This window comes from Aquabacterium sp. (genome assembly GCF_016195855.1).
Classification (GTDB): domain Bacteria; phylum Pseudomonadota; class Gammaproteobacteria; order Burkholderiales; family Burkholderiaceae_C; genus Aquabacterium.
In genome coordinates, this window is record NZ_JACPYU010000017.1 from 1 (window position 1) to 57,671 (window position 57,671).

The 57,671-nt window shown below is 64.6% G+C and carries 47 protein-coding genes, 1 tRNA gene and 1 pseudogene (1 of these 49 running past the window's edge); 31 read left to right on the forward strand and 18 right to left on the reverse strand.

The window, feature by feature from the left end; translation table 11 throughout:
• The first annotated feature begins 135 nt into the window (after positions 1-135).
• From HY019_RS16395 to HY019_RS16475, 17 genes and pseudogenes are all read left to right on the forward strand, one after another.
• A complete protein-coding gene (locus HY019_RS16395; RefSeq protein WP_035035154.1) occupies positions 136-495 on the forward strand; it encodes an NADH-quinone oxidoreductase subunit A in 360 nt (119 codons plus the stop codon).
• 72 nt (positions 496-567) lie between these two features.
• On the forward strand, positions 568-1,044 hold the full coding sequence (locus HY019_RS16400) for an NADH-quinone oxidoreductase subunit B (RefSeq protein WP_035035151.1): 477 nt from the start codon (positions 568-570) through the stop codon (positions 1,042-1,044).
• Positions 1,045-1,059: 15 nt separating this feature from the next.
• Positions 1,060-1,671 (forward strand): NADH-quinone oxidoreductase subunit C, encoded by a 612-nt coding sequence (locus tag HY019_RS16405; protein WP_290694278.1) that lies wholly within the window; start codon positions 1,060-1,062, stop codon positions 1,669-1,671.
• Between the two features lie 15 nt (positions 1,672-1,686).
• On the forward strand, positions 1,687-2,940 hold the full coding sequence (locus tag HY019_RS16410; RefSeq protein WP_290694280.1) for an NADH-quinone oxidoreductase subunit D: 1,254 nt from the start codon (positions 1,687-1,689) through the stop codon (positions 2,938-2,940).
• A 27-nt stretch (positions 2,941-2,967) separates the two neighbouring features.
• Complete coding sequence (nuoE, locus tag HY019_RS16415; protein ID WP_290694282.1) at positions 2,968-3,453, forward strand: NADH-quinone oxidoreductase subunit NuoE; 486 nt, start codon at positions 2,968-2,970, stop codon at positions 3,451-3,453.
• Between the two features lie 12 nt (positions 3,454-3,465).
• Positions 3,466-4,809 (forward strand): NADH-quinone oxidoreductase subunit NuoF, encoded by a 1,344-nt coding sequence (nuoF, locus tag HY019_RS16420; RefSeq protein WP_290694284.1) that lies wholly within the window; start codon positions 3,466-3,468, stop codon positions 4,807-4,809.
• Between the two features lie 104 nt (positions 4,810-4,913).
• Positions 4,914-7,241: an NADH-quinone oxidoreductase subunit NuoG gene (gene nuoG, locus HY019_RS16425; RefSeq protein ID WP_290694286.1), complete on the forward strand. Its 2,328-nt coding sequence runs from the start codon at positions 4,914-4,916 to the stop codon at positions 7,239-7,241.
• A gap of 19 nt (positions 7,242-7,260) precedes the next feature.
• A complete protein-coding gene (gene nuoH / locus HY019_RS16430; RefSeq protein WP_290694288.1) occupies positions 7,261-8,358 on the forward strand; it encodes an NADH-quinone oxidoreductase subunit NuoH in 1,098 nt (365 codons plus the stop codon).
• A 13-nt stretch (positions 8,359-8,371) separates the two neighbouring features.
• Positions 8,372-8,866: an NADH-quinone oxidoreductase subunit NuoI gene (gene nuoI / locus HY019_RS16435; protein WP_290694382.1), complete on the forward strand. Its 495-nt coding sequence runs from the start codon at positions 8,372-8,374 to the stop codon at positions 8,864-8,866.
• Between the two features lie 6 nt (positions 8,867-8,872).
• A complete protein-coding gene (locus HY019_RS16440) occupies positions 8,873-9,523 on the forward strand; it encodes an NADH-quinone oxidoreductase subunit J (RefSeq protein WP_290694290.1) in 651 nt (216 codons plus the stop codon).
• Positions 9,520-9,834: an NADH-quinone oxidoreductase subunit NuoK gene (gene nuoK, locus HY019_RS16445; RefSeq protein ID WP_035035136.1), complete on the forward strand. Its 315-nt coding sequence runs from the start codon at positions 9,520-9,522 to the stop codon at positions 9,832-9,834. Before HY019_RS16440 ends, nuoK begins: the two co-directional genes overlap by 4 nt.
• Before the next feature lie 17 nt (positions 9,835-9,851).
• On the forward strand, positions 9,852-11,864 hold the full coding sequence (gene nuoL / locus HY019_RS16450; RefSeq protein WP_290694293.1) for an NADH-quinone oxidoreductase subunit L: 2,013 nt from the start codon (positions 9,852-9,854) through the stop codon (positions 11,862-11,864).
• Positions 11,865-11,889: 25 nt separating this feature from the next.
• A pseudogene (locus HY019_RS16455) lies at positions 11,890-13,367 on the forward strand (NADH-quinone oxidoreductase subunit M).
• 12 nt (positions 13,368-13,379) lie between these two features.
• A complete protein-coding gene (gene nuoN, locus HY019_RS16460) occupies positions 13,380-14,858 on the forward strand; it encodes an NADH-quinone oxidoreductase subunit NuoN (RefSeq protein WP_290694295.1) in 1,479 nt (492 codons plus the stop codon).
• 35 nt (positions 14,859-14,893) lie between these two features.
• Positions 14,894-15,199: a DUF2818 family protein gene (locus HY019_RS16465; RefSeq protein WP_290694297.1), complete on the forward strand. Its 306-nt coding sequence runs from the start codon at positions 14,894-14,896 to the stop codon at positions 15,197-15,199.
• A gap of 25 nt (positions 15,200-15,224) precedes the next feature.
• Positions 15,225-15,836 (forward strand): NUDIX hydrolase, encoded by a 612-nt coding sequence (locus tag HY019_RS16470; RefSeq protein ID WP_290694299.1) that lies wholly within the window; start codon positions 15,225-15,227, stop codon positions 15,834-15,836.
• Between the two features lie 20 nt (positions 15,837-15,856).
• Positions 15,857-16,387, forward strand: a complete 531-nt coding sequence (locus tag HY019_RS16475; protein WP_290694301.1) for a DUF1178 family protein — start codon at positions 15,857-15,859, stop codon at positions 16,385-16,387.
• Positions 16,388-16,405: 18 nt separating this feature from the next.
• Here HY019_RS16475 and HY019_RS16480 read toward each other — a convergent pair whose 3' ends face one another.
• Both HY019_RS16480 and HY019_RS16485 read right to left on the reverse strand, forming a co-directional pair.
• Positions 16,406-17,863: an FAD-binding oxidoreductase gene (locus tag HY019_RS16480; protein ID WP_290694303.1), complete on the reverse strand. Its 1,458-nt coding sequence runs from the start codon at positions 17,861-17,863 to the stop codon at positions 16,406-16,408.
• Positions 17,860-18,255 carry a DUF2069 domain-containing protein gene (locus HY019_RS16485; RefSeq protein WP_290694384.1) on the reverse strand — a complete coding sequence of 132 codons (396 nt, stop codon included), beginning with the start codon at positions 18,253-18,255 and terminating at the stop codon, positions 17,860-17,862. Before HY019_RS16485 ends, HY019_RS16480 begins: the two co-directional genes overlap by 4 nt.
• A gap of 208 nt (positions 18,256-18,463) precedes the next feature.
• Between HY019_RS16485 and HY019_RS16490 the strand changes: the two genes are divergently transcribed.
• The 3 genes from HY019_RS16490 to aroC all read left to right on the forward strand — a co-directional run bounded on the left by HY019_RS16490 (position 18,464) and on the right by aroC (position 21,544).
• Complete coding sequence (locus HY019_RS16490) at positions 18,464-19,651, forward strand: YihY family inner membrane protein (protein WP_363302779.1); 1,188 nt, start codon at positions 18,464-18,466, stop codon at positions 19,649-19,651.
• Between the two features lie 194 nt (positions 19,652-19,845).
• Positions 19,846-20,316: a CBS domain-containing protein gene (locus HY019_RS16495; protein WP_290694307.1), complete on the forward strand. Its 471-nt coding sequence runs from the start codon at positions 19,846-19,848 to the stop codon at positions 20,314-20,316.
• Positions 20,317-20,443: 127 nt separating this feature from the next.
• Positions 20,444-21,544 (forward strand): chorismate synthase, encoded by a 1,101-nt coding sequence (gene aroC, locus HY019_RS16500; protein ID WP_290694309.1) that lies wholly within the window; start codon positions 20,444-20,446, stop codon positions 21,542-21,544.
• 65 nt (positions 21,545-21,609) lie between these two features.
• Here aroC and gloA read toward each other — a convergent pair whose 3' ends face one another.
• From gloA to HY019_RS16520, 4 genes are all read right to left on the reverse strand, one after another.
• Positions 21,610-22,029 (reverse strand): lactoylglutathione lyase, encoded by a 420-nt coding sequence (gene gloA, locus HY019_RS16505; RefSeq protein WP_290694311.1) that lies wholly within the window; start codon positions 22,027-22,029, stop codon positions 21,610-21,612.
• A 68-nt stretch (positions 22,030-22,097) separates the two neighbouring features.
• Positions 22,098-24,014 carry a chorismate-binding protein gene (locus HY019_RS16510; protein ID WP_290694313.1) on the reverse strand — a complete coding sequence of 639 codons (1,917 nt, stop codon included), beginning with the start codon at positions 24,012-24,014 and terminating at the stop codon, positions 22,098-22,100.
• Entirely contained in the window at positions 24,007-24,492 is a 486-nt protein-coding gene (locus HY019_RS16515) for a disulfide bond formation protein B (RefSeq protein WP_290694315.1), read from the reverse strand. The genes HY019_RS16510 and HY019_RS16515 overlap by 8 nt, the downstream gene beginning before the upstream one ends.
• 8 nt (positions 24,493-24,500) lie before the next feature.
• Positions 24,501-24,956 (reverse strand): RidA family protein, encoded by a 456-nt coding sequence (locus HY019_RS16520; RefSeq protein ID WP_290694317.1) that lies wholly within the window; start codon positions 24,954-24,956, stop codon positions 24,501-24,503.
• Positions 24,957-25,113: 157 nt separating this feature from the next.
• Here HY019_RS16520 and HY019_RS16525 point away from each other — a divergent pair, with 157 nt between their 5' ends.
• On the forward strand, positions 25,114-25,983 hold the full coding sequence (locus tag HY019_RS16525; protein WP_290694319.1) for a CPBP family intramembrane glutamic endopeptidase: 870 nt from the start codon (positions 25,114-25,116) through the stop codon (positions 25,981-25,983).
• Positions 25,984-26,021: 38 nt separating this feature from the next.
• Here the strand turns inward: HY019_RS16525 and HY019_RS16530 are convergent, their stop codons facing one another.
• Positions 26,022-26,426, reverse strand: coding sequence for a GFA family protein (locus HY019_RS16530; protein WP_290694320.1), 405 nt, complete (start codon positions 26,424-26,426; stop codon positions 26,022-26,024).
• Positions 26,427-26,563: 137 nt separating this feature from the next.
• Here HY019_RS16530 and HY019_RS16535 point away from each other — a divergent pair, with 137 nt between their 5' ends.
• A complete protein-coding gene (locus HY019_RS16535) occupies positions 26,564-29,191 on the forward strand; it encodes a DNA internalization-related competence protein ComEC/Rec2 (protein ID WP_290694322.1) in 2,628 nt (875 codons plus the stop codon).
• Here the strand turns inward: HY019_RS16535 and HY019_RS16540 are convergent, their stop codons facing one another.
• Positions 29,192-30,487, reverse strand: a complete 1,296-nt coding sequence (locus HY019_RS16540) for a hemolysin family protein (protein WP_290694324.1) — start codon at positions 30,485-30,487, stop codon at positions 29,192-29,194.
• Between the two features lie 74 nt (positions 30,488-30,561).
• Here HY019_RS16540 and HY019_RS16545 point away from each other — a divergent pair, with 74 nt between their 5' ends.
• The 4 genes from HY019_RS16545 (at position 30,562) to HY019_RS16560 (ending at position 33,476) form a co-directional block, all read left to right on the forward strand.
• On the forward strand, positions 30,562-31,389 hold the full coding sequence (locus HY019_RS16545) for a symmetrical bis(5'-nucleosyl)-tetraphosphatase (RefSeq protein ID WP_290694326.1): 828 nt from the start codon (positions 30,562-30,564) through the stop codon (positions 31,387-31,389).
• 33 nt (positions 31,390-31,422) lie between these two features.
• Positions 31,423-31,512, forward strand: a tRNA-Ser gene (locus tag HY019_RS16550).
• 106 nt (positions 31,513-31,618) lie between these two features.
• Entirely contained in the window at positions 31,619-32,065 is a 447-nt protein-coding gene (locus tag HY019_RS16555) for a hypothetical protein (protein ID WP_290694328.1), read from the forward strand.
• Positions 32,066-32,228: 163 nt separating this feature from the next.
• Positions 32,229-33,476, forward strand: a complete 1,248-nt coding sequence (locus HY019_RS16560) for a lipase family protein (protein WP_290694330.1) — start codon at positions 32,229-32,231, stop codon at positions 33,474-33,476.
• A gap of 21 nt (positions 33,477-33,497) precedes the next feature.
• Here the strand turns inward: HY019_RS16560 and HY019_RS16565 are convergent, their stop codons facing one another.
• Together HY019_RS16565 and HY019_RS16570 are read right to left on the reverse strand one after the other, a co-directional pair.
• A complete protein-coding gene (locus HY019_RS16565) occupies positions 33,498-34,526 on the reverse strand; it encodes an AraC family transcriptional regulator (RefSeq protein WP_290694332.1) in 1,029 nt (342 codons plus the stop codon).
• Between the two features lie 24 nt (positions 34,527-34,550).
• The gene (locus HY019_RS16570) at positions 34,551-36,200 is read right to left on the reverse strand and encodes a GMC family oxidoreductase N-terminal domain-containing protein (protein WP_290694334.1); all 1,650 of its coding nucleotides are present in this window, start codon (positions 36,198-36,200) and stop codon (positions 34,551-34,553) included.
• 445 nt (positions 36,201-36,645) lie between these two features.
• Here HY019_RS16570 and HY019_RS16575 point away from each other — a divergent pair, with 445 nt between their 5' ends.
• On the forward strand, positions 36,646-38,181 hold the full coding sequence (locus HY019_RS16575; protein ID WP_290694335.1) for an NAD(P)H-hydrate dehydratase: 1,536 nt from the start codon (positions 36,646-36,648) through the stop codon (positions 38,179-38,181).
• Between the two features lie 12 nt (positions 38,182-38,193).
• Here the strand turns inward: HY019_RS16575 and HY019_RS16580 are convergent, their stop codons facing one another.
• Genes HY019_RS16580 through HY019_RS16590 form a run of 3 tightly spaced genes read right to left on the reverse strand, consistent with a single transcriptional unit; the run spans position 38,194 to position 46,263 of the window.
• Positions 38,194-39,945: a GGDEF domain-containing protein gene (locus tag HY019_RS16580; protein ID WP_290694337.1), complete on the reverse strand. Its 1,752-nt coding sequence runs from the start codon at positions 39,943-39,945 to the stop codon at positions 38,194-38,196.
• Positions 39,946-39,948: 3 nt separating this feature from the next.
• Positions 39,949-42,183, reverse strand: a complete 2,235-nt coding sequence (locus HY019_RS16585) for an EAL domain-containing protein (protein WP_290694339.1) — start codon at positions 42,181-42,183, stop codon at positions 39,949-39,951.
• 3 nt (positions 42,184-42,186) lie between these two features.
• Positions 42,187-46,263, reverse strand: a complete 4,077-nt coding sequence (locus HY019_RS16590) for a response regulator (RefSeq protein ID WP_290694341.1) — start codon at positions 46,261-46,263, stop codon at positions 42,187-42,189.
• 530 nt (positions 46,264-46,793) lie between these two features.
• Here HY019_RS16590 and HY019_RS16595 point away from each other — a divergent pair.
• On the forward strand, positions 46,794-47,852 hold the full coding sequence (locus tag HY019_RS16595; RefSeq protein WP_290694343.1) for an ATP-binding protein: 1,059 nt from the start codon (positions 46,794-46,796) through the stop codon (positions 47,850-47,852).
• A gap of 17 nt (positions 47,853-47,869) precedes the next feature.
• On the opposite strand, the gene HY019_RS16600 is transcribed toward HY019_RS16595, so the two are convergent.
• The 3 genes from HY019_RS16600 to apbC form a co-directional block, all read right to left on the reverse strand.
• The gene (locus HY019_RS16600; protein ID WP_290694346.1) at positions 47,870-48,547 is read right to left on the reverse strand and encodes a response regulator; all 678 of its coding nucleotides are present in this window, start codon (positions 48,545-48,547) and stop codon (positions 47,870-47,872) included.
• A gap of 177 nt (positions 48,548-48,724) precedes the next feature.
• Positions 48,725-51,346, reverse strand: coding sequence for a PAS domain S-box protein (locus HY019_RS16605; protein ID WP_290694348.1), 2,622 nt, complete (start codon positions 51,344-51,346; stop codon positions 48,725-48,727).
• Between the two features lie 12 nt (positions 51,347-51,358).
• Positions 51,359-52,474, reverse strand: a complete 1,116-nt coding sequence (gene apbC, locus HY019_RS16610; RefSeq protein WP_290694350.1) for an iron-sulfur cluster carrier protein ApbC — start codon at positions 52,472-52,474, stop codon at positions 51,359-51,361.
• 158 nt (positions 52,475-52,632) lie between these two features.
• Between apbC and metG the strand changes: the two genes are divergently transcribed.
• Positions 52,633-54,765 (forward strand): methionine--tRNA ligase, encoded by a 2,133-nt coding sequence (gene metG, locus HY019_RS16615; protein WP_290694352.1) that lies wholly within the window; start codon positions 52,633-52,635, stop codon positions 54,763-54,765.
• Positions 54,766-54,804: 39 nt separating this feature from the next.
• Here metG and HY019_RS16620 read toward each other — a convergent pair whose 3' ends face one another.
• Positions 54,805-56,376 carry a CYTH and CHAD domain-containing protein gene (locus tag HY019_RS16620; RefSeq protein WP_290694354.1) on the reverse strand — a complete coding sequence of 524 codons (1,572 nt, stop codon included), beginning with the start codon at positions 56,374-56,376 and terminating at the stop codon, positions 54,805-54,807.
• An 88-nt stretch (positions 56,377-56,464) separates the two neighbouring features.
• Between HY019_RS16620 and HY019_RS16625 the strand changes: the two genes are divergently transcribed.
• On the forward strand, positions 56,465-56,665 hold the full coding sequence (locus HY019_RS16625) for a DUF3460 family protein (protein WP_290694356.1): 201 nt from the start codon (positions 56,465-56,467) through the stop codon (positions 56,663-56,665).
• Positions 56,666-56,708: 43 nt separating this feature from the next.
• Positions 56,709-57,557 carry a ScpA family protein gene (locus tag HY019_RS16630; protein ID WP_290694358.1) on the forward strand — a complete coding sequence of 283 codons (849 nt, stop codon included), beginning with the start codon at positions 56,709-56,711 and terminating at the stop codon, positions 57,555-57,557.
• 25 nt (positions 57,558-57,582) lie between these two features.
• Here the strand turns inward: HY019_RS16630 and HY019_RS16635 are convergent, their stop codons facing one another.
• Positions 57,583-57,671, reverse strand: partial view of a PQQ-dependent sugar dehydrogenase gene (locus tag HY019_RS16635; protein ID WP_290694360.1) — the end only. Its footprint extends 1,144 nt past the window's final position; 89 of the gene's 1,233 nt are visible here — the last part of the coding sequence; the start codon falls outside the window, past its right edge; the stop codon is at positions 57,583-57,585.

A 57,671-nucleotide genomic window follows, 5' to 3' on the forward strand; every position in this document is an offset into this window, starting at 1 on the left:
ACGAAGTCCTCAGGTGGGCGCGCTGTGGATGCTGTCATGTTGGGGTCAAACCTGATTGATGGCATTCCTGGCGCGCTTTTTGTTTTGTCTGTGTGGTCCAATCACGCGTCTTGTTCGTTCTGAAAGCCCTTGGCCATGAACATTGAGCAATATCTGCCCGTCATCCTCTTCATCCTCGTTGGCGTGGGTGTGGGCATTGCGCCACAGGCGCTTGGTTTTCTGCTCGGCCCCCGTCGCCCTGACGAGGCCAAGAACTCCCCTTACGAGTGCGGTTTCGAGGCCTTCGAAGACGCACGCATGAAGTTCGATGTGCGCTACTACCTGGTCGCCATCCTCTTCATCTTGTTCGACCTGGAAATCGCATTCCTGTTCCCCTGGGCCGTGGCGCTCAAGGAAGTGGGCATGACCGGCTTCCTGGCCATCATGTTGTTCCTGGGCATCCTGGTTGTGGGCTTTGCCTACGAGTGGAAGAAGGGCGCGCTGGACTGGGAGTGATCCCACGTCCGGTCTTTCTCGCGACCGATCTCGCAACCGCTCTGGCACTGGAATCTTCAAGAGGTAATTGAAATGGGTATCGAAGGCGTCTTCAAAGAGGGCTTCATCACCACCTCGGCCGACACGCTGATCAACTGGTCCAAGACCGGTTCTCTGTGGCCCATGACCTTTGGTCTGGCCTGCTGTGCGGTCGAGATGATGCACGCGGGCGCGGCCCGCTACGACATCGACCGCTTCGGCATGTTGTTCCGCCCCAGCCCCCGCCAGTCCGATCTGATGATCGTGGCCGGCACGCTGTGCAACAAGATGGCTCCCGCGCTGCGCAAGGTGTACGACCAGATGGCCGAGCCCCGTTGGGTGCTGTCCATGGGCTCGTGCGCCAACGGCGGTGGCTACTACCACTACAGCTACTCGGTGGTGCGCGGTTGTGACCGCATCGTGCCGGTGGACGTGTACGTGCCTGGTTGCCCCCCCACGGCTGAAGCGCTGCTCTACGGCATCTTGCAGCTGCAGGCGAAGATCCGCCGTGAAAACACCATCGCACGTTGATCGGGAGCCCAGGCAATGACTCAGAAACTCGCCAACCTGCAAACAGCCCTGCAAAACGTGCTGGGCGACAAGATCAAGCGCCTGGACAGCGCCAAGGGTGAACTGACCCTGACCGTGTCCGCGGCCGACTACCTCGAAGTGGCCCGCACCTTGCGTGACCACGCCGATCTGAAGTTCGAGCAGCTGATCGACCTGTGCGGCATGGACTACTCGGCCTACAAGGACGGTGCCCCCAGCATCTACTCGGATGGCCCGCGTTTCTGTGCCGTCAGCCATCTGCTGTCGGTCAGCAAGAACTGGCGTCTGCGCCTGAAGGTGTTTGCGCTGGATGATGACTTTCCCATCGTGGCTTCGGTCAATGGCATCTGGAACTCGGCCAACTGGTTCGAGCGTGAAGCCTTTGACCTGTACGGCATCGTGTTCGATGGCCACGAAGACCTGCGCCGCATCCTGACGGACTACGGTTTCATCGGTCACCCCTTCCGCAAGGACTTCCCGACTTCTGGTCACGTCGAGATGCGTTACGACGAAGAGCAGAAGCGTGTGATCTACCAGCCCGTCACCATCGAGGCGCGCGAGATCACGCCGCGCATCATTCGTGAAGACAACTACGGCGGCCTGCATTAAGTCGAGGTTGAAGCCATGGCAGAAATCAAGAACTACACCCTGAACTTCGGTCCGCAACACCCGGCTGCACACGGCGTGCTGCGCCTGGTGCTGGAGCTGGACGGCGAAGTCATCCAGCGCGCCGACCCGCACATCGGCCTGTTGCACCGCGCCACTGAAAAGCTGGCCGAGTCCAAGACCTACATCCAGTCGCTGCCCTATATGGACCGCCTGGACTATGTCTCGATGATGTGCAACGAGCACGCCTACTGCCTGGCCATCGAGAAGATGCTGGGCATCGAGGTGCCCGAGCGCGCGCAGTACATCCGTGTGATGTTTGCCGAGATCACCCGTGTGCTGAACCACCTGTTGTGGTTGGGCTGTCACGGCTTCGACTGCGGCGCCATGAACATCCTGATCTACTGCTTCCGCGAGCGTGAAGACTTGTTCGACATGTACGAAGCCGTGTCGGGCGCGCGCATGCACGCGGCTTACTTCCGTCCGGGTGGCGTCTACCGCGACCTGCCGGACGCGATGCCGCAGTACAAGGTCAGCAAGATCAAGAACGCCAAGACGATTGCTCGCATGAACGAGAACCGTCAAGGCTCGCTGCTGGACTTCATCGACGACTTCACCCAGCGCTTCCCCAAGCTGGTGGACGAGTACGAAACCCTGCTGACCGACAACCGCATCTGGAAGCAGCGTACGGTGGGCATCGGCGTGGTGTCGCCCGAGCGCGCCCTGCAGATGGGCCTGACCGGCGCCATGCTGCGCGGTTCGGGCATCGTGTGGGACCTGCGCAAGCACCAGCCGTATGACGTGTACGACAAGCTGGACTTCGACATCCCCATCGGCACCAATGGCGACTGCTATGACCGCTATGTGGTCCGCGTCGAAGAGCTGCGTCAGTCCAACCGCATCATCAAGCAGTGCGTGGACTGGCTGCGTGCCAATCCCGGTCCGGTCATCACAGACAACCACAAGGTGGCCCCACCTTCGCGCGTCGAGATGAAGACCTCGATGGAAGAGTTGATCCACCACTTCAAGCTCTTCACCGAAGGCTTCCATGTGCCCGAGTCCGAGGCCTATGCCGCGGTCGAGCACCCCAAGGGCGAGTTCGGCATCTACCTGGCATCGGACGGTGCCAACAAGCCTTACCGCCTGAAGATCCGTGCCCCTGGCTTCCCGCACCTGGCCGCGCTGGACGAAATGTCCCGTGGCCACATGCTGGCTGACGCCGTGGCCATCATCGGCACGATGGACATCGTGTTCGGTGAAATCGACCGCTGAAGTGACTGCGGAATAAGCGACCAAACCATGTTGAGCGAACAAACCAAAGCGCGTTTCGACCGCGAACTCGCCAAGTACCCGGCTGACCAGCGCATCTCCGCTGTGATGGCCTGCCTGTCCATCATCCAGCAAGAGCGTGGCTGGGTCTCGCCCGAGAGCGAGCAGGAAGTGGCCGACTACATCGGCGTGGCGCCCATCGCCGTGCACGAAGTCGTCACCTTCTACAACATGTACAACCAGCAGCCGGTGGGCCAGTTCAAGCTGGCCGTGTGCACCAACCTGCCGTGCCAGTTGCGCGACGGCCAGAAGGCGCTGGAGCACGTGTGCTCGCGCCTGGGTGTCGAGATGGGTGGCACCACGCCGGACGGCGTGTTCACCGTGCAGCAATCCGAGTGCCTGGGCGCTTGCGCCGATGCACCCGTGGCCCTGGTCAACGACCGTCAGATGGTCAGCTACCTGAGCAACGAGCGCCTGGACGAATTGCTGTCCACGCTCAAGTCTCAGGCCAAGTGAGGCAAAGACAAGATGCTTGATCTTTCCAAATTCCAGGCGACCGGCAAGGAAACCGTTTTCCACGGCCGCCACATCGAACCGCAAATCTACGCCGGCATCGACGGCAACAACTGGGGTCTGAAGGAGTACGAAGCCCGCGGTGGCTACGCGGCCCTGCGCAAGATCCTGGGCAAGGACGGCGGCCCGGGCATGACCCAGGATCAGGTCATTGCCGAAGTCAAAGCCTCGGCCCTGCGTGGTCGTGGGGGCGCGGGCTTCCCCACCGGCCTGAAGTGGAGCTTCATGCCCCGCGCCTTCCCCGGTCAGAAGTACCTGGTCTGCAACTCCGACGAGGGCGAGCCGGGCACCTGCAAAGACCGCGAGATCCTGCGCTTCAACCCGCACACCGTGATCGAAGGCATGGCCATTGCGGCCTACGCCATGGGCATCACCGTGGGCTACAACTACATCCACGGCGAAATCTTCGAGGTGTACGAACGCTTCGAAGCCGCCCTGGAAGAAGCCCGTGCTGCCGGCTACCTCGGCAACAACATCATGGGCAGCGACTTCACGTTCCAGTTGCATGCGCACCATGGTTTCGGTGCCTACATCTGCGGCGAAGAAACCGCACTGCTGGAATCGATCGAAGGCAAGAAGGGCCAGCCCCGTTTCAAGCCGCCTTTCCCTGCCAGCTTCGGCCTGTACGGCAAGCCCACGACGATCAACAACACCGAGACATTTGCTGCGGTGCCATGGATCATCCGCAACGGTGGCGAGGCCTTCCTGAACGTGGGCAAGCCCAACAACGGTGGCACCAAGCTGTTCTCGATCTCCGGTGACGTCGAGCGTCCCGGCAACTACGAGATCCCGATGGGCACGCCTTTCGCCAAGCTGCTGGAGCTCGCCGGTGGCGTGCGCGGCGGTCGCAAGTTGAAGGCCGTGATCCCCGGTGGGTCGTCGATGCCCGTGCTGCCTGCTCACATCATGATGGAATGCACGATGGACTATGACTCCATCGCCAAGGCCGGCTCGATGCTGGGCTCGGGCGCCGTCATCGTGATGGACGAGACCCGCTGCATGGTCAAGAGCCTGCTGCGCCTGTCCTACTTCTACATGCATGAATCGTGCGGCCAGTGCACGCCTTGCCGCGAAGGCACGGGCTGGCTGTGGCGCATGATGGACCGCATCGAGCACGGCAAGGGCCGTCCGGAAGACATCGACCTGCTGAACTCGGTTGCCGACAACATCCAGGGCCGCACCATCTGCGCGCTGGGTGATGCCGCTGCGATGCCGGTGCGTGCTTTCATCAAGCACTACCGCGACGAGTTCGTGCACCACATCGAACACAAGACCTGCATGGTCCCGGCCTATGTCTAAGCGCCCCCACGCTCGGAGTACCTCGCTGCCCCCCGTGGGGGTTGGTCTTCCTTGGGGCGGCCCGGCGGAAGCCCGCACGCGTGCCCTAAAAGGTAAGTAACGCTATGATCGAAATCGAAATCGACGGACGAAAAGTCCAGGCCCAGGAAGGCAGCATGGTGATCCGTGCTGCTGAAGAAAATGGGACCTTCATTCCGCACTTCTGCTATCACAAGAAGCTGTCTATCGCGGCCAACTGCCGCATGTGTCTCGTGGACATCGAGAAGGCGCCCAAGCCCATGCCGGCCTGCGCCACCCCGGTCACGCAAGGCATGATCGTGCGCACCAAGAGCGAGAAGGCTGTCAAGGCTCAGCAGAGCGTGATGGAGTTTTTGCTCATCAACCACCCGCTGGATTGCCCGATCTGCGACCAGGGCGGTGAGTGCCAGTTGCAAGACCTGGCCGTGGGCTATGGTGGCTCGGCTTCCCGCTACAAGGAAGAAAAGCGCGTGGTCTTCCACAAGGAAGTCGGCCCGCTGATCTCGATGGAAGAGATGAGTCGCTGCATCCAGTGCACGCGCTGCGTCCGCTTCGGTCAGGAGATCGCTGGTGTGATGGAGCTGGGCATGGCCCACCGCGGTGAGCACTCCGAGATCACGACTTTCGTTGGTCGCTCGGTGGACTCTGAACTGTCGGGCAACATGATCGACATCTGCCCGGTCGGTGCTTTGACCAGCAAGCCCTTCCGCTACAGCGCCCGTACCTGGGAGCTGTCGCGCCGCAAGAGCGTGTCGCCCCATGATGCCACCGGTGCCAACCTGATCGTTCAGGTGAAGAACGGCAAGGTGATGCGCGTGGTGCCGCTCGAAAACGAAGATGTCAACGAGTGCTGGATCGCCGACCGTGACCGCTTCAGCTACGAAGCGCTCAACAGCGATGCACGCCTGACCAAGCCCATGATCAAGCAGGGCGGCCAGTGGGCAGAAGTTGAATGGACGGTGGCGCTGGAATACGTCGCACATGGTTTGAAGTGCATTGCCAAGGAGCAGGGCGCCAACACCATCGGCGCCCTGGCGACCGAGCACAGCACGGTGGAAGAGCTCTTCCTGCTGAGCCAGCTGGTGCGTGGCCTGGGCTCCGACAACGTCGACACCCGTCTGCGTCAGGCTGACTTCACGACCGGTGCCGGTGCGCGCTGGCTGGGTCTGCCGATTGCCGAGCTGTCCACGCTGGACCGCGCCCTGGTGGTCGGCTCCTTCCTGCGCAAGGACCACCCGCTGTTCGCCTCGCGTCTGCGCCAGGCTGCCAAGCGTGGCGCCCAGATCACGGCCATCGGCGGTGCGAACGATGACTGGCTGATGCCTTTGAGCCAGCGCGTGACCGTGGCCCCGAGCGCCTGGGCACAAGCGCTGGCCGATGTGGCCGCCGCTGTGGCCGCCGAGCGTGGCGTGACCGCGCCTGCTGCCGGCAGCACCACTGATGCAGCCAAGGCCATCGCTGCCTCCTTGCTGTCTGGTCAGAACAAGGCCATCTTGCTGGGCAATGCCGCTGCACAACATCCGCAAGCCTCGTCGCTGCAAGCCCTGGCCCAGTGGATTGGCGAGCAGACCGGTGCCAAGGTCGGTTTCCTGAGCGAGTCGGCCAACACGGTCGGCGCGCAACTGGTTGGTGCTCAGCCACAACAAGGTGGTTTGAATGCGGGCCAGATGTTGGCTGGCAAGGGCCTGAAGGCCATCGTGCTGCTGGGCGTCGAGCCCGAGTTCGATACCGCCAACCCGAGTGCCGCCATGGCCGCGGTGCAAGGCGCCGACATGGTCGTGTCGCTGTCGTCGTTCAAGACCAGTGCCAACGACTATGCCGATGTGATCCTGCCGATCGCGCCTTTCTCTGAAACCTCCGGCACCTTTGTGAACGCAGAAGGCCGCGTGCAGAGCTTCCATGGCGTGGTCAAGCCCCTGGGCGACACCCGTCCGGCGTGGAAAGTCCTGCGCGTGCTGGGCACGATGCTGGGCTTGGAAGGCTTTGCCTACGAGACCTCGGAAGAGGTCAAGGCCCGCGCCCTGGGTGACCTGGCCGCACTGCCTGCCAAGCTGAACAACGCCACCTCGGCTGCCATCAACCTGAGCGCTTCGACCGGTGGCCTGCAGCGCCTGGCCGATGTGCCCATCTACAGCGCTGACGCCCTGGTGCGCCGTGCGCCTTCGCTGCAAGCCACGGCTGATGGCAAGGCGCCTGTGGCCAGCTTGCCGCAAGCCCTGTGGGCCGAGTTGGGCTTGGCTGAAGGTGCGCAGGTCAAGGTGTCGCAGGACGGTGCGAATGGTGCAGTGAGTGCCGTGTTGCCCGCCGTGCAAGACGCCAGCCTGCCCGCCAATGTGGTGCGTGTGCCTGCCGGTCACCCGGCCACCGCGACGCTGGGCGCCTCTTTCGGCACGGTCCGTGTCGAAAAAGCCTGAAGGGTAGGGGAGACAACAGATGATTGACACCCTGTACAACGCTGGTGCCGCCAACCTGGGCGCAGCCTGGCCCGTGGTCTGGTCGCTGATCAAGATCGTGGCGCTCTTGCTGCCGCTGCTGGGCTGCGTGGCCTATCTGACCCTTTGGGAGCGCAAGGCGATTGCCTGGTCGCAGATCCGTCCGGGCCCCAACCGCACGGGCCCCCTGGGTTTGCTGCAGCCTATCGCTGACGCGGTCAAGCTGATCTTCAAAGAGATCATCGTGCCCTCTGCTGCGCACAAGGGGCTGTTCTTCCTGGGCCCGATCATGACGATCATGCCCGCGCTGGCTGCCTGGGCGGTGGTGCCCTTCGGCCCGGATGCCGCACTGGCCAACGTCAACGCCGGCCTGCTGTTCCTGATGGCCATCACCTCGCTGGAAGTCTATGGCGTGATCATCGCCGGCTGGGCCTCCAACTCGAAGTACGCCTTCCTGGGCGCCATCCGTGCTTCGGCGCAAATGGTGTCCTACGAAATCGCCATGGGCTTCTGCCTGGTGATCGTGCTGATGACGGCCGGTTCGCTCAACATGACGGACATCGTGCTGAGCCAGGCCAAGGGCCAGTTCGCCGACATGGGCTTGAACTTCCTGTCCTGGAACTGGTTGCCGCTGCTGCCCATCACGGTCGTGTACTTCATCTCCGGTCTGGCTGAAACCAACCGCCACCCCTTCGACGTGGTGGAAGGCGAATCCGAAATCGTGGCCGGTCACATGATCGAGTACTCGGGCATGGCCTTCGCGATGTTCTTCCTGGCCGAATACGCCAACATGATCCTGGTGTCCACGCTGGCTGCCGTCATGTTCTTCGGTGGCTGGGTTGCGCCGGTGTCTTTCAAGATGCTGGGTATGGCAACGCCTGAGTTCATCGAGCACACGATCTGGCTGTGGAACTGGTTCTGGCTGTTCGCCAAGGCCTTCATCATCGTCACCCTGTTCCTGTGGGTGCGTGCATCGTTCCCGCGCTTCCGCTACGACCAGATCATGCGTCTGGGCTGGAAGATCTTCATCCCCATCACGCTGGTCTGGCTGGTGCTGGTCGGCGGCTGGATGATGTCGCCTTGGAACATCTGGAAATAAGGGGCACATGAACATGTCTGCAACGTCCCTCAAAGAGTTCGTCTCCAGCTTCTTCCTGCTGGAAATGTTCAAGGGCATGGCCCTGACCGGTCGTCACTTCTTCAAGCCGTACGTCACCGTGCAGTTCCCTGAAGAGAAGACACCGCTGTCGCCGCGCTTCCGTGGCCTGCACGCCCTGCGTCGTTATGAGAACGGCGAAGAGCGCTGCATTGCCTGCAAGCTGTGCGAAGCCGTGTGCCCGGCCATGGCCATCACCATCGAGTCCGATGTGCGTGACGACGGCACCCGCCGCACCACGCGCTACGACATCGACCTGACCAAGTGCATCTTCTGCGGCTTCTGCGAAGAAAGCTGCCCGGTGGATTCGATCGTGGAAACCCACATCTTCGAATACCACGGCGAAAAGCGCGGCGATCTGTACTTCACCAAGGACATGCTCCTGGCGGTGGGTGATCGCTACGAAAAGGAAATTGCAGCCAACAAGGAGGCGGACGCGAAATACCGCTGACCCGATATGGACACCTTCAGCCTACTTTTCTATACCTTTGCCGCAGTGCTGGTCTTCGCGGGTTTCCGCGTGATCACCGCCAAGAGCCCAGTGAGCGCCGCGCTCCACCTGGTGCTGGCCTTCTTCAGCGCCTCGTGCGTGTGGATGCTGCTGCAAGCCGAGTTCCTGGCCATCTCCCTCGTGCTCGTGTACGTGGGGGCGGTCATGGTGCTGTTCCTGTTCGTCGTGATGATGCTGGACATCAACATCGACTCGATCCGCCAAGGCTTCTGGAAGCACTTCCCGCTGGCCGGTGGCATTGGCGCCGTGATCGCCGTGGAAATGGCTTTCGTGCTGACGCGTGGTTTCGACCTGCCGTCTGCTAAGGCTTTCCCGCCTGATGTGGCCAAGGTGCCCAATGCCAAGGCACTGGGTATCGAGTTGTTCACGCACTACCTGTTCCCTGTGCAGATCGCTGCCGTCATCCTGCTGGTGGCCATCATTGCCGCCATCGCGCTGACCCTGCGCAAGCGCAAGGACTCGCACTTCCAGAAACCTTCCGAGCAGGTGCGCGTTAAAAAGGGTGATCGTCTGCGCGTGGTGAAACTGGCGCCGACCATCGAAGCACCTGTTGCACCCGCCGCCGACGCTGCCCCCCAGAACGGAGGCCAAGCATGATCACGACCATCACCCTCGGACACTTTCTGTCGCTGGGCGCCATCCTGTTCGCCATGTCGGTCATCGGGATCTTCCTGAACCGCAAGAACCTGATCGTGCTGCTGATGTGCATCGAACTGATGCTGCTGGCCGTGAACCTGAACTTCGTCGCGTTCTCCCACTACCTGGGTGACATGGACGGCCAGGTCTTCGTGTTCTTCATCCTGACCGTGGCCGCTGCAGAGTCGGCGATCGGTCTGGCCATTCTGGTGACGCTGTTCCGCAATCGTCAGTCGATCAATGTCGACGAGCTGGACACGCTCAAGGGCTGATCGGGAGAGTGACAACAATGACAACAGAACTTTCTCTCAACGCGCTGCTGGCGGTGCCCCTGGCACCACTGGTCGGCTCGATTGCCGCCGGCTTGTTCGGCAAGGCAATTGGCCGCAAGGGCGCGCACGCACTGACCATCCTGGGCGTGCTGATCTCGTTCATCATCTCGGCGATGACGCTCAACGCCGTCGTCGATGGTGCGCGTTTCAACCAGACTGTCTATGAATGGATGACGCTGGGTTCGCTGAAGATGGAAGTCGGTTTCATGATCGACGGCCTGACAGCGATGATGATGTGCGTCGTGACCTTCGTGTCGCTGATGGTGCACATCTACACCGTCGGCTACATGGAAGAGGACCCTGGCTACCAGCGCTTCTTCAGCTACATCTCGCTGTTCACCTTCTCGATGTTGATGCTCGTGATGAGCAACAACATGCTGCAGCTGTTCTTCGGCTGGGAAGCCGTGGGCCTGGTGTCCTACCTGCTGATCGGTTTCTGGTTCAAGAAGCCCACGGCCATCTTCGCCAACATGAAGGCCTTCCTGGTCAACCGTGTGGGTGACTTTGGCTTCATCCTGGGCATCGGCCTGATCCTGGCTTACACCGGCACGCTGAACTACACCGAGATCTTCGCCAAGGCGCCGGATCTGGCCAAGTTGGGCTTCCCGGCGACCGACTGGATGCTGATCACCGTGATCTGCATCTGCCTGTTCATCGGGGCCATGGGTAAATCGGCGCAGTTCCCGCTGCACGTGTGGCTGCCCGACTCGATGGAAGGCCCCACGCCCATCTCCGCGCTGATCCACGCCGCCACCATGGTGACGGCCGGCATCTTCATGGTGACCCGCATGTCGCCGCTGTTCGAGCTGTCTGACACCGCGCTGAACTTCGTGCTGGTGATCGGCTCGATCACGGCGCTGTTCATGGGCTTTTTGGGCATCATCCAGAACGACATCAAGCGTGTGGTGGCTTACTCCACGCTGTCGCAGCTGGGTTACATGACCGTGGCGCTGGGTGTGTCGGCTTACAACGTGGCCGTGTTCCACCTGATGACGCACGCCTTCTTCAAGGCCTTGCTGTTCCTCGGTGCCGGCTCCGTCATCATCGGCATGCACCACGATCAGGACATCCGCAACATGGGTGGCCTGTGGAAGTACATGAAGATCACCTGGATCACGTCGCTGATCGGCTCTCTGGCCCTGATCGGTACGCCTTTCTTCTCGGGCTTCTACTCCAAGGACTCGATCATCGAGGCCGTGCACGCCAGCCACCTGCCTGCAGCCGGTTTCGCGTACTTCGCCGTCATCGCCGGTGTGTTCGTGACCGCCTTCTACAGCTTCCGGATGTACTTCCTGGTCTTCCACGGCAAGGAGAACTTCCATCACAAGCCGTTCCCCGGCGAGCATGATCACCACGATGAAGACGACCACGGTCATGGGCACGCCCATACACCGCACGAGTCGCCTTGGGTGGTGACGCTGCCGTTGATCCTGCTGGCGATCCCTTCTGCCCTGATCGGTTACTTCACCATCCAGCCCGAGCTGTTCGGTGACTTCCTGCAAAGCGCCATCAAGATCAACCTGGAGGCTCACCCTGCGATGGAAGAGCTGGCGCACGAGTTCCATGGTGCGGCTGAAATGGCCCTGCATGGTTTCACCACGCTGCCGTTCTTCCTGGCTCTCGCCGGTGTCGTGACCGCCTTCGTGTTCTACATCGTCGCGCCACAGATCCCTGCGATGTTCGCCAAGGTGCTGCGTCCGCTGATCGTGATCGGCGAGAACAAGTACTTCCTGGACTGGTTCAACGAGAACGTGCTGGCCGCTGGCGCACGCCTGCTGGGCCGTGGTCTGTGGAAGGTGGGCGACGTCGGCATCATTGACGGCCTGCTCGTCAATGGCTCGGCCAAGCTGGTGGGCCTGATTGGTTCGCTGGTGCGCCTGTTCCAGACGGGTTACCTCTATCACTACGCGCTGGTCATGATCCTGGGGGTGTTCGCCCTCATGACATGGTTCGTGTTCATGCACCACTGAGCGCGAGGACCGGTTCATGCAAACTATGTCTAACCTCCTTTCTCTGGCCATCTGGATTCCGGTGGCATTCGGGATCCTGCTGCTGGCCGTGGGCCGCCAGGAAAACGCCGGCGTGACACGCTGGATTGCGCTGATCGGTGCGGTGATCGGGTTCCTGGTCACCATCCCCGTGATGACGAAGTTCGATGGTGGCACCGCCGCCATGCAGTTCGTCGAACACGCCTCCTGGATCGAGCGTTTCAACATCTTCTACCACCTGGGTGTTGACGGCATCTCGATGTGGTTCGTGCCGCTCACGGCCTTCATCACCATCATCGTGGTGCTGGCCGGCTGGGAAGTGATCGAAGACCGCCCGCACCAGTACTACGGTGCCTTCCTGATCCTGTCGGGTCTGATGGTGGGGGTGTTTTCGGCGCTGGACGGCATGCTGTTCTACGTGTTCTTCGAGGCAACCCTGATCCCGATGTACATCATCATCGGCGTGTGGGGTGGTCCGCGCCGTGTGTATGCCGCGTTCAAGTTCTTCCTGTACACGCTGCTGGGCTCTCTGCTGATGCTGGTGGCACTGGTCTACCTGTACTACAAGTCGGGTGGTTCGTTCGACATCCTGACCTGGCAGAAGCTGCCGCTGCCGGCCACGCCTCAGGCCATGCTGTTCGGCGCCTTCTTCGCCGCTTTCGCGGTCAAGGTCCCGATGTGGCCGGTGCATACCTGGTTGCCAGACGCCCACGTGGAAGCACCGACCGGTGGTTCCGTCGTGCTGGCTGCGATCATGCTGAAGCTGGGTTGCTATGGCTTCCTGCGTTTCATGCTGCCCATCGTGCCGGACGCCTCGCATGAGTTCGCCCCCGTGGTGATCACCTTGTCGCTGATCGGTGTGATCTACATCGGTCTGGTGGCAATGGTTCAGCAGGACATGAAGAAGCTGGTGGCGTATTCGTCCATCGCGCACATGGGTTTCGTGACCCTGGGCTTCTTCATTTTCAATGAGTTGGGTATCGCCGGTGGCATCGTGCAGATGATTGCCCACGGCTTCGTGTCGGGTGCGATGTTCCTGAGCATCGGTGTGCTGTACGACCGTGTTCACTCGCGTGAAATCTCCAGCTACGGCGGTGTGGTCAACACCATGCCCAAGTTTGCCGCGTTCGCGCTGCTGTTCTCGATGGCCAACTGCGGCCTGCCGGGTACCGCTGGTTTTGTGGGTGAGTGGATGGTGATCCTGGCGCCGTGAAGTACGACTTCCTGATCGGTGCCCTGGCTGCCACCGCGCTGATCTTCGGCGCCGCGTATACCCTGTGGATGTACAAGCGCGTGTACTTCGGTGACGTGACCAACGACGACGTGCGTGGTCTGAGCGACATCAACGCCCGCGAATTCCTGATGCTGGCCATCCTGGCTGCCGCGGTGCTGTGGATGGGTATCCAGCCCAAGCCGTTCACCGATGCCATGCATGTGTCCGTGACCGAGCTGATCCAGCACGTGTCCGTGAGCAAGTTGAAATAAGGGCCGATCGACATGACTGATTTGAACTGGTGCGCAGTGACGCCCGAGATCGTGCTGCTGGGAATGGCCTGCCTGGTCTCCCTGGTCGATCTGTTTGTGACCTGCCCGAAACGAACCACCACCTATCTGCTGACCCTGGCCTCGCTGGCCGCTGTGGCCGGCCTGCACCTGGCCGCGCTGGACAACGGCGCCTCGGTGTATGCCATGCAGAAGATGGTCGTGACCGACGCCATGGGCCACCTGCTGTCGCTGTGCGCGACGCTGGCGGTGATGGGCTCGCTGGTGTATGCCCAGGTGTACGCCGGTGAGCGCGAGATGCTCAAGGGCGAACTGTTCACACTGAGCATGTTCGCGTTGCTGGGCATCTCGATCATGATCATCGGCAACAACTTCCTGAGCATCTACCTGGGCCTGGAGTTGATGTCACTGTCGCTGTATGCCCTGGTGGCCCTGCGTCGTGACAACGCGCAAGCCACGGAAGCGGCCATGAAGTACTTCGTGCTGGGCGCGCTGGCTTCGGGCTTCCTGCTGTATGGCCTGTCGATGATGTACGGTGCCACGGGCTCGCTTGACCTGGGCGAGGTCTACAAGGCCACGCTGACCGGCCAGATCAACAAGCAGGTGCTGGCTTTCGGCCTGGTGTTCATCGTGGCAGGCCTGGCGTTCAAGCTGGGTGTGGTGCCTTTCCACATGTGGGTGCCTGACGTCTACCAAGGCGCGCCGACAGCGGCCACGCTGCTGGTGGCCGGTGCGCCCAAGCTGGCCGCGTTCGCCATCACCATCCGCCTGCTGGTGGAGGGCCTGATCAACACCGCCACCGACTGGCAGCAGATGCTGATGATCCTGGCCGTGCTGTCCATGACCGTGGGTAACCTGGCCGCCATCGCCCAGACCAACCTCAAGCGCATGCTGGCTTACTCCGGTATCGCGCAGCTGGGCTTCATGCTGCTGGGCTTCGTGCCCACCATCGTGGCAGGCAACACCGTGTCGGCTGGCAATGGCTTCGGTTCGTCGCTGTTCTATGTGCTGACCTATGTGCTGACCACACTGGGTACCTTCGGCTTGATCATGGTGCTGTCGCGCCCGGGCTTCGAGTCCGAGCAGATCTCTGATCTGGCCGGGTTGAACAAGCGCAGCCCGATGCTGGCCGGCATCATGGCCGTGTTCATGTTCTCGCTGGCTGGCATCCCGCCCACCGTTGGCTTCTATGCCAAGCTGGCCGTGCTGCAGGCGCTGATCACCACCAACTCGCCTTTGCTGCTGCAGATCTCGATCGTGGCGGTGCTGCTGTCGCTGGTTGGCGCGTTCTACTACCTGCGCATCGTCAAGGTCATGTACTTTGACGAACCGACTGACGCATCGCCTGTTGCCGGTGGCAGCGCCCGCGTGCTGCTGTCGGTCAACGCACTGGCCGTGCTGGCCTTGGGTATCCTGCCCAGCGGCCTGATGACGCTGTGCGCCAAGGCCATCACCCAGTCATTGGCTGGTTGAGCACAGATGGCACAACGATCTGAAAGTGTCAGCGCATGACGGGCCTCGTGCCCGTCTGGGCTGTCAGTGTTGTGCTCGTGGCCGCGTTGATCGCGGCCAATTTGCCTTTTGTGAACGAGCGCCTGTTCGTGCTGGGGCCGCGCAGTGAGAGCAAGCCCGTGGGCTGGCGCCTGCTGGAGTTGCTGGTGTATGCCGCGCTGATCGCGGTGCTGGGGCGCGTGCTGGAAAGCAAGCTGGGCCAGGCCAGCCCGATGCGATGGGAATTCATCGCGGTGTGGCTGTGCGTGTTCCTGACGCTGGCTTTCCCGGGTTTTGTCTGGCGCTATCTGCGCAAGCACTGAACTGCTTTGCGAGGCTGACGCCAAGATGTCCGATCCTGATACGCCGCTGACGTCATCCCCCGTGCAGGATGCGCACCTGCGCGAAGAGACCATTGAGTCGAGCCAGGTCTACAAAGGCCATTTCATCGAGTTGCGCCGTGACCGGGTTCGTTTGCCCGATGGCCGTGAGGCCCCACGCGAGTACGTGGTGCACCCCGGCGCCGTGATGATTGTGGCCATGCTGCCCGATGGCAAGCTGGTGATGGAGCGGCAATACCGTTACCCCGTGCGCCAGACCATGATCGAGTTCCCCGCGGGCAAGCTCGATGCCGGTGAAGGTGGCCTGGCTTGTGCACAACGCGAGTTGTGGGAAGAGACCGGCTACAAGGCCAGGCGTTGGGCCAAAGCCGGCATCATGCACCCTGTCATCGGCTACGCCACCGAGATCATCGAGATCTGGTTTGCCGATGAGTTGACGCTGGGCGAGCGCCATCTGGATGAAGGCGAGTTCCTGGACGTGTTCACGGCCAGCTTGGACGACCTCGAAGACTGGGTGCGCGATGGCAAGCTGACCGATGTGAAGACCATTGTGGGCATGATGTGGCTGGCCAAATACCGTGCAGGGCTGTGGCCGCTGGCATGGGTTTCGGTGGGCTGAGCGCCCCTAGGTTATCGATCATGCTGGTGGTTGATCTGCATTGTTCACATGGGCATCACTTCGAGGGCTGGTTCGCCTCGGCGGATGAGCTCTCGGCCCAGAAAGCGCGTGGCTTGGTGAGTTGCCCGGTGTGTGGTGACCATGAGGTCACGCGTCGCCCGTCTGCGCCGCACCTCAATACGTCCGGGCTCAAGGAGCGCTTGCCCTCTGTTGCCAAGGCCAAGTCGGCCAGCTCAGGCGCTGCACAGGTGCCTGCATCGCCGGCCATGGCCAGCGAGCGCCCCGCGCACGACAGCCTGCCTGCCGAGGCCCAGGAGACCCTGGCCGCCTTGCAGGCGCTGTACCTCAAGGCCGTGCGCCATGTGGTCGAGCACACCGAGGACGTGGGTGAGCGTTTTGCCGACGAGGCCCGCAGCATCCACCACGGTGATGCGCCTGAGCGGGCCATCCGCGGTCAGGCAACGGAAGCGGAAAAGCAGGAGCTGCGGGAAGAGGGCATTGACATCCTGAGCATGCCGATCCCCGATGGCTTCAAGGGGCCCCTGCAGTAAGCCTGGGCTTGCGTGCGTTCAAGGCAGCAGCCTGCCAGGATTGAGCAAGCCCTGCGGATCCAGCGCCTGCTTGATGGCGCGCATCAGGGCCGTGCTGACCGGGCCTTGTCTGGCCGCCAGTTCATCCCGCTTGAGTTGCCCGATGCCGTGTTCGGCCGAGATCGTGCCGCCCAGGTCCACGGCGATGTCGTACACGATGGCATTGACCGCGTGTTCGTGCTGAGCCAGAAAGGCCTGGTCACTGATGCCTGCGGGGCTTTGCACATTGAAGTGCAGGTTGCCGTCGCCGAGGTGGCCGAAGCACACGATGCGGCAGCCTGGAAAGGCCTGCGGCAAGGCTTGCTCGGCCCGTGCAAGGAAGGCGGGAATGCAGGAGGTGGGCACGCCGATGTCGTGCTTGACCATCAAGCCCTCGACCTTCTCGGCCAATGGGATGGTTTCTCGCAAGGCCCACATCTCACGGTACTGCGCCTCGGATTGGGCGACGCTGGCTTGCTGGATCAGGCCTTCCTGCAGGGCGCGTGACAGCGTGTCTTCCAGTTGGGCTTGCAGGTCTGCCTGGCTGTGCGGGCTGCTGGCATCAACGAGCACGGTCCACGCAGGTGCCATGGGTTCGCCCCTGGCATCGTGGTGCATCAGCGCGCGGGCTGCCTTGGCCTGCTCGGGCTTGTGGCGCAAGGTGAGGGCAAGCGGGTAGGCCTGCATGGCCTCGAAACCGCAGAGCGAGGCGTCCAGCATGCGGCGCGCCAGGGTCAGCAGGGCCAGGGCCTGGTCGATGGTCTCGCAGGCCACCAGCGCAGCCAGCCTGGAGGCGGGCTTGGGGTACAGGCGCAGGCTGGCGCGGGTGATGATGCCCAGCGTGCCTTCACTGCCAATGAGCAGGTCCCGCAGGTCGTAGCCGGTGTTGTCCTTGCGCAGGCTCTTCAAACCATTCCAGACCTCGCCCTGGGCGGTCACGGCTTCCAGGCCCAGGCAGAGCTCGCGTGCCGTGCCATAGCGCAGCACGTGGGTGCCGCCGGCGTTTGTGGCCAGGTTGCCGCCGATGGTGCAACTGCCTTCAGACGCCAGGCTGAGCGGGAAGAGCAAGCCCGCCTCGTCGGCCGCTTGTTGCACGTCGGCCAGCAGGCAGCCGGCCTCGACGGTCATGGACAGGTTGGCCACGTCCACCGACAGCACGCGCTTCATGCGCTGCAGGCTCAGGACGACCTGCTGGCCGCTGGCATCCGGCACGCCACCACCGACCAGGCCGGTGTGGCCACCTTGCGGCACGATGCCCACCCGGTGCTGGGCGCACAGCCTGACCACCTTGGCGACTTCATCCGTGTTGGCCGGCCGCACGATGGCCTGCGCCCAGCCGTGGTAGCGGCCACGCCAATCGGTTTGATGGCGGCTGAACTCGGGATCGCCCGCGTCTCGTGGGACCAGGACATGGGCCTGGCCGACCACGGCGCGCAGGGCGTCCAGCAGGGCGCTCATGCGGTTTGATCGGCCTTGGCCGCGCCTTTGCCAGCCTTGTCTTTCGGGGGCAGCACACGCAGGCGCAATCGAATATAGACGGCGCAAGCCGTGAACAGCGCGGCGCTCAAGGTCACTTCGATGCCGGCCAGGATCTGCGACAGGCCGGTGTCGCTGGTGGCGCGCATCACGCCTTCGGTGAAGTACAGCCAGATCAGCAGGGACACCCAGCGGTAGGTGTAGAGCTTGTGTTTGAGCATGCCGGCAATGGCCAGTGTCAGGGGCAGCACCTTGAGCGCGAGGGCACCGGTGCCGCCTTTGAGTGGGGCCAGCCACAACTCCCAGCTCAAGCCCAGGCTGATCAAGGCCAGGAGCAGGGCCACATTGAGCAGGCGCATGCGGTCGATGCGCATCAGGCGCTCAGTGGGGTGCTGGCCGACGATGGCTTCGGTGCTGCCGTCGTCTTCAGTGGAGGTGGGGGCGGAAGTAGGCGTGGTCATCTCGAAAATTTCACAACGCGGGCCGACACGGGCTGTGCCGTCGCGCATGGCTGGCATCATAGCCAGCATGACGTCGAATTGGACCTTTTGGGCAAATGCCCGTGAGCGATGGACGCTGCTGGTGAGCACGCTTCAGCAGTGGCCCTGGGCTCAGACTTATCAGACCTTGCGCCAGCGTTTTCGTGAGGATCACCTGGGGGTGACGGCCGGCAGCCTGACTTTCACGACGACGATCGCGCTGGTGCCCCTGTTCACCGTGATGCTGGCCTTGTTCAGTGCCTTCCCGGTGTTTGCGCGTTTTCGCAAGGTGCTGGAGCAGCAGGTATTGAGCGGCATGGTGCCGGACGCCATCGCCAAGCCGGTGTTGCTGTCCTTGACCAAGTTCGCGACCAAGGCCAGCCAGATGGGCGGCCTGGGCCTGGTGGCGCTAGGCGTGACGGCCATGGCCCTGATGCTGACGATCGACCACACCCTCAACAGCATCTGGCGCGTGCGCACCGTGCGGCCGATCGCGCAGCGCGTGCTGGTGTACTGGGCGGCCCTGACCCTGGGGCCCTTGCTGGTGGGGGCGAGCCTGTCGCTGACGTCTTACCTGCTGTCGGCCTCGGGGGGGCTGGTAGATGAGCTGCCGGGGGGCGTGGGCTTTTTGCTGAGCATGATCGTGTTCATGCTGCAGACGGCGGGGTTCGCCTCGCTTTACAAGTTCGTGCCCAACACCTTCGTGCGCTGGGAGCATGCCTGGGGTGGTGCGCTGTTTGCGTCGACCGGCTTGGAGCTGGGGCAAAAAGGGCTGGCGATCTACCTGTCCAAGGTGCCGGTTTATTCGACCATCTATGGTGCGTTCGCGGCCGTGCCGCTGTTCCTGATCTGGATCTACCTGAGTTGGCTGATCATCCTGCTGGGCGCGGTGGTCACGGCTTACACGCCCAGCCTGTTGTCGCAGGTCAAGCGCTGGCCTGACACCCCTGGCCACCGCTTTGCCCTGTCCCTGGCCCTGTTGCGTGCCTTGCTGGCCGAGCAGCACGGCCCGGTGCATGGCCTGACGGGCGAGCAACTGGCGCAGCGCTTGCGCACCGACCCCTTGCAGATCGAACCCTTGCTGGAGTTGCTGCAAGGCCTGGACTGGATCGGCTTGCTGGACGAGCCCCAGGTGGACACGGGTGGGCGCTTCGTGCTGTTGTGCGATCCGCAGGTCACCCTGGTGGCGCCGCTGGTGGGCGAGGTTCTGCTGAGGCCCGATGGCTTCACGGAAGGCTTCTGGAGCCGGGCAGGCATGGAGCGCATGACCCTGGCAGAGGCCTTGTCCTGAATGGGCTGCCCGATCAGGGGGAACCCGGGGCGGCGACAGCACGAATGCGGCTGGCGGGGCCAAGCTTGGCTGCCCGCCAGCCGGTTTTCTGGCCCCGAGGCCCCATTTGCCTCTTGGCGAGCGCGTGCCGATGCGGCTATATTGGACAACATCTATCCCCATAATTTTTGTGCAACCGATCGAGGAGACAGACCATGAAAGTCAGCGATATCCTGCGAGTCAAAGGCAGCACCCTGTTCACCGTTCAGCCCGATCAGCCGTTGGCCGAGGCCACGACGACGATGGCCGAACATGACATCGGCTCGCTCGTGGTGATGGAGCATGGCGATCTGGTGGGCATGCTCACCTTCCGCGAAGTGATTCAAGGTGTGGTGCGCAATGGCGGCTCCGTGGGGAACCTGGCCGTGCGCTCGGTGATGGACGATCACCCCCTGACCTGCACCCCCGAGACCGAAATCGATGAAGTGCGCCGCATGATGCTCAATCGCCACGCGCGCTACATGCCGGTCATGACCCAAAAGACCCTGATGGGTGTGATCTCTTTTTACGACGTGGCCAAGGCCGTGGTGGACGGGCAGGACTTCGAAAACCGCATGCTCAAGGCCTATATCCGCGACTGGCCGGTTGAGGAAGAGGCCGAGCGCGAGCGTCCGGCCTTGCTCTGAGGCCTGCGCCCCTTGATGCGCTTGACGACGCCCGGTTCTGCCGGGCGTTTTGCATTCCGGGTGCCAGGCGCGGGCTGATGGGGGACAATAGCGGTCTTCCGCTTTCGACTTCTCAGAAATTGGCGCTATGGCTGGCAGCACCCTTGGTCTTTTGTTCACGGTGACGAACTTCGGCGAATCGCATGGCCCGGCCATCGGTTGCGTGATCGACGGCTGCCCTCCGGGCATGGCCTTGTCCGAGGCCGATTTGCAGACTGATCTGGACCGCCGCCGTCCCGGCACCTCCCGCCACGTCACGCAGCGCAACGAGCCCGATGTCGTCGAGATCCTCAGCGGCGTCTACGAAGGCAAGACCACGGGGGCGCCCATTGCCCTGCTGATCCGCAACACGGACCAGCGCAGCAAGGACTACGGCAACATCCTGCAGACCTTCCGCCCCGGGCACGCCGACTACACCTACTGGCACAAATACGGCATCCGCGACCCGCGTGGTGGTGGCCGATCCTCTGCGCGCATGACCGCCCCGATGGTGGCGGCGGGCGCCGTGGCCAAGAAGTGGCTGCGCGAGCAGTTCGGGACCGAGATCCGCGCCTGCATGACCCAGCTGGGCACCATGCCGATTGCCTTCGAGGGTTGGGAACATGTGCCCAACAACCCTTTCTTTGCGCCCAATGTCAGCCAGATCGAGGCGCTGGAAGCCTATATGGACGAGTTGCGCAAGGAGGGTGACTCCTGCGGCGCCAAGTTGATCGTCGAGGCGTCGGGCATGCCCGTGGGCCTGGGTGACCCGCTGTTCGACAAGCTGGATGCCGACATTGCCTACGCGATGATGGGCATCAACGCGGTCAAGGGCGTGGAGATCGGTGCGGGCTTCGAGAGCGTGAGCCAGCGCGGCACGGTGCACGGCGACGAGCTGTACCCGGATGGTTTTGCCTCCAACCACGCCGGTGGTGTGCTGGGTGGCATCTCGACCGGGCAGGATCTGCGCGTGGCCATTGCCATCAAGCCGACCAGCTCGATCCGCTCGCCGCGCCAGTCCATCGACCTCCATGGTCAGCCGGCGACGGTGGAAACCTTTGGCCGTCACGACCCGTGCGTGGGCATCCGCGCCACGCCGATTGCCGAGGCGATGCTGGCCCTGGTGCTGATCGACCATGCGCTGCGCCATCGCGCGCAGTGCGGTGATGTCCTGGTGGACACGCCGCAGATCGCGGCGCGCCGGCCCTGATCTGGCCCGCGCTGTCAACCATGCAAAGGGCCTTCGGGCTCTTTTTGCCTTTTTTCCCTTTTGGCTTATCGCTTGAGCTCGCTGGCCGCTTCTGGCCGCTCGATGAGCTCGACCTTGTAGCCATCAGGGTCTGTCAGGAAGGCGATGACGGTGTTGCCGCCCTTGATGGGGCCTGCCTCGCGCGAGACCGCGCCCCCCAGCGTGGCGACTTTGGCGCGGGCCGCGTCACACACGGCGGCTGCGTTGTCCACACCGATGGCGATGTGGCCGTAAGCCGTGCCCAGCTCGTACTGCTCGACGCCGTAGTTGTAGGTCAGCTCCAGCTCGGCATGTTCAGGGTTGCGCCCGTAGCCCAGGAAGGCCAGCGTGTACTGCTGCTCAGGGCGGTCGGTGGTGCGCAGCAGGGTCATGCCCATCACCTGGGTGTAGAAGTCGATCGAGCGCTGGAGGTTGCCAACGCGCAGCATGGTGTGCAGCAGTCGCATGGTGGGGTTCGCTTGTGTTGGTGGAAGCCTGTTGAGGGAGGTCGGCGGCCATTGTGGCAGCAGGCCCGTCACCGTGTCGACGAGGCGGCTTTGTCCAGCCTGACGGGCAGCCAGCCACGCACGCTGTTGAGCAAGGCCATGCCTTGGGCCCGGTCCAGATCGCCCAGCGTCAGGATGCGTTCGGCCAGCAAGCCGTCGGCCAGGACGCTGGCGCGCATCACACCGGGTAGCAGCCCTGAAGCCAGCGGGGGGGTGTACCAGTGGCCGTCCAGTTGCAGGGCCAGGTTGCCGATGGTGAACTCGGTGAGCTCGCCCGCCAGGTTGAACAGCAAGGTGTCAAACGCGCCGTTCTGCGGGGCGAAGGGCGCATAGGCCTGCCGGCGGGTGGTCTTGTGCCGGATGAAGTCGTCGGCGGGGGGCATGGCGTGGTCGGCCAGGCGCACCGTCAAGGTTGGCTGATCGGCAGGCATCTGGGTGGCCGGCGTGGCCTGAGGGGCAGCCCCCGGGCCGCTCAACAGGCTGGCCTGTGCATCAATGTGGCCGTCGACGGACAGCAGCAGCCGCACCTTGTGCACCTCGGCCGGGTGGGCGTGGTACAGGGCACTCAGGGCCTCCTTGATGCGTTGTTCGTGCGCCTCGTCCCAGGCCCAGCCAAAGTGCCGGGCGCTTCGCGCAAGGCGCTGCAGGTGCAGCTCCAGGCGGGGGATCCAGCCTTGCTCCAGCCGCAGCGACTCCAGCAGCTGGAAGGGGCGGTCGGCCCGGTTGAGGAAGGCCTGCTTGGCGTGCCATTCGGCGATCTCGCCCTCAGGGGTGGCGTCCAGCGTGATGCCGCTGCCAATGCCGCAGTGGACGGACCAGGGGGCGGGCGGTGGCGGGGTATGGACGCAGACGGTGCGGATGGGCACGTTGAAGGTGACCCGGCCACCAGGTGCCATCAGGCCCACTGCGCCGCAATACACGCCCCTGGCGCTGCGCTCCAGCCGGGCGATGTGGTGCATGGCCTGGCGCTTGGGGGCGCCCGTGACCGAGCCGCAAGGAAAGAGCGCGGCAAAGACTTCGCTGAGCTTGAGGCCCGCCCGGCTTTGCGCCGTGACGGTGGAGGTCATTTGCCAGACGGTGGGCAGGGCCTGCACGTCAAACAGCGAGGGCACCTTCACGCTGCCGACTTCGGCGACCCGGGACAGGTCGTTGCGCAGCAGGTCCACGATCATGAGGTTTTCGGCGCGCTCCTTGGTGCTGGTGCGCAGGTGGGCTGCGGCTGCGGCATCGGCCTGGGCGTCCAGGCCACGGGCGGCCGTGCCCTTCATGGGGCGGGTGGTGAGCGTGTGGCCGTCCCAGTCAAAGAACAACTCGGGGGACACGCTCAGCACCGCGCCCGGTGCGCGGCAGGCGGCGCGCGCATCCAGCATCAGCCCGTAGCCTTGTGGCTGGCTGCGACGCAAGGCCATGAAGTAGGGCCACAGCGAGGCCGGCGCACCTTGGTAGGCGGCGTGGCGTTGCGTGGTCAGGTTGATCTGGTAGACCTCGCCCGCGCGGATCAACTCGTGGATCTGCTGGACGCGCTGCCTGGCGGCTTCGTCATCCAGATCAGCCTGCCAGGGGCCGGCAGACCAGTCGGTGGCAGTGTCGGTGGAAGCGTCGGCAGAAGAGCTCCTGATGGCCGGCGCGACCTCATCACCTGCCCAGGCCTGAGCTTCGTCGAACACGGCCCACACAGCATAAGGCTGGCCGGGCGGCAAGGCCTTGACGGGCAGGTGTGGGTCCAGCCCCGGTGCGGCTTCGTAGGCCACCCAGCCTACGCACCATTGGCCGGCTTGGGCGTGGGCGTGGGCAGCGTCCAGCAAGCCTGCCACCTGGGCGGGATCATGGGCGACCAGCCAGCGAACAGGGCGCTCGAAACGCCAGCGCTGGCGTGGGCCATCCTGCCCCTCGTGCCCCGGAAAATCCAGTAGCGCGGTGGGCAGGCGCGGGTCTTGGTCAAGCACGGCGGTCGGGGGTGACGATGCTGTAGAGCAGGGCCATGCCCACCACGGCAAACAGGGCCAGGCTCCAGAACTCGAAGGGCACGCCCAGCACGCTGGCGGCGGCATCGGCGCAGGACGCGCGCACCTCGAAGATGTCGGGCCAGCGCGTGTCAGCACCAACGAAGGTGATGACCTTGTCGGCGAAGGTCAGCGCGCACGATGCCGATTTGGCCGCGACGAAGTGCTGCCACAGGGCCGCTGCAATGCCGCCCAGCGTCAAGGTCAAGGTCAGGGCCGACAGCGCGCGGCGCGGCATGCCAGGCAAGGCGGCACCGACCAGGCACAGCACCGTCAGCACGATGAAGATCATGCGCTGCAGGATGCACCAGGGGCAGGGCTCCATGCCGAATTTGTGCTGGGCCAGCAAAGCCAGCGCAACGGACAGGCCGCTGGCCAGGCCCATCAGGCTGAGTGCGAGACGCGGTGACAACTTGGCCATGATGGGGCTCAACGCACTTCGGCGATCAACTCGATTTCGACGCAGGCACCCAGCGGGATCTGGGCCACGCCGAAAGCGCTGCGGGCATGCACGCCGGCTTCACCGAAGACCTCGCCCAGCAACTCCGAGCAGCCATTGGTGACCAGGTGGTGCTCGGTGAAGTCCGGGGCGCTGTTGACCAGGCTCATGACCTTGACGATGCGCACGACCTTGTCCAGGCCACCGGCAGCCACGCTGAGCGTGCCCATCAGGTCGATGGCGACGTTGCGTGCGGCTGCCTTGCCTTCGGCCGTGGCCATGTTCTTGCCCAGCTGGCCCGCCCAGACCTGGCCGTCTTTCTTGGCGATGTGGCCGGACAGAAAGACCAGGTTACCGGTACGCACGAAGGGCACATAGGCGGCAGCGGGCACCGACACCGGGGGAAGGGTGATGCCGAGGTCTTTGAGGCGTTGTTCGATGGACATGGTCAGCGTGGGTTCAAATATCGGTTTGTGCCGCAGGCAGCGGCCTGAACGGGAATGCTACACCGACTGCCTGACGCCCGGTTTGACAGGGTGATACACGCCGTGTGCGGCAAACAGGCGGCAGATCAATCAATGCAAGGCAGGAAGGTGCCGATCGATGACGATGGCAGGTGTGAGTGTGGGGCTGCTGGGGCTGGCCATTGTGGCGAGCTGGTGGCCGAGCCGGGCACCAGGCGGCGCTGCTTCCGCCTGGGTGCCGCCCTGGTGCCTGTTGCTGGTGGCCGCCGTGCTGGCCGGCTTGATCGGTGGCGTGTTGAGCTGGCCAGCCTTGTTGCCGCTGGCCGGCTTCATGTGCCTGGGTTGGTTGACGCAGGAATGGGCCAGGTCGAGATGGCCCGTTGTGGTTTTCGGGGCGATGGCGCTCGCGCTGGCCTTGCATGCCTTTCCCTGGTTCCAGCGCGTGCCGGTGTTCGAGGCGGTGCAACTGAGCGCGGGTGCGCCATCTTTCGCCTTGTTCGCCAGTGTGGACAAGGCTTTGGCGGGCCTGGGCCTGCTGGTCTGGGTGTGCCGGCGCTGCAGTTCGCTGAGCGAGGTGATCACGATGCTGCGCGCGACGGTGCCCGTCTTGCTGCTCACTGTGGTCGCGGTGCTGGGGTTGGGTGTGATGAGCCATGCGGTGCACTGGGATCCCAAATGGCCCGCGCAGGCGCCGGCCTTCCTGGCGGTCAACCTGCTGTTCACCTGTGTGGCCGAAGAGGCCTTCTTCCGGGGGCTGTTGCAGGCACGGCTGACCCAGGCCTTGGGGGCATCACCGCTGGCTTGCTGGTTGCCGGCGCTGGTGTCGGCGGGCTTGTTTGGCGCGGTCCACCTGGGTGGTGGTTGGCCATTGGCGGTGCTGGCTGGCGTGGCTGGCCTGGGTTACGCCGTGGCCTATGCACGCACCCGGCGCATCGAGTCGGCCATCCTCACGCATGTGGCCGTCAACGCCACGCACTTCTTGCTGTTCACTTATCCTGCACTGGCCTGAAGCACCCTTGACGCCGCCGTGATGGACAACACGCGCGCTCAGGGTTTGGGGGCTTGCGGGTAGTGAGGCAGGCCATCGTCTGGCGCGTCCCACCAGCTGCAGGCTGACGCCACATAGGCATGAAAGGCCGGGCGGGCCTGGATGGGCTCGTCCACCGTGCCCATGCGCACGCGCAGCACACCCGGCAGGCTGTCTCGCTCACTGTAGATGGGTGAGCCGCAACACTTGCAGAACCAGCGGCGTTTGCCCGGCGTGGCTTCATACGCCTGCATCAAGGCTTGCCCCGAGACCAGCTCGAAGTCGGCCGCCTGGATGGGCGCGTTACCGGCAAAGGCTGTGCCCTGCGCCTTGCGGCACTGGCTGCAATAACAGACCTGGATGGGTGGGATCTCGGTGTGGATGCGGAATTGAATGCCCCCGCACAGGCAGCTTCCTGTGTTCATGGCCAGATTGTGCAGCGCCTTGTCCATCCCCCGTTCATCGGCCCCAATCGGGGCGGCTTGCCGGCATTTAACGCGCTCAACACAATGCCGTTGCCATCGATACAGGTGGCAACACAAAAAATGCAGGTGGCAGGGCAATGGGTGTGTGGCTGGTTTGGGCTGGGGCCTGGCTGTTGGGCGTGTTCTGGCAGACAGGGGCGGGGGTGTTGCAGCCGGCCTGGGTGTATGCGTGCTCAACAGGGGTGGCTGGGGCTGCGCTGCTGGCCTTGATCTGGGTGAGGCGCAGGCCTTGGGGCGTGGTGCGCATGCCATGGCGGCGTACGCTGCCGTGGGCATGGCTGGCCATGAGCGCGTTGGCGGTGCTGGTGCTGGCCTGGTCCTCAACGGGGTGGCGGGCGGGTTCTCGCCTGCATGAGGCCGTTCCCGATGCGTGGGCGGGGAAAGCGGTGCCTGTCATCGTGCAGGTGGAGGGCCTGCCCCAGGCGGTGCCGGGCGGCACCTCGTTTGACGCCCGGGTGGTGAGCTGGTTGCCGTTGGGCGGGATGGACGCCAGCGTCATGGCCCAGGATTGGCCGCGGCATCTGAGCTTGCGCATGACGGTTCAGGAGGGGGCCTTGCCTGTGGCTGGCGAACGATGGCAGTTGCAGGTGCAATTGCACGCACCCGATGGCCAGTCCAATCCGGGGGGCTTTGACGGCACGCTGGCGTATTTCGAGCGGGGTGTCAGGGCGGTGGGCAGTGTGCAGGGCAAGGCGCCGGGGAAAGAACAGGCAGCGCACCGCATCAGCGACCAAGCCGAGTGGCCGTGGCAAGGGGTGATGGACCGCTGGCGCCAGCGCATCCGGGCGCTGATCTTCGAGCACGTGCCCGATCACCGCGCGGCAGGCATCCTGGCTGGCTTGTCCGTGGGGGATCAATCTGCCATCGAGCATGAGGACTGGGACCTCTTTCGCCAGGCCGGCATCACGCACCTTGTCAGCATCAGCGGGGCGCACATTGCCATGTTTGGCTGGATGGCGGCTTTGCTTGTGCGCAGGCTCTGGTCGCTGTGGCCCAGGGGCATGCACTGGTGGCCTGCGCCCGATGTGGCCATGTGGGCGGCGGTGTGCGCCAGCTGCTTGTATGCCGTGCTGGCAGGGTGGGGCGTGCCCGCCCAACGGACGGTGTGGATGATGGCCCTGGTGTGCTGGCTGCGCGCGGGGGGCCGGCGCTGGCCTTGGCCGCTGGTATGGGCGAGCAGCGCGGTGGGCCTGACGATGCTGGATCCCTGGGCGCTCAGGCAGGCGGGGTTCTGGCTGTCCTACGTGGCGGTGGGGGTGTTGTTGTCATCGGGCATGAATGGGACGAGTCAGGGCGGGCACGACCATGAGGCGCAAACCCCGGCCTTGGGCGTGCGCATGCAGAGCTGGGCGGCGCAGGCCTGGGGCGGTTTGCTCACGCTCGTGCGCATCCAGTGCCTGATCACCTTGGCCTTGATGCCTTTGAGCCTGGTGGTGTTTCAGCAGGCCTCGCTCAGCAGTCTGCTGGTCAACCTGATTGCCATTCCTGCCTTCACGATCGGCATCACGCCGATGGCCTTGCTGGGCGCGATATGGGCGCCTTGCTGGGATGCCGGTGTCTGGATGATCAATGGTTTGATGGGCCTAGTGGCCTCGCTGGTTCATTGGTGGCCAGCGATGGCTTCCTCCCCCGTGTTGCCCTGGTGGGTGGCCCTGTGCGGCGTGGTGGCCGGTGCTGCGTTGGCCCTGCCGCTGTCCTGGCGCTTGCGGTTGGGGCTCTTGCCGTTTGTCGTGCCCATGTTCTGCCTGCCGCAGGGCTGGCATCTCTTGCCTGCACCCAGGCCGGGCTCGTTTGCCCTGATCGCGGCGGATGTCGGGCAGGGCACGGCGGTGCTTGTTCGCACGGCCCATCACACGCTGCTGTTTGACACGGGGCCACGCATTGGCGAGCAACTCAATGCAGGTGACCGCGCCTTGCTGCCGCTGTTCAGGGCCTTGGGTGTCAACCAGCTCGATGCCTTGATGATCAGCCACCAGGACACCGATCATGTCGGCGGGGCAGCGGCCATCATCGGGCAGATGCCCGTGGCGCAGTTGATCAGCTCGCTGGACGAGGCTCATGCGCTGCGGCATCAGCCCGGCATGGATGGCGCGACCCTGCCTCATGTGGCTTGCCAGGCGGGCCAGCAATGGGTGTGGGATGGCGTGCACTTCGAGGTGCTGCACCCCTGGCCACAAGACTACGCCAGTCGCTCGGCGCGCGAGCCCAATGCGATGTCCTGCGTGCTCAAGGTCAGTGCGTCAGATCAGGGCCGTGCCAGTGCCTTGCTTACCGGTGACATCGAGGCCGATCAGGAGGCCGCTTTGGTGGCGCAAGATGCGGCCCGTTTGCGCAGCACCGTGCTCGTCGCCGCACACCATGGCAGCCAGACCTCGTCTACAGCAGGCTTTCTGCAAGCGGTGCAGCCTGAGCAGGTGGTGGTGCAGGTTGGGCGGCGCAATCGCTACGGCCACCCCTCGCCACCCGTGCTGGCCCGCTATGAGGCCATGCAGCTGAACTGGGTGGCCACGCCGGCCTGTGGTGCGTTTGTCTGGTCGACCGATCAGGAGCATGCCGAGTTGCCTGAACAGGGCGGTGCCATCCAGGCTGGTGCGGCCCCGCGCCTGGGGCAGTGCTGGCGGCCGGGCCACCATCGCTATTGGGATCAACCTTCACCCATGCAGACGCGGGCGCTCAAGGGGCGCCGGCGATCTGACGAGGGCTGATCAGGCTTCGTGGTTGCGGATGCGGGCGGCCAGGATCTTGTCGATGCGCTTGCCGTCCATGTCCACCACCTCGAAACGCCAGCCGTCCCAGTCGACCGTGTCGGTGGTTTCGGGCAGGCGGCCCAGCAGCAGCATGACCATGCCGGCCAGGGTGTTGTAGCGGCCACGGTCCTCGTCGGGCAGGGCTTTCATTTCCAGGCGGTCTTTCAGCTCCGGCACGGGGATGAGGCCGTCGATCAGCCAGGAGCCGTCGTCGCGCTGGATGGCCCAGGCGTCGCTGGCTTCGGTGGGCGTGAACTCGCCGGTAATGGCTTCCAGCACATCGCGCAGCGTGATCACACCTTGCACTTCACCGTATTCGTCCACCACGAACACCATCTGCGTGTCAGAGACGCGGAAGTGTTCGAGCAACTCCATGCCCGACAAGGTCTCGGGCACGAACACGGCCGGCATCAGGCCCTCGCTCAGGTCATTGGCCTGGTGCTGGGTCAACTGGTGCAGCAACTGCTGGGCCGTGGCCACACCCACCACATCGTCCAGCCCGCCTCGGCAGACGGGGTAGCGCGAGTAACCGTGCTCGGCAATGGTGGCCAGGTTGTCGGCCATGGGGGCGTCGATGTTCAGCCAGGCGATGTCGCTGCGCGGGATCATCATCGAGCCGATCTGGCGCTCGTCCAGGCGGAACACATTGCGCACCATCTGGTGCTCGTGGGCCTCGATCACGCCGGCGTCCAGGCCTTCTTCCAGCTGGGCGGCGATCTCTTCTTCCGTCACGCTGCGGTTGCCGTTGTCCTTGATGCCCAGCAGCTTGAGGATGGCCACCGTGGTGGCTGCCAGCAGGCGCACAAAGGGCTTGGCCATCCTGGACAGCCACTTCATGGGCTGCGAAACCAGTCGGGCCACCGCCTCCGGGTACAGCTGGCCCACGCGCTTGGGCACCAGCTCGCCAAAGATGATGGTCACGAAGGTGATGATCAGCACCACGATGCCGGTGGCCGAAATGGCCGCGGCGCGCTCATGCAGCGCAAACTGGGCTTGCAGCCAGTGGGCGAGCGGTTCGGAGAAGGCGGCATCACCCACGATGCCGTTGAGCACGCCCGTGGAAGTGATGCCGATCTGAACGGTTGACAGGAACTGCGTCGGGTTGTCGTGGAGCTCGATGGCGGTCTGAGCCCCCACGTCGCCGGTTTCGGCCATGACCTGCAGGCGCGCCTTGCGGCTGGCGGCGAGCGCCATCTCGGACATGGCGAAACAGCCGTTGAGCAGGGTCAGAAAAAACAGTAGAGCAAGTTCCATGTGTGGCGCCGCGTCTGGCAATGCCTTGGCCGGGCCGTCTGTAAAGGGTCTATAAGCGTAGCAGAATCCGTTCCATGATCTATTTAGTTGGCGACCTGCAAGGTTGTTGCAACCCTTTCGAGCGGTTGCTGCAGACCATTGATTTCTCTCCCTCCCGGGATCACGTCTACGTGCTGGGCGACCTGGTCAACCGCGGGCCTGATTCGCTGGGCGTGTTGCGCCGCCTGCGTGAACTGGACAACGCGGCCACCTGCCTGCTGGGCAACCACGACCTGCACCTGCTGGCCGTGGCCCATGGTGTGCGCAAGCCCCACCGCAGCGACACGCTGGACGAGATCCTGAACGCCCCCGACCGAGACGACTGGCTCAACTGGATCCGCCAGCAGCGCCTGGCCGTGTACGAGCATGGCTGGCTGATGGTGCATGCCGGTGTGGTGCCGCAGTGGGATGCCGCGCAGACCGTGGCGCTGGCCGGCGAGGTGGAGTCCATGCTGGCCGGGCCCGACGTGGGTGAGTTCCTGACCCGCATGTACGGCAACGAGCCAGAGCGCTGGGACGACAGCCTGCAAGGCGTGCCGCGCTGGCGCTGCGTGGTCAACAGCCTGACCCGGCTGCGCTTTTGCTCGGCGGACGGCATGATGGAATTCGCCACCAAGGACGGATCGGATGGCGCACCGGAGGGCTTCATGCCCTGGTTCGAGGTGCCGGGGCGTCGTACCGAGGGCACGCCGGTGGCGTTCGGGCATTGGTCGACGCTGGGCCTCATCAACCGCGACGACCTGCTGGCGCTGGACACCGGTTGCGTGTGGGGCGGCCAGCTGTCGGCCGTGCGTGTCGATGGCACCACGCGCGAACTCATTCAGATCGATTGCCCGCAGGCGCAAGAGCCCGGCAAGGCCTGAGCGGCGGCAAAGCCACTACAATGGCGAGCTTCAGGGTGTGTGGCCGAGCGGTTTAAGGCACCGGTCTTGAAAACCGGCGAGGGTTTATCCCCTCCGTGAGTTCGAATCTCACCGCACCCGCCAGAACAAAAAGCCCAAGTGGTTAAGCTACTTGGGCTTTTTCCTTTCTCGGCTTTGTTTATGCTGTCGGCAGTCGCCATCAGTGCAGCGGCTGTTCTTGAGGTAAACCGTGGGCATTCTGGGTCAACTGTTCCGGGTCTTGTCTGTTACCGGTCAGCGCGATGCGCGTATTGGGGAGCGCCGGCCATTGCAGCTCCAGATCAACGATGCCAGGCGAGAGCTTGAACAGGCCTTGTGGGATGGCCAGCCCGATCCTGCGCCGATCCGTGCGCGCATCGAGGAGATGACGCGCACGCTGGTCGAGCGGGATCTCCAGGGCGAGGTGCTGGAAACGCGCGAGCAGATCGATGCCGCGATCGCCTTGTACGAGGCCAATGTGACGGACATGTCCGAGAGCAGCTACGCCTACGAGCGCCTGCTGGTCATCTACACAGGGCAGGGCGCCAAGCGGGAAGCCCAGCGCATTGCGCGTGCCTGCCTGATCCACGCTGCGGGCGACCTGTCCGATGAGTTGCGCGAGAGTTGCCTGCAGGTGCTGCAAATCCCCCGGGGCTAACCCTGCTTATGCGCGTTGCCGCATGACATCAGCGTAAAAGCGCAATACAGGCCGTCGGGCTGCTCTCACCATTTGCTCGTCGATGCATCCGTGCTCCGACACCATGCCGTGCCCCTTGCTGGTCGCGGTCAAGAGCAACACAAAGACGCAGAGCAGAGCAAACATGACGAGACACCTCAACCGCATCCTGACCGGCCTGGCCAGCGTGGCCGCCCTGGCCGCAACCTTGTCGCACCCCGCCGCCGCGCAGCAGGCCTTTCCTTCGCCACCCACCCCGCCGCTGGAGCCCAAGAACGACGCGTTCTACACCTCGCCCAGCGAGGTGGACCTGGGTGCTGTGGTGCCCGGTACGGTCTTGCGTTACCGCGAGATCAACGCCAAGGCCTATTACCTCTTCCCGGTGAAGGGCCAGGCCTGGCAGCTGATGTACCGCAGCACCGACCACAAGGGCAGGCCCGTGGCCATGGTGGGCACCGTGCTGCTGCCGGACAATGCACCGGCCACGAACCGCCGGCTGATGGCCTACAACGTGGCGTATGACGCCTTGACACTGCGTTGCGCACCGTCATACGAGTTCGTCAAGGGCACGGCACTGGAGCAGGCACTGATCCAGACCGCCTTGAAGAATGGCCTGGTGGTGATGTCGCCTGACTATGAAGGCTTGAAGTCGCTGTGGACGGTGGGGCTGAACTCCGGCCACGGCGTGCTGGACGGTATCCGTGCTGCTGAAAACTTCAACCCCGCCGGGCTCAACGGCACCAGCACACCGGTGGTGATCACCGGTTACTCGGGTGGCGCCATCGCCGCCAACTGGGCCAACGAGTTGTACCGCAGCTATGCGCCCGAGTTGAACATCAAGGGCGTGGCCGCCGGTGGGGTGGCGGTGGACCTGGGTGACATCGCGCGCAAGGTGGATGGTGGCTTCTGGGCGGGCGTGTACTTTGGTGCGGTGGCTGCGTTGGTGAATGGCTACCCTGAGGTGGATGTGGCTGCTTTGACCAACGACAAAGGCAAGACCATGCTGGCCAAGGCGCAGAACATGTGCCTGGGGCAGTTCCTCACCGGTGCGCCTGACCCGCTGTTGAACTTCGCGTTCCAGAAAATGAGCAGCAACACGACCGTGCCGCAATTGCTGGACGTGCCCGTGGTCAAGCAGATCATTGCTGAGAACCGCCTTGGGCAGCGCGCACCGGGCGCGCCGGTCTACATCTACGAAGGCACGGTGGATGAGCTCATGCCCATTGCCGATGTGGACGCGCTGGTGAGCAAGTACTGTGGCCAGGGCGTGAAGGTTCAATACAGCCGCACCTACAACGACCACCTGCTGCTGGCCGTCACGGGTTTTGGCAAGGCCTTCGCCTACTTGCAGGACCGCCTGAACGACGTGCCCGCACCCACCAACTGCAAGTGATGCGGGGCGGTGCCTGGTCGCTCAGGTCAGGCGCCGCCGATAGTCGCCGGGCGACACCCCCGCCCAACGCTTGAAGGCATGCTGGAACCCGCTTTGATCGGAAAAGCCAAGCAGGCCTGCCACGTTGGCCAGGCTCATGCCTGGGTTGCGCAACAGGCGCTCAGCCTGGCGGTAGCGCACGCGGTCCAGCACCTCGCGGTAGGTCTCGCCATGCTGCTCCAGGCGCGTCTGCAAGGTGCGGGGCGCCAGTTGCAACTCGGTGGCCACGTGTTGCAGCGTCACCTCGCCCATGGGCAGGCGCTCGGCGAGCAGCGTTTCAAGGTGCGCCATGAAGCCATGATCCTGCCCCAGCAGCTTGACCAGATCGGCCTCGGCCTGTTGTCGCAATGAGGCGTGCACATGCCGGTCGCGCTGGGCGACAGGCAGGCTCAGGTAGGCCATGGGGATGCGCAACTGGTTGACGCCTTTGTTGAACTGAACGCGCCCACCAAAGGTGGATGCGAAACAGGCACGCACCTGTGCGCTGTCAGGCTCGGCAAACGTGAAGCAGGCATCGCAGACCAGGTCCGGCCGCTCCGCCAGCTTGCGTGCCTGATGGGCCCACAGCCCCATGGACAGCATGATGAAGTCCACAGGTGGGTTCTGGATGAGCGGGCGCCAGGTCAGCGTGCAATGCTCGCCTTCGGTCTGGAACTCGGCCTCGTTGACGCTGTCGAGCAATTGTTCGTAGCGCTGCAGCGTGGCCGCAGCGGCGCCCAGCGTGTCGCACGACATCAGCAAAAAACCCAGCATGCCCAGGTGGCGCATCTTGATGGTTTCTGCCAGCTTCAGCGTGAAGGCCGGGTCATTCAGATAGCGCGACGCCTGCTGCAACATGCCTTGCCATTGCAGGATGGTCAGCCGCTGTGTGTCTGCACCTTGTCGAACATCTTGCACGCGCGCCACGCCGAACACGTCCTGCGGGTCGACGCCTTGCTGTTCGAAATATTCCAGCACGGCCAGTGCATAGCTGGGACTGGCTGAACCGAGGTAAGGGCGTTCTATGGGCATGGCGAATGGGGTGAAGGCCCGATGCTAGATGGGCACGGCCTTCACGGCCATTCGGCTTTGCCCCGATGAGGTGGCGTCGCTCCGCGTGATCAGGTGCGCGGCCTTCTCCGCGATCATCACCGTGGGGGCATTGGTGTTGCCCGATGTGATCGTGGGCATGGCCGAGGCGTCCACCACACGCAGGGCCTGGACGCCCCGCACGCGCAGGTGCAGGTCCAGCACGGCGCCCGGGTCGCCATCGGCCCCCATGCGGCAGGTGCTGACCGGGTGGAAGATGGTGGTGCCGATGCGGCCGGCTGCGTCCACCAATTGTTCGGCCGTTTGCGCTTGCGGGCCGGGCATGAACTCCTGCGGTTGATAGCGCGCCAGCGCGGGCTGGGACACGATGCGGCGTGTCAGCTCGATGGCCTCGACCGCCACCTGGCGATCACGCTCGGTGCTCAGGTAGTTGGGCACGATGCGGGGCGCGCTGCCCGGGTGGGGATCGCGGATGTGGATGTGCCCGCGCGAGCTGGGTTGCAGGTCGCACACCGAGGCCGTGAAGGCGGGGAAGCGGTGCAGCGGTTCGCCGAACTTGTCGAGCGAGAGTGGCTGCACGTGGTACTCCACATTCGTGCGCTGCGGGCTGCTGGCGGTTCGGGCAAAGCAACCCAACTGGCTCGGTGACATCGACAAGGGCCCGCTGCGCGTGAGCGCGTATTGCAGCCCCATGCGCGCCTTGCCCCATGGCGAGTGCACCTGCTCGTTGAGCGTGGGCACGCCTTGCACCTTGAAGGCCATGCGCAACTGCAGGTGGTCTTGCAGGTTCTCGCCCACGCCGCGCGCATCGAGCTTGCAGGCCACGCCAGCCTGGTGCAGCACCTCGGCGCGGCCAATGCCCGAGCGCTCCAGGATGCCCGGCGTGTTGACAGCGCCTGCGCAAACGATGACCTCACGTGCGGCGGCGATGTGTTGCTGCTGGCCGTCGATGAAGGCGTTCACGCCGCGGCAGTGCAGCGCTTCATCGATGTCGAGCGTGTCCACCATGGCGCGCGTGACGATGCGCAGATTGCGGCGGTGTCGCACAGGCTCGATGAAGGCCTTGGTGGCATTCCAGCGCACGCCGCGTTTCTGGTTGACCTCGAAGTAGCTGCAACCGAAGTTGTCTCCCGTGTTGAAGTCGTCGATGCTGGGGATGCCGGCTTGTGAGGCGGCCGCCTGGAAAGCGTCCAGAACAGCCCACGACAGGCGCTGGCGCTCCACACGCAATTCATGCCCGGCACCATGCAGGGCCGATGCGCCGCCGTGGTGGTCTTCCGAGTGGATGAACCAGGGCAGCACCGAGGCCCAGTCCCAGCCCTCGCAGCCCATGGCGGCCCAGTGGTCGTAATCGGCCTGCTGGCCGCGCATGTAGATCATGCCGTTGATGGACGAGCACCCGCCCATCACCTTGCCACGCGGGTAGAGCAGGGCGCGGCCATGCAGGCCAGCCTCGGCTTCGGTGCGGTAGCGCCAGTCCGTGCGCGGGTTGTCGATGCAGTAGAGGTAACCCACCGGGATGTGGATCCAGATGTAGTCATCCGCCGTGCCGGCTTCGAGCAGCAGCACGGAGGTGCCGGGGTCGGCAGACAGGCGATTGGCCATGACGCAGCCCGCCGTGCCACCCCCGATGACGATGTAGTCGTATGTCTGCATGTTGGGGTGCCATGTTGAGGCCTGCAGACCGATTTGGGTCTTGGTGTTGTCCACCATAAAACGGCGGCACCAAAGAAAACAGCCCATCGGCCTAGGAGCGACGGGCTGTACGGCGGCCATCCAACCGGAAGGCCTGATCTGGTGGGGCGGTCCCCAGATCTACCCCTGCGAAGGGGAGCCACCAGATCGGTGGCGTGGTGCGGCAAGACCACCTTGCCTGCCTGATCAAGTCAGGCTGAGCACCCATTGTTGGCGCCGTTACCCGGCTACCCCGTCTGGCGTTGATTACCTCAGCGCGTCGACAAATTCAGTATCTCGCTTTCTGCTTCGCCTGTGGCGGTTTTTTGCACGCAGATCAAGACGCGGATGGTGACTGTGTGTGAAAGTTGGCGGCACACTGTGCGCAGATGCTTTTTTCTGGCGCGCCCTGGCGGGCGTCTTCAACATGGTTTGTGAACTCTTGACGGTTGGGCAGATGGCGCAAGCCGATGCGGCCACCATCGCAGCGGGCACGCCGGGCCTGACCTTGATGCAGGCCGCGGGCGAGGCCGTGGTGCGTGTGATCACGCAGCGCTGGGCGCCGCGCGACACGGTGGTCTTGTGCGGGCCGGGCAACAACGGTGGTGATGGCTTTGTGGTGGCCACACGGCTACGGGCATGGGGCTGGCCGGTGCGCCTGGCCTGCCTGGCGCCAGTTGCAGCGCTCAAGGGTGATGCGGCCCTGGCCGCACAGGCCTGGACGCAAGCCGGGGGCGACACCCTGCTGTTGAACGAGGCGGCGCAGGCCTGCCTGGATGGCGCCCAACTGGTGGTGGACGCCCTGTTCGGCGCCGGCCTGACACGGCCGCTGGACGGCGTGGCCGCAGAGGTGCTGCTCAAGGCCCACACACGCGGGCTGCCCATCGTGGCGGTGGACGTGCCCAGTGGGGTCTGGGGCGATACCGGTGAAGCCACTGGTGCGGTGCAGGCGCAGGTCACGGTGACGTTTTTCAGGCTCAAGCCAGGGCACGCCTTGATGCCGGGGCGGGCCCTGTGCGGCGAGGTGGTGGTGGCCGACATCGGCATTCCGCCCGAGGTTCTGGCCCCTTTGAAGGTGCAGGCCTGGGACAACCAGCCTGCTGTCTGGCGAGACGTGTGGCCCACGGTGGACGCCGCAGGCCACAAATACCACCGAGGCCATGCCTTGATCTGGGGCGGGGCTGCCATGACCGGGGCTGCTCGCTTGGCCGCCCGCGCTTGCGCCCGGATTGGCGCCGGGCTGACCACGGTGTGCACACCGCACCGGGCCTGGGCCGTGTACGCCAGCGCGCTGGAGTGCGTGATGGTGCACCCGTTGGAAGGCGAAGCTGCCGCCAGTTGGCAGGTCGGCCTGGAAGGCTTGCTGGACGACGACCGCCTGTCGGCCATGCTGATCGGGCCGGGCGCCATGGGCGGCTCGAACGCGTCGGGCATTCGGGGCCTGGTGCTGACGATGCTGGCCAGCGGCCGCCCGGTCGTGCTGGATGCGGATGCGATTTCGGCCTTCCATGAAGACCCATCCTTGCTGTTTGCCGCCATCAAGGGGCACAGCCGGCCGGTGGTGCTGACGCCCCATGGCGGCGAGTTCGCGCGCCTGTTCAAGACACCGGAGGTGGCGGGCGCGGGCAGCAAGCTGGCCTGCACACGTGCGGCAGCCAAGCTCAGTGGGGCGGTGGTGCTGTTCAAGGGGGCCGATACCGTGGTGGCCTCACCCGATGGGCGCGCCGCCATCAACCGCCACGCACCGGCCAACCTGGCCACGGCGGGTGCGGGCGATGTGCTGGCAGGCATGATCGTGGGCTTGCTGGCGCAAGGCATGCCAGCCTGGCAGGCCGCGTGTGCCGCAGCGTGGCTGCATGGTGACGCGGCGCAGGACTTTGGCCCAGGCCTGATCGCCGATGACCTGCCGGGCTTGATCCCGGCGGCGCTCAGGCGCCTGGCGGCGTTGCCGGTGCCACGGTAAGGCGCACCCGGATCAGTTCATGCACGTGCGGTTCTTGCCCGTGCGCTTGGCCTCATACAGCGCCACGTCCGAGCGGTCCAGCGTGGCCTCGATGGCTTCACCCGGGCGGTAAAGCGTGACGCCCGCCGAGAAGGTGATGAACACTTTCTTGTCTTCGTGCTCGAAGAACTCGGCGCTCATGGTGCGCTGCAGGCGGGTCAGCACCTGCTGGGCCTCTTCCAGGCCAGTGGCCGGCAGCAGGACCACGAACTCTTCGCCGCCGTAGCGGGCCACCACGTCAACCGGGCGCAGCAACTCGCCCACACGGCGGGCCAGGAATCTCAGCGCTTCGTCACCCGTCTGGTGGCCCAGTGTGTCGTTGAGCTTCTTGAAGTTGTCGACGTCCAGCAGGCCGATGGCCAACGTGGTCCCGTCGCGCTGCATCTTGGCCTGTTCGGTTTCGAACGCGCGCATCATGCCGCGCCGGTTGGCGATCTGGGTCAGCGGGTCGGTCGAGACCTCGTCAGACAGCTTGCGGATCTCGTCTTCCAGCTGGCGAACGCGTTCGGTCAGCTCACTGGCGCGGGCATGTTCGTCGTTCAAACGGGTCTGCGTCTGTGACACCACGGCCTGTACGGTGCGGCTTTCTTCCACCATCTCGCGCACCACGCCAGCCAGGCTCTCCAGGCTGTCGGCCTCGCCAATGGTGTCGGCATAACGGCCCAAATTGGTGTGGAAGCGGTCGGTGGTGCTGCCCAGTTCGGCGATCTCGTGCAGCATCTGGTGGATGAGCTGCTTGAGGGCCTGGCGGGCCGCCTCGCGCTCCTGCTTGAGCGCGAGCTGCTTCTGGCGCGTCTCGGCCAGCAGTTGCTGGATGTGGCGTACGCCCCGGCTGTTGAGGCCGTCGGCCAGCTGGTGGCGCATGGCCAGGCACTGGCCCTGCACCCAGGAGTCGTCTTCGGACAAGTCAGCCAGGCTGTCGGTCAGCGAGGTGCACAACCCCATCAACTGGTCGATCAGGTGGTGGCGGTGCTCGATGATGCGCCGCGCCTGCTCGCAAGCCAGGCTGATCTCGGACTTGATGTGCGCATGCTGCTCATCCGGCACGGTGGTGTCGCGGCTTTGATCCAGCACGGACTCGATGGTGCGGATGGCTTCTTCCGATTGCGCCTGTTGCGGGGGCAGGGCAGCGCCCACGGTGTTGGCGAGTTGGTCGATGGCGTGGCGCGCCAACTCGGGCCAGGCCGAGGTGATGGCAGGTGAGGACGACGCCGCCATTGGCGCTGCGGATGCCACCGCGCGGCCCTGTGCGGGCGCCGCAGGCGCGTTGTCGTCTGTGGATGCGGGGGGCGTGTCGGCTGCGGCCTCGTCGCCTTCCAGCAGGCTGTTGTCCAGCGTGTCGCTGTCCCAGCTGCCCACGAGCTGGGTCAGACGTTGGTGCAGGCGGGTGGCCGAGCTCTTGCTGCCATCCAGCACGCGCTTGAGGCTGTCCTTCTTGCGGGCCGTGGTCCATTGCCGGCCGCCCCGTTCCGCACCGCGCAGCATGCGGGTGATCAGGCTGGACCAGCGTTCGCCGTCGTCGTTGTCCTGCTGGGCCTCATGGGGCGCTGCCGCTTTGTCGACGGGCTTGTCAGGCTGCGAGGGCACCCCTGACTCAGCCTCGTAGGCCTTGCGGTAGTTATCGGGAGTGGGCTCCAGCCGTTGCTCGGCCAGGCGCTTGAGTGCGGCCTTGGCCAGTTGGGCCGGGGTGAGCGGGCTGCTTGGCGTGGTGGGCGGTGTGGGCATGGTTCAACGAGAGCCGCTGATCCGTGTGGCGGTGGGGTCGATGCCCGCAACCGCGCCGGCGATGCGCGGCAAGGTCTGGCCAGACTGCGTGTCCAGCAGCCATTGCTCGACCTGATTGGCCGGCATGGGGCGTGCAAACAGGAAGCCCTGGCAGATGTGGCAGCCCAGGTTGTAGAGCACTTCCATCTGGGTCACGTTCTCGACCCCCTCGGCGATGACGCGCAGCCCCAGGGCCCTGGCCAGCGCGATGATGGCCGAGACCACGGCGCCGCTCTGGGGCGTGTCACCCAGATCGCGTACGAAGGAGCGGTCGATCTTGAGCTCGCTGATGGGCAGGGTGGTCAGGTAGGCCAGGGACGAGTAACCCGTGCCGAAGTCGTCGATCGAGATCTCGGTGCCCAGCTGGTTGAGGCGGTGCAGCGAGGGCACCACGCCTTGCAGGTCTTTCATCAGGCCGGTTTCTGTGATCTCCAGCTCGATGGCACGGGGCTCCACGCCCAGTCGCGACAAGATGCTTTCGATCTTCTCGACCAGGTCACCTTGCTCGAACAGACGGCTGGGCAGGTTGACGGCAATCGAGGCATCAAAGCCGAATTTGCGCTCCCATTCCTTGGCCTGCTTGGCCGCTTCTTCGATGGCCCACAGACTCATCTCGTTGATCAGGCCGGTGGCCTCGGCCAGCGGGATGAAGTCACCGGGTGGCACGAGCTGCGTGCCGCGCTGCCAGCGCATCAGCGCCTCGGCTCCCACCATGCGGCTGGTGCGCACATCGATCTTGGGCTGGTAGTACAGCACCAGTTCCTTGCGCTCCAGGGCCTTGTGCAGGGCGGTGTCCAGATCCAGGCGCACGCGGCCCTTGCTGGCCAGTTGTGGGTCATACAGCTGGGCGGTGTTGCGGCCCTGGGTCTTGGCCATGTCCATGGCCACGTCGGCATTGCGCAGCAGGTCGGCCACGCTCAGGCCATGGGCGGGGAACACGGCCACACCCACGCTGGCCGTGATGAAGCATTCCTGGCCGGCGGCCATCATGGGTTCACGCAGCGCATCCAGGATGAGGCGTGCGGTGTCCATGGCTTCCTGCTCGCTGATGATCTCAGGCAGCAGCACCACGAATTCATCGGCACCCAGGCGGCCCACGGCTTCGAGCGTGCGGTGCACGCGCTGGCCACCGCTGATGTCCAGGTTGCCTTCCATGACCTGCTCGGAGTGGCGCACGCAGGTGCGCAGTCGGCGGGAGACCTCGATCAGCAGCTCGTCCCCGGCATGGTGGCCCAGGTTCTCGTTGATGATCTTGAAGCGGTCCAGTCCGACTTGCAGCAGGGCCACGCAATGGTTCAGGCGCTTGGCGTGTTCGATGGCGCGCTCGCTGCGCCAGAACACCTGGCGGCGATTGGGCAGGCCGGTGAGCGTGTCGAAGTTGGCCAGGTGCTTGATCTTGTCTTCGGCCACGCGGCGGTCCGTGACGTCCTGCACGATGCCGGTGTAGCCAATCAGGTTGGCCTGCTCATTGAATTCGGGTTCGGCCTCGACGTGCAGGATGCGCTGGCGCCCATCGGCCAGGCCGACTTGAACATCGTTGCACAGCACCGTGCCGTGGTCGATCACTTCATGCAGCACGCGCTGGAAGGCCTGACGCTCTTCGGCCGGCATCATGCGCACGATCTGGCGCAGGCCGAGCTTGTCATTGGGCCCCATGCCGAAGACACGCAGGCCTTCGAGCGAGAACGCGATGTCCCCCACGCCCTTGCGCCAGTCAAAGCTGCCCATGCGGGCAAGGTCTTGCGCGCGGGCCAGCTTGGCCTTGCTGCGCTCCAGCTCGTAGCGGGTACGCGAGGCGCGCAGCAGGTAGCGCAGGCGCCCGGCCAGCAGGCTCCATTGCGTGCATTTCACGAAGAAGTCGGTGGCGCCGACTTCATAGGCGCGCGTGATCGAGGCTTCGTCGTCCAGGCCCGTCAGCATCAGCACGGGCAGGGCTTCAAAACCGGGCAAATGTCTCAATTCCTGGCAGGTGGCAAAGCCATCCAGGCCGGGCATGACCGCATCCAGCACCACCACATCGGGCAGCAGGTCGGCCATCAGGTGGAGGGCTTGCTCGCCGGAGCTGGCTTCGGTGATGGCAAAGCCGCGCTCCCTCAGGGCGATCGAGGTCAGCAGCAGGTTGACTTCATCGTCGTCAACCAGCAGGACCTTGGGTTGTTCTTCGAGGTTTTGATCGGCCATGAGGGAGAGGGGACTCATGGCTCAAGTCTCCAGCATTTGCCGCAGGCCTAGGAGCACGCGGTCAGCCTCAATGGGAACCTCGCGGATGCGTGAGCTCAAGTCTTCTCCTGTCTGGCGCCGGATCATGGTTTCAATTTCGGCACACATTTGTGACAACTTGAGTGCGCCGATGCTGGCTGACGACGACTTCAGTGTATGCGCAACATGCATGATTGCCGCGCTGTCGTTCATCTTGAATGCTTCTTCCAGTTGCGGCAACAGGCGGCCCACCGAGGTTTCGAAGGCCTTGGCCACGCGCTCGATCAGGCGGTTGTCGCCCCGAGGGTCGAGTTCACGCAGGCGGCGCAGGGCTTCGGCATCGAAAAGCTCACTGTAGTCGGGGGGCGCGCTGGGGGGCGGGGCAACGGGCTCCAGCGCTGCCGGCACGGTGGGCTCAACTGGCTCACTGTGCACCTCGGGCGGGGTCGCCTCGCCCACCTCGCGCAAGGCCATGGGCACGGTGGCGGGCTCGTCTTCCGTCAACAACACCCCCGGGCTCGTTGGCAGGCCATCCGGGTGGGTGTGCTCGATCAGGATCTTCTGCAGCTGGCTTTGGCGGAAAGGCTTGGACAGGTAGTCGTCAAAACCCAGGTCGAGGAAGCGCTGCTCGTCGCCTTCCAGCGCATTGGCCGTGACGGCAATGACCGGGGTGTCTGGCGCGGTGAGGAATTTGAAGCGGGCGGTCGAGCCGCGGCGGAACCAGCTCAAGGCTTCCACGCCGTCCATGCCGGGCATCTGGATGTCCATCAGCACCAGATCGAAGCGGTATTCGCCCAGCTTGCGCAAGCCTTCAAGGGCCGAGTTGGCGACCTTCACCTCGCAGCCCAGGCGGCGCAGCATCTGGCTGCAGACCTCCTGGTTGACGGAGTTGTCTTCCACCACCAGCACACTCTTGCAGATGCGGACGGCCTCGTGGGCCACATCGGTGCCCAGCTCGGCCGAGATGCCCAGGATGGCCTGGCGCAGTTCGGCCTTGCGCAGCGGCTTGGCCACGAAGCGCTGGAAACCGGCTTCCTGGGCGCGGCGCACGTCGTCCGGTGAGGACACCGACGACAGCAGGATCATCTTGATATGGGGGTAGCGGCCGCTGTTGCGCAGGGCCTCGGCCAGGCCCAGGCCGTCCAGCTCGGGCATGTTCATGTCGACCAGGGCCAGCTCGAAATCGGCGTCCTGGTTGGGGTTGGCCATCAGGATGTTGAGCGCTTCGCGGCCATTGGTGGCCTGCGTGACGTTCATGCCCCAGGCGGTCAGCATGTTCTCGATCACGGTGCGGTTGGTGTCGTTGTCGTCCACCACCAGCACGTTGAAAGAGGGCATCTCGGGCTCTTCCAGCATGGCCATGTCGATCTGGGTGTCACCCACACGCACGGGCACCCTGAACACGAACTCCGAGCCCACGCCGGGCGCGCTGTGCGCCTCGATGTAGCCACCCATGAGCTCGACCAGTTGCTTGGAGATGGCCAGGCCCAGGCCGGTGCCGCCGTAACGACGCGCCATGCCGACGTTGGCCTGCACGAAGGCGCTGAACAGGCGGGGGATCACGTCGGAGGGGATGCCGATGCCCGTGTCACGCACCATGAACTCCAGCTCGATGCCGTTGGGCACGTCACCGTTGTGCAGGCTCACCGTGCCGCCAATGGCACGGCGGATGTCCACCACCACTTCGCCGTGTTCGGTGAACTTGATGGCATTGGCCACCAGGTTGGTCAGGATCTGGCGCAGGCGCAGCGGGTCGCCGTGGATGACCGCAGGCAGGCCGGGCTGTTCGCGGAAGCTCAGCTCCAGGCCTTTTTCGTGGGCGCGCGGGGCCATCAGCTCCAGGGTGTCTTCCACCAGGGTGCGCAGCACGAAGTCGCAGGTGGCCAGCTCCAGCTTGCCGGCCTCGATCTTGGCGAAGTCCAGGATGTCGTTGATGATCTCCAGCAGGCTTTCGCCAGAGCGGTAGACCGCCTGGGCAAAGCGCCGTTGCTTGTCGTTGAGCGGGGTGCCCAGCAGCAGCTCCGTCATGCCCAGGATGCCGTTCATGGGCGTGCGGATTTCGTGGCTCATGTTGGCCATGAACTGGCTCTTGGCCTGGCTGGCCGCTTCGGCCATGTCACGCGCGCGCTGCAACTCCAGCGCCTGGTTGTGGTCTTCCGTGACGTCGGAGACCAGGCCGTAGATGCGCGATTGGCCATCGGGCAGGCGGCGGGCGCGGGTGCGGTGGCGGATCCAGCGCAGGCCCTTGCCGGGCACCATCAGGCGCAGCAGCGCGTCGGTGGGTTCGTTGGCTTGTTCGTGCGCTTCTTGTTCGGCCAGCAGGTGGACGTCCTCGGGCACGATCATGTCGCGCACGCGGCTGGGCTGGGCCTGCATCTCTTCAGCCGGGATGCCCAGCAGCTCTTGCGTGCGGGGGCTCAAATAGATGTAGCGTTCGCGCGCCTGGGTGGCCACGTACACGGAGTCGTCCATGGACTCGACCAGCTCGCGGAAGCGCCGTTCGGACTCTTCCAGATCGGCCTGGGCCTGCCTGGACGAGGTGATGTCGCGCACCAGCGAAATCAGCAGGCGAGGGCGGCCATTGCTGTGGCGCAGGGCGAAGTGGCGGGCGTTGACCACGCGCGTGCCGGCGTCACCAGACCAGGTGAAATCGTGCTCGACCGTCAGGCCGGACTCGATGGCCTGCTGCATGTAAGGCTGGGTCATGCCCAGCACGGACTTGCCCAGCGCGTGCTCGATGGAGCGGCCCACGACCTGGTCGCGCTGCAGGTTGAATTCGATTTCCGTGTAGCGGTTGATGGCCACCACATTGAGGTTGACCGGGTCCAGCACGAACAGGCTGACGGGCAAATTGCCCAGCAGGGCTTCGAGGAACTCGCGTTCCTGGTCGCGGATGTGCTCTTGCGACTTGCGCTTGGTGATGTCGTTGAACAGGCAGACGTACTGGCTGCGGCCACCGGTCTCGTCCAGCATCTGGATGGCGTCGATCTCGCCCCAGTAGCGGGTGATGCTCTGCGAGCCCTGGCGGCCCGATTCATAAGACAGGCGGAAGGGCACACCGCGCGAGATGTGGTCTTCCAGCTCGGTCACGGTGGCCGGGTCACTGACCTCCTGGGCCAGCAGCTCGGGCAGGCGGCGGCCGATGACACGCTCTTCAGGCCAGCCGGTCAGGGCCACGAAGGCGCTGTTGATCCACTCGATGTTGCCGTCTCGGTCGGTGATGGCCACGCCGCTGCTGATGCGCGAGGCCACCAGCGTCAGCCGGCTGAGGTGCTCGGCATTGTTGGCCATGTGGGCCAGGTTGGCGTCGCGTTGCGCCACAAAGCCCAGCTGGATGGCGGCGATGTCCAGCACGGCGGCGCAGTCGGTCTGGCTGGCAGCCGGGTCGTCGAACTCCAGCAGGGCCAGCGGCCAGCCTTCGATTGAGATGGGCAGGGCCACCACGCTGCGGGTGCCGCTCAAGCGCCAGGGGCAGTTGGCGGCTGTGGGCCTGGGGATCTCGGCCATCTGGGGTGACAGCTTGCTCAGCGCTTCACCCAGTGGCCGTTCATCGCGGTGCGTGGCGGCGATGGCCGACACGTCGATCATGTCGTTGCCATCGGCGCCAGTGTCCATCCAGGGACGCAACAAAGCCGATTCGCCGTTCCAGCCTTCTACGCGCAGGCAGATCCAGCCGCGCGAGCCCAGGTGGTCGTGCAGGGCTTCGCCGACCCGGTGCAGGGCCTGGGCCAGATTGGGGGCGGTGTGGGCGGCCTCGGCGATGCGGCGGCTGAGGTCCAGCTGGCGTTGCGCATCGGCGTTGGGATCAGAAGGGGGCTGGGAGGCGGGCTCGGTGGTCTGGGCCACGGCATCGGCCGACAGGTCGGTGGCTTGCGGCGCCTGGGTGCTGCTGGGCTGGTCGCCCGCGGGTTGCAGAGGCCGGCGCGCCATGAGACCGATGCCGGTGGAGGCCAGCACGGTCACGGTCAGACCCAGACCGCTGAGTCCCCAGTTCCAGGTTGCAGCGGCCACGGCTGCAAGCGCCAGAAGGAGCATCATCACGGTCCACGGTGTGCGCGTCGAATACGAGTTCTGCGGCATCGCCAACTTGGTTCCTTGGGAAAGTCACCCACTTGCCGCGGGAAAATAGCCGGGCATACTGTGACCTTCGTCAGATATTTCACGAACTTTACAGGCTCCGTGAAAACTTCAACCAGCAGAAGAAACCCCTTGCAGCCCTCCTTACAATGGTTTGGATGCGCAGCGACGTAGATTTGTCCACCCCGCCTGACCAGGGTTTTCGCCATTCGAAGACCCGGTTCTGGCCCTGGGCCCTGGGCGGCGTTGTCGCGATGCTCGTTTTGGCATTCGTCGAGGCGCCCGTGTGGGTGTTCGCCCTGGCCATGATGGCCTGGTGCGTGGCGGGTGCAGTGTTGTTACAACGCGACGTGATTTTTGCAATGCGTCAAATAACTGACGTTAGCGTTAATTCAAAACCAGCCCGATCCGATGAACCCAATTGGCAAAACTGGGTTTCCGGCTGGTATTGGGAGACCGATGCCCTTCACCATTTGAAGGTCTTCAAACCCGGTGTCGGTTTGCCCCGCAGCATTTCGGTGGATTGGGCTCGCTTGTCCGAATATATCGGGTTAAATCCCCTGTGGTTGTCCAACTGGTCCACAGAGCCGGCCTGCCACGAGGCCGATCTGGGGCGCCTGGCCTATTGCCTGGCGCAAAAGGTGGCCTGTGGCGATGCCCTGGACCTGCCATGGCCCGAGGGGCTGCAGGGCGTGAGCGTCGAGGCACCAGGCTGGCGTTGTGCCGTGCAGGCCGAGCCCCGGTGGGACGAGCAGGGGCAGTTCCTGGGTTTCAGGGGCGTGATGCAGATGGTGCCGCCTGTCGCTGACCGCGCAAGCGGGGCTGCCACGGCGCTGTCCCGGGCCGAGGCTGAGGACGCCGCGCAGAACGCGCAGATGCGCGAGGCCGAGCAGGAGGTGCTGCGTTACGCCTTGTCGCACGACCTGCGTGCGCCCTTGCGCGTGGTGGAGGGCTTCACCCGCATCGTCAAGGAAGACTATGGCTCAGCCATGGACCGATTGGGCAACGACCACCTGGAGCGGGTACTGACCGCAGCGGCGCGCATGAACGGCATGATCGACGCGATCCTGGCGCAGGCCCAACTGGCCGCCGAGCCCTTGCAGCGCGTGAGCATTGACCTCTCGGCCATGGCGTGCGAGATCGGCGCGGAGCAATCGGCGATGGTCAATGAGGGGTGCGCGTCGGCTGAAGTGGTTGTGGCGCAGGGCATGCATGAGGATGCCGACCCGTTGCTGGTGCGGCGCGTGCTGGAGAACCTGATCAGCAATGCCTTGAAATACAGCGCCAAGGTGGCGCAGCCTCGGGTGGAAGTGGGTGTCATGCCGGCGACCAACCCAGCGGTGTTTTTTGTGCGCGACAACGGCGCCGGTTTTGACATGCAGCACGCCGACAAGCTGTTCGGCATGTTCCAGCGCCTGCACAGTGCCAAGGAGTTCCCCGGCACGGGCGTGGGGCTGGCGGGCGTTCAGAACATCGTGCGCCGGCATGGCGGGCGCATCTGGGCCGAGGCTCGCCCGGGTGAGGGCGCCTGTTTCTACTTCACGCTGATGGGCACGGTCGAGGCGCAGCAGCGCGCTCAACGTTCGGAGTGAGCGCTCGGCGTGAATGCTCAGAGTGAACCCAGGCCGGCCAGCACTTCCTGTGCATTGAGCAGGCGCTCGCACTGGGCCTCCAGCGTGCGGCCTTCCTGCTGGGCCTGTTGAGCCAGCTTGGCCATGGCCTGCTGGCGGTCCAGCGAGTTGCGGTGCATGACGATGCCCACGGCAATGGCCACGTTCTGGGTCAAGGGGTCAACAGCCGCCGTGCTGGATGCTGCCGCCTGTGAGGCGGGTACCGGAGCCGATTGTGGCGTCGCAACTGGTGCGGCCGCAGGGGATGGGGCTGCAGCAGGTTCTGCCGGTGCGTGGGTCTTGGCCCGGTTGGCAAATGCGGCTTCCACGGCCGGCACGATCTGCTGGATGTCCAGCGGCTTGACCAGGTAGGTCAGGGCGCCCAGTTCCTTGACTTGCTTGATGGTGGCTTCATCTGCAAAAGCGGACAGGAACATGAAGGGGATCTGGCAGTACTCGCGCAGGTACACGGCCACGTCGAAGCCGGATTTGCCTTCCATTCGGATGTCCAGCAGCGCCAACTCGGGCTTGTGCTGACGGGCCAGCAAGATCGCGTCGTCCCCGTTGTCTGCGTCAATGACTTCGTAGCCGGCTTGCGCCAGACCGTGGGTCAGCGTGGCCAACACCAGTCGGTCGTCATCCACTACCAGAATCTTGCCTTTTTGAGTCACACCCATGTCCTTTTCGGCTACCAGCCCAGGCCGTGTACGACCGGAAATGGCCAGCACCTCTTACCTATCGCTCCGTCTTCATGCATGTCGTCGATCGGTCAAAGATGTGCAATGAACACCATTTACCGAGGCCGGCCAGTCTAATGCACCTGTATGACGCAGGTGTATCCAGGCGCAGGAGGGCTATTGTGGCCAAAGAGTGATCTGCTGACCAGTGGGCTCACCCAATACGTGGGGGGGCGGTATCAAGTTGATGCCTGGTGGCGTCAGGTCGACCTGGGTCAGCACCTGGGCGCCGTCTTGCTTCATGGCGAGTTTGGCGCTGCGGCGCGGCAACAGGGCGCGCACCAGGCCCAGGCCGGACACGCCGCCTGGCACACGGTCCACATTGAAGTCTGGTGGCAGCTGCCCCGGGCTCCTGATCTTGATGGACACGCCTTGCTCGCTCGATTGCAGCGTGCAGCCCAGCGCCGTGGTGCCGGGACCATGCTTGTGGGCGTTGGTCAACAACTCATTGAGACACAAGGCGATGGGGATGGACTCGGCCTCCGGCAGCTGCCAGTCACCCGCGTTGCTGCCTTCCATGGCCAGCTCGATCGGGCGCCCGAAAGTGCGTTGTACCGATGAGGCAATGGCTTCAACCACGGCCTTGAGCCGCAGCGGGCCGCCCGCACCCACCTGCAGGCCATAGACCTGGGCAATGGCCTGAACCTGCCCGACCACTTCCGAGATGGCGGGGGCCACCTCGGGCTTGCGCATGGCGATCTGCTGCAGCAGGCCCGCCACGCCCTGCAGGTTGTTCTTGATGCGGTGGTGCACTTCCTTGACCAGCATCTCGCGCTGGGCGATGGCCGCGTCCAGGCGGGCCTGTTCGGCCGCGCGTTGCTCGGTGATGTCGGAGGCCACCACCAGCAACTGGTCGGCGGACTCGCCATCGCGTGCCAGCGGCAGGTAGTTCACATCCCAGATCTGGTTGCCACCCTTGTGCGGGCGGCTGTACTCGCGGTGCACGGCCTGGCCGCTGTCCAGGGCGTGCTGCATGTCGGCGCGCAACAGGCGGGCGCGATCGGCGTCGTACAGGGCCTCGGGCGGCTTGCCCAGGGCCTTGGTCGGCTCGATGTTCATGTAGCTGGATGCGGCCTGGTTGGCTTGCACCAGGGTCAGCTGCTTGGCGTCGATCAGGTGGATGGCCATGGGCGCCATCTCGATGATGCGTTGCAATGTGGCCTGGGCTTCGGCGGACTGGGCCTCGGCTTCGCGGCGCCGATCGATGTCCAGCAGGGCGTAGGTGATGTGGCGGCGGTTGCCTTCACCCAGTGTGACCACGGCATTGCCCACGACCCAGAAGACACGGCCATCTCGGCCCACCACCTGGCACTCGAAGGTGTGCGATTGCCCGTCCAGCAGGTCGTCGAGGTAGTCGGTCAGGCGGAAGGGGTGGTCCAGATCGGGCGTGGCCACGGTGCTCAGGGGCTGGCCCACGAAGTCGGCCAGGTCACCCGCAAACATGCGGCGCGCCGAGCGGTTCATCCAGGCGATGCCGTGCTCGTCCAGCGTCACGATGCCCACGAACACCGAGTCGAGGATGGCGCGGGTGCGGTCGGCCTGCAGGGTCAGGCGTTGTTCGGCGCGGTGGCGGTCGTCCACATTGACGAAGGAGGCGATGAAACCTTCTTCAGGGCGTTGCGGGTTGACCAGGCGCAGCGCGACCTCGGCCCACAGCACGCGCCCCTTTTTGGTTCGCAGCGCCCGTTCGCCTTGCCAGTGGCCCAGGCTGCGCAGCATGCCGGTGATGTCGGGGTCGGCGTTGTTGTCGACGTCCAGTGCGTACAGGCTCAGCAGGGGGCGCCCAGCCAGGTTGGCCGCTTCGTCACCGATCAGGTGAGACAGGGCCGGGTTGGCGCTCTGGATCAGGCCATCCTTGACGAAGGCAATGCCCACGCCGGACAGCGTGAACATCAGGTCGCGGTCGCGGCCGAGTGCGTCCAGCTGCTGCTGTTGAGAGCGGATGCGGCTGATGTCCGACAGCACCGCGATCACTTCCAGCGGGTTGTTGGACAGGCCGATGCGGCGCACGGACAGGGTGTACCAGCGCGTGGTGTTGCCGGGGATGACGATCTCGAGTTCGCTCTCGAACTGCTCGGACTTGAGCAACTCGGTGGCGGTTTCGGTGACCACGCGGTCGATGCGCGGGTCGGCGCTGAGCAGCACATCCAGGCTCTGGCCCGCCATGGAGCCGGGTGTGAGGCCCAGCATGCGCTCGAAGCGGCGGTTGCAGCGCATCAGCACGTTGTCGCGCAGGTAGGCGATGCCCGCCGGGGTGCTTTCCAGGATGGTGCTGAGTTCGTGCAGCAACTGGGCCTGGCCGGGCACGGGGGCGGCATCGGCATCCGAGGTGATGGCGCTCACCGGGGCGGTTGTGGGCGTTGCGCCGGTGACGACCGTGTCCTTGATCGCGCAAAGAAAGCGCCGCGGCGCTTCATGGCTGGACTGGGCCAGCGTCCAGATCTGGCTGCGCAGGCTGACCGGCGTGCTGCCTTGACGTGTCTGCAACACCTGGCTTTGCAGCGGCCCGTCTTCAGGGCCCAGTGCCAGCAGGGTCAGGGGGGAGTCCCAGCCACACAGCCTTTGCAGGGCCTGGGGGGTGTCGGCCAATGCGCTGCCCGGTGGGATGGCGTAGCCCAGTTGTGCGCTCAGTGCCGAGTTCGCGCGCAACACGCGTCCGTGCTCGTTGAATTCGATCAGGGCCAGCGGCACCAGATCAAACCAGGCGTCCTCTACGTGCAAGGGCGTGGGTGTTGCCATGTGGATCGAAAATCAGGCCTTGGGTTGTACGACGCTCACACCAGGCATTTTGGCGGAGTAATCCTTGGGCAGCTTGGACAGGCCGGCGGCCAGCTTGCGGGCCATGTCCTTGTAGAGCTGCGCCACCTTGCTGTCGGGCTCGGCCACCAGCGTGGGCTGGCCGCTGTCAGCCTGCTGGCGGATCTTGAGGTCCAGCGGCATCGAACCCAGCAGCGGCACATTGAAATCGGCTGCCATCCGCTTGCCACCATCCTGGCCGAAGATGTGCTCTTCGTGGCCACAGTTGGGGCAGCAGAACACGGCCATGTTCTCGACGATGCCCAGTACCGGCACGCTGACTTTCTCGAACATCTGCAGGCCCTTGCGGGCGTCCAGCAAGGCGATGTCCTGCGGCGTGGTCACGATGATGGCGGCCGTCAACGGCGAACGCTGGCTGATGCTCAGGTGGATGTCTCCGGTGCCAGGGGGCATGTCCACCATCAGGTAGTCCAGGGGCTCACCAGGTTCGCCCCAGTTGGACAGGCGCAGCAACTGGTCAAAAGCCTGGCTGGCCATGGGGCCGCGCCAGATGGTGGCCGCCTGGTTGTCGACCAGCAGGCCCATGGACATCATCTGCAGCCCGAAGTTGACCGGCGGGGTGATGGTCTTGCCATCCGGGCTGGGCGGCTTGCCGCTGATGCCCATCATCAAGGGCTGGCTGGGGCCGTAGATGTCGGCATCCAGCATGCCCACGCGGGCGCCCTCGGCGGCCAGGGCCAGCGCCAGGTTGATGGCCGTGGTGCTCTTGCCCACGCCGCCCTTGCCGGAGGCCACGGCGACCACGTTCTTGACGCCGGGCAGCAGGGCCTGGCCGCGCGAAGCCGCATGGGTCTGGATCTGGGTGGACCAGTTCACCTGCACGTCCGTGATGCCAGCTACCTGCAGCAAGGCTTGTTTGACCAGCTCGGTGTAGGCGGGCCATTGCGAATGCGCGGGGTAGCCCAGCGCGATGTCCAGCACAGCGCGGCCACCGTCCACCTTCAGCGATTTCAGGTGGCGTGTGGACACCCAGTCCTGGCCGGTCAGCGGATCGCACACGGCGGTCAGGGCGGTTTGGGCGGCGGTCTCGATGGGGGACAGGGCGGTCATAAGAGCAGGGCGGGGCGCAGAGAAAGCGGTAAAACGGCGAAACCGGGCAGTCTAGTGCAACGGTCTGTGTCAGTGTGGCACGGCATGCAGCCTAAAATCGGCGATTCCCCCTGAAACGTTGGCAGGCTTCCTGTGGCCCGCCGCTCTAGAACTGCACCATGCCACGCCAGCTTTTTGTCACCACCGCGCTGCCCTATGCCAATGGCCATTTCCACATCGGCCACATCATGGAGTACATCCAGGCTGATATCTGGGTGCGGTTCCAGCGCATGCAAGGCAACCAGGTGCATTTCGTGGGGGCCGATGACGCCCATGGCGCGCCCATCATGATCGCCGCCGAAAAGGCCGGCAAGACACCGCAGCAGTTCGTGGCCGACATCGCCGCCGGCCGCAAGCCCTACCTGGACGGCTTCCACATCAGTTTCGATCATTGGTCTTCTACCGACAGCCCTGAGAACCATGCCCTGGCGCAGGACATCTACCGTGCCTTGCGCGATCAGGGGTTGATCGAAGTGCGTGCCATCGAGCAGTTCTTCGACCCCGAGAAAAGCATGTTCCTGCCGGACCGCTTCATCAAGGGTGAATGCCCCAAGTGTGGTGCCAAGGACCAATACGGCGATTCGTGCGAGGTGTGTGGCGCCGTGTACTCGCCCACCGAGTTGAAGAACCCCTACTCGGCCTTGTCGGGCGCCACGCCGGTGCTCAAGACCAGCGACCACTACTTCTTCAAGCTGTCCGACCCGCGCTGCTTCAACTTCCTGGAGAACTGGACACAGGACGGCAAGCTGCAGTCCGAGGTGGTCAACAAGATCAAGGAGTGGTTCACCAAGGATGAAGAAGGCAAGGGCGGCCTGGGTGACTGGGACATCAGCCGCGACGCGCCTTACTTCGGCATCGAGATCCCCGATGCGCCGGGCAAGTATTTCTACGTGTGGCTGGACGCCCCCGTGGGCTACCTGGCCTCGCTCAAGAGCTACTTCGAGGCCGGCGGCCCCAAGGCTCGTTATGGCGAAACCCGCAGCTTCGAGCAGTTCATTGCCGACCCGCAAGTCGAGCAGATCCACTTCATCGGCAAGGACATCACCTACTTCCACACCCTGTTCTGGCCCGCGATGCTGCAGTTCAGCGGCCGCAAGCTGCCCAACCAGATCAATGTGCACGGCTTCATGACCGTCAACAATGGCGAGAAGATGAGCAAGAGCCGCGGCACCGGCCTGGACCCGCTCAAGTACCTGGGCCTGGGCATGAACGCGGAGTGGCTGCGCTACTACATCGCCGCCAAGCTCAATGCCCGCGTGGAAGACGTCGACTTCAACAAGGACGACTTCATGGCCCGGGTCAACAGCGACCTGGTGGGCAAGTACATCAACATCGCCAGCCGTGCCGCGGGTTTCCTGAGCAAGCGCTTTGGCGGTCAATTGACGGCCGCCCTTGGCGACGATGGCCAGACGCTGCTCAAGGCCTTGCAGGCGGGCCAAGCGGGCATCACCGAACTGTATGAACAGCGCGAGCTGGGCAAGGTGCTGCGCGAGATCATGCTGCTGGCCGACCGGGTCAATGAGTATGTGGATGCCAACAAGCCCTGGGAGCTGGCCAAGCAGGAGGGGCAGGACGCCCGCCTGCAGGAGGTTTGCACGGTGTGCATCGAGGCCTTCCGCTTGCTGAGCCTGTATCTCAAACCGGTGCTGCCCGCGCTGGCGGCCAATGTCGAGGCCTTCCTCAAGGTCGAACCGATGACGTTTGCCGACAGCAGCAAGCTGCTGGGCGCGCACGTGATTGGCGAGTACAAGCACCTGATGCAGCGTGTGGACGTGAAGATGCTGGAGGCGCTGTTCGAGGCGCCGCCCGCTCCCGTGGTGGAAGCGCCCAAGCCCGGTGAAAAAGGTGGTGCCCCCATGCCCCCCGAGGGGGACCTCGCCTTGGGGCGGCCCGGCGGCGAGGACATTGCCCCCACCATCACCATCGATGACTTCGTCAAGGTGGACCTGCGCATTGCCAAGATCGTGAACGCCGAGCACGTGGAAGGCAGCACCAAGCTGCTGCGTCTGACGCTGGACGTGGGTGAGGGCCGCACGCGCAATGTGTTCAGCGGCATCAAGGAGGCCTACAAGCCCGAAGATCTCATCGGCAAGCACACCGTGATGGTGGCCAACCTGGCACCCCGCAAGATGAAGTTCGGTGTCAGCGAAGGCATGGTGCTGGCGGCCTCGCACGCCGATGAGAAAGGCACGCCGGGCATCTATGTGCTGGAGCCGGTGGCTGGTGCGCAGCCCGGCATGCGCATCCGCTGAGGATGACGGAGGCGCCCGCGCAAGCTGGCGCCAGGCCGATCACCAGGGTGAACTGCGTTTGAGCCAGCGTTGCCAGGCGCGTTGCGCCTTCTTGCGCAAGCCCTTGCGTCGCCCTTGCAGCCAGTCACGGGCAAACAGCGCCTGAGGCGCTTGCTGTGCTTGCTGGCTGTACCAGGCTTGCGCGACGACCTCATCCTGCACGTGCCCCAGTGCGTCCAGCGCGTTCTTCAAAGCGCGCTCATGGCGCCTGAAAGCCTTGTCTGACCACAGTGGCGCGTAGATGGCCGCAGCCAGTCGCAGGCGCTTGCCACGCTTGCGCAGCTGGTGCAGTTCGGCATCGGGCGTTTTGCTGAAGCCGTGGGCGTGCCGGGCACAGCGGCCCGTCCAATTTGTCAGGCGTGCGTTCAGCCAGGGCAGCAGTTCCGCGTGTGGCGCATCGGCGGGGCGCTCGGGCGCCAGCAAGGCCGCCAGCATGTCCAGGCACAGGTCGGTGGCCAGGCCGGACCGGGCCAGGGCCACGATATCGGCCGGCAGGTTCGGTGGGGGGGGCGGGCAGGGCAAGGGCAGGGCGGGCCCGCCGGCCGCGCGCAGTTTTTCAGGCAGCCACGCCAGGGCCTCCTGGTCGCGCCAGTAGCCCAGTTGCCGGCTCAAGCCTCTGGCCTTGTCCATGCTGCTGGCAGGCAGGGCCCAAGGGGTGCTGCCCCACAAGCGGCCCAGTGCCCTCAAGCGGCGCAGGCTCAGGCGCAGCTCATAGGCTGCCTCGCAGGTAGAGGCCGGGGCGTTGCCCAGTTCGCTGAGGTTGCCGGTGATGTGCTCCAGGCAGGTTTCGACCCCGGCGCGCCACGCCTGGTCCATGGTCGAGTCCGCCTTGACCTTGGCCGGGCGTGCAGGTGTGATGTGCGCCTGAGGTTTGACCTCGCCCGAATGCGCGTCGCTCGGCGCCTGCTGCGCCGCGGCCTCACGGGCCAGGCGGTCACCCCGGTGGGCCTTGGTCTGCGTGTCCAGCCACAGGCCGTGGCGGGCTACCCAGTCGCGTCCGGCCAGGATCACGGCCATGGGGTGGCCCGATACCGACTCGATTTCCAGCTCGCGCACAGGTACGCTCAACGGGCCTGAATGGATCTGCCCCAGGTCCAGCGCCAGTTCCACCACACCTTCAAACAAGGTGCCGGCCCCGATGGTGACAAGCGCCCGCGTGCGGGTGATGTCGGTGCCATACAGTTCAACCAGGCCGGTGTGGCGGCCCTGCGGGTCTTGCGCCATGGACCAGTTCAGCACGCGCTCCAGCGCTTCCTGCGCCGGGGTGCCGGCATGGCGCCCCAGATCGGCGCGGATGGGCTGGCCGTGGGCGGGCGCTTGCGCGGGCTGGTTGTCTTCCAGCCGCATCATGGTGTTGCTGCCACCGGCCTTGAGCGTCTGGACCCAGTCCGGCCCTTCCTGGCGCACGCGCAAGGCCATGCGGGCGGCGGCCAGGTGGCGCTCGGGCGTGTCGAAATACGAGGCCCGCAGGCGCAGATCCGTGTTCTGGCCGGCGTTGAGTCGGGTGAATTCGGCCCGAATGGCCTCCAGCGCACCTTCCGGAATCTGGAATTTCAGTTCAATTTCCTGCATGCCCGACATTGTCGTGTGCCCGGGCGGTGGGATCGGGCCGCGCAGGCCGATAAAATGGCGGGTTCTCGCACATTGATTGGTCAAAGCCATGCCGCTTTTCTGGAAACCCTACAAGTCCGACGTCACGCAGTTCATCGACAGCCTCAAGGCACGTGATCCGCAGCTCGAAGAGCGTCAGCGTCAGGGCCGTTTCCTGCTGTGGGACAAGCCCGTGGACCGCGAAGCCCAGAAGGGCTACCGCGAAGCCCGCGTCGAGCAAAAGCCTTACGTCTACTCGACCAAGGCCTGATGGCTTCGATGGCCTGGTCTGACAGGTGACACAACAGCACGTCATGGCCGCCGATGAGGGTGGCCTGTCGCCGGCCGGGCTCGATGAGCAAGGCCTGCCCCAGGTCATCGACCAGGTGGCGCTGGCGCGTCTGTATGGCGAACCCCTGTTTGCCATGCCGACGGACCTCTACATCCCGCCGGATGCGCTCGAAGTCTTCCTGGAGACCTTTGAAGGCCCGCTGGACCTGCTGCTCTACCTGATCCGCAAGCAGAACTTCAACATCCTGGACATCCCGCTGGCGGATGTCACACGGCAGTACCTGGCCTATGTGGACCAGATCCGCAAGACCAACCTCGAACTGGCGTCCGACTACCTCTTGATGGCGGCCATGCTCATCGAGATCAAGTCGCGCATGCTGCTGCCGCCCAAGAAGTCGGCCGAGGGCGAAGAGGTCGAAGACCCGCGCGCCGAACTGGTCCGCCGCCTCATCGAGTACGAGCAGATGAAACTGGCCGCGGCCAAGCTGGATCAGCTGCCTTTGATGGGCCGTGACTTCCTGCGCGTCGAGATCCACAACGACCCATCCGTGCATGTGCGCCACCCCGATGTCGCCCTGTCTGACTTGCGCGAGGCCTGGATGGACATCCTGCAGCGCGCCCGCCTGAACAAGCACCACATCATCAGCCGCGAGGAGCTGTCGGTGCGCGAGTTCATGAGTCAGGTGCTTCGCACCTTGCAAGGCCGCCGCTTCGTCGAGTTCGAGGAACTGTTCGACACCAGCCGTGGCCCGCAGGTCATGGTGGTGACCTTCATCGCCATGCTGGAGCTGGCCCGCGAGCGCCTGCTGGAAGTGACCCAGGCCGAGGCTTTTGCACCCATCTACGTGCGCCTGGCTTACCAGCCCGCCTGAGCGCTGACGTCCGCGCCAGGTTGGCTCAGCGTTCGATCCTGTAGATGCGGGCATTGTCCCCGTCGGTCATCACGTACAGCCAGCCATCGGGGCCCAGCACCACATCGCGTATCC

Coding starts and splice junctions, on each gene's coding strand:
- HY019_RS16395 (WP_035035154.1), top strand. CDS start 136: ATGAACATTGAGCAATATCTGCCCGTCATCCTCTTCATCCTCGTTGGC.
- HY019_RS16400 (WP_035035151.1), top strand. CDS start 568: ATGGGTATCGAAGGCGTCTTCAAAGAGGGCTTCATCACCACCTCGGCC.
- HY019_RS16405 (WP_290694278.1), top strand. CDS start 1,060: ATGACTCAGAAACTCGCCAACCTGCAAACAGCCCTGCAAAACGTGCTG.
- HY019_RS16410 (WP_290694280.1), top strand. CDS start 1,687: ATGGCAGAAATCAAGAACTACACCCTGAACTTCGGTCCGCAACACCCG.
- nuoE (WP_290694282.1), top strand. CDS start 2,968: ATGTTGAGCGAACAAACCAAAGCGCGTTTCGACCGCGAACTCGCCAAG.
- nuoF (WP_290694284.1), top strand. CDS start 3,466: ATGCTTGATCTTTCCAAATTCCAGGCGACCGGCAAGGAAACCGTTTTC.
- nuoG (WP_290694286.1), top strand. CDS start 4,914: ATGATCGAAATCGAAATCGACGGACGAAAAGTCCAGGCCCAGGAAGGC.
- nuoH (WP_290694288.1), top strand. CDS start 7,261: ATGATTGACACCCTGTACAACGCTGGTGCCGCCAACCTGGGCGCAGCC.
- nuoI (WP_290694382.1), top strand. CDS start 8,372: ATGTCTGCAACGTCCCTCAAAGAGTTCGTCTCCAGCTTCTTCCTGCTG.
- HY019_RS16440 (WP_290694290.1), top strand. CDS start 8,873: ATGGACACCTTCAGCCTACTTTTCTATACCTTTGCCGCAGTGCTGGTC.
- nuoK (WP_035035136.1), top strand. CDS start 9,520: ATGATCACGACCATCACCCTCGGACACTTTCTGTCGCTGGGCGCCATC.
- nuoL (WP_290694293.1), top strand. CDS start 9,852: ATGACAACAGAACTTTCTCTCAACGCGCTGCTGGCGGTGCCCCTGGCA.
- nuoN (WP_290694295.1), top strand. CDS start 13,380: ATGACTGATTTGAACTGGTGCGCAGTGACGCCCGAGATCGTGCTGCTG.
- HY019_RS16465 (WP_290694297.1), top strand. CDS start 14,894: ATGACGGGCCTCGTGCCCGTCTGGGCTGTCAGTGTTGTGCTCGTGGCC.
- HY019_RS16470 (WP_290694299.1), top strand. CDS start 15,225: ATGTCCGATCCTGATACGCCGCTGACGTCATCCCCCGTGCAGGATGCG.
- HY019_RS16475 (WP_290694301.1), top strand. CDS start 15,857: ATGCTGGTGGTTGATCTGCATTGTTCACATGGGCATCACTTCGAGGGC.
- HY019_RS16480 (WP_290694303.1), bottom strand. CDS start 17,863: ATGAGCGCCCTGCTGGACGCCCTGCGCGCCGTGGTCGGCCAGGCCCAT.
- HY019_RS16485 (WP_290694384.1), bottom strand. CDS start 18,255: ATGCGCATCGACCGCATGCGCCTGCTCAATGTGGCCCTGCTCCTGGCC.
- HY019_RS16495 (WP_290694307.1), top strand. CDS start 19,846: ATGAAAGTCAGCGATATCCTGCGAGTCAAAGGCAGCACCCTGTTCACC.
- aroC (WP_290694309.1), top strand. CDS start 20,444: ATGGCTGGCAGCACCCTTGGTCTTTTGTTCACGGTGACGAACTTCGGC.
- gloA (WP_290694311.1), bottom strand. CDS start 22,029: ATGCGACTGCTGCACACCATGCTGCGCGTTGGCAACCTCCAGCGCTCG.
- HY019_RS16515 (WP_290694315.1), bottom strand. CDS start 24,492: ATGGCCAAGTTGTCACCGCGTCTCGCACTCAGCCTGATGGGCCTGGCC.
- HY019_RS16520 (WP_290694317.1), bottom strand. CDS start 24,956: ATGTCCATCGAACAACGCCTCAAAGACCTCGGCATCACCCTTCCCCCG.
- HY019_RS16525 (WP_290694319.1), top strand. CDS start 25,114: ATGACGATGGCAGGTGTGAGTGTGGGGCTGCTGGGGCTGGCCATTGTG.
- HY019_RS16530 (WP_290694320.1), bottom strand. CDS start 26,426: ATGAACACAGGAAGCTGCCTGTGCGGGGGCATTCAATTCCGCATCCAC.
- HY019_RS16535 (WP_290694322.1), top strand. CDS start 26,564: ATGGGTGTGTGGCTGGTTTGGGCTGGGGCCTGGCTGTTGGGCGTGTTC.
- HY019_RS16540 (WP_290694324.1), bottom strand. CDS start 30,487: ATGGAACTTGCTCTACTGTTTTTTCTGACCCTGCTCAACGGCTGTTTC.
- HY019_RS16545 (WP_290694326.1), top strand. CDS start 30,562: ATGATCTATTTAGTTGGCGACCTGCAAGGTTGTTGCAACCCTTTCGAG.
- HY019_RS16560 (WP_290694330.1), top strand. CDS start 32,229: ATGACGAGACACCTCAACCGCATCCTGACCGGCCTGGCCAGCGTGGCC.
- HY019_RS16565 (WP_290694332.1), bottom strand. CDS start 34,526: ATGCCCATAGAACGCCCTTACCTCGGTTCAGCCAGTCCCAGCTATGCA.
- HY019_RS16570 (WP_290694334.1), bottom strand. CDS start 36,200: ATGCAGACATACGACTACATCGTCATCGGGGGTGGCACGGCGGGCTGC.
- HY019_RS16575 (WP_290694335.1), top strand. CDS start 36,646: ATGGTTTGTGAACTCTTGACGGTTGGGCAGATGGCGCAAGCCGATGCG.
- HY019_RS16580 (WP_290694337.1), bottom strand. CDS start 39,945: ATGCCCACACCGCCCACCACGCCAAGCAGCCCGCTCACCCCGGCCCAA.
- HY019_RS16585 (WP_290694339.1), bottom strand. CDS start 42,183: ATGAGTCCCCTCTCCCTCATGGCCGATCAAAACCTCGAAGAACAACCC.
- HY019_RS16590 (WP_290694341.1), bottom strand. CDS start 46,263: ATGCCGCAGAACTCGTATTCGACGCGCACACCGTGGACCGTGATGATG.
- HY019_RS16600 (WP_290694346.1), bottom strand. CDS start 48,547: ATGGGTGTGACTCAAAAAGGCAAGATTCTGGTAGTGGATGACGACCGA.
- HY019_RS16605 (WP_290694348.1), bottom strand. CDS start 51,346: ATGGCAACACCCACGCCCTTGCACGTAGAGGACGCCTGGTTTGATCTG.
- apbC (WP_290694350.1), bottom strand. CDS start 52,474: ATGACCGCCCTGTCCCCCATCGAGACCGCCGCCCAAACCGCCCTGACC.
- metG (WP_290694352.1), top strand. CDS start 52,633: ATGCCACGCCAGCTTTTTGTCACCACCGCGCTGCCCTATGCCAATGGC.
- HY019_RS16620 (WP_290694354.1), bottom strand. CDS start 56,376: ATGCAGGAAATTGAACTGAAATTCCAGATTCCGGAAGGTGCGCTGGAG.
- HY019_RS16625 (WP_290694356.1), top strand. CDS start 56,465: ATGCCGCTTTTCTGGAAACCCTACAAGTCCGACGTCACGCAGTTCATC.
- HY019_RS16630 (WP_290694358.1), top strand. CDS start 56,709: ATGGCCGCCGATGAGGGTGGCCTGTCGCCGGCCGGGCTCGATGAGCAA.